General features: G+C 47.5%; 56 protein-coding genes, 2 rRNA genes and 1 riboswitch (2 of these 59 only partly in view). Of the genes, 55 read left to right on the plus strand and 3 right to left on the minus strand.

The genetic code is table 11. From position 1 onward, the window contains the following. The 3 genes from NSQ57_RS00055 to NSQ57_RS00065 all read left to right on the plus strand — a co-directional run. A 23S ribosomal RNA gene (locus NSQ57_RS00055) occupies positions 1 to 1,819 on the plus strand; it begins 1,109 nt to the left of the window's first position. A gap of 146 nt (positions 1,820 to 1,965) precedes the next feature. Next, positions 1,966 to 2,082 (plus strand): 5S ribosomal RNA (rrf, locus tag NSQ57_RS00060). A gap of 234 nt (positions 2,083 to 2,316) precedes the next feature. Next, positions 2,317 to 2,736, plus strand: coding sequence for a hypothetical protein (locus tag NSQ57_RS00065; RefSeq protein WP_013308104.1), 420 nt, complete (start codon positions 2,317 to 2,319; stop codon positions 2,734 to 2,736). 365 nt (positions 2,737 to 3,101) lie between these two features. Here NSQ57_RS00065 and NSQ57_RS00070 read toward each other — a convergent pair whose 3' ends face one another. After that, positions 3,102 to 3,629, minus strand: a complete 528-nt coding sequence (locus NSQ57_RS00070; RefSeq protein WP_029519392.1) for a hypothetical protein — start codon at positions 3,627 to 3,629, stop codon at positions 3,102 to 3,104. A 400-nt stretch (positions 3,630 to 4,029) separates the two neighbouring features. On the opposite strand from NSQ57_RS00070, the gene NSQ57_RS00075 reads away from it, so the two are divergent. From NSQ57_RS00075 to rsmI, 10 genes are all read left to right on the plus strand, one after another. Beyond that, on the plus strand, positions 4,030 to 4,215 hold the full coding sequence (locus NSQ57_RS00075; RefSeq protein WP_013368656.1) for a sigma factor G inhibitor Gin: 186 nt from the start codon (positions 4,030 to 4,032) through the stop codon (positions 4,213 to 4,215). Between the two features lie 142 nt (positions 4,216 to 4,357). After that, on the plus strand, positions 4,358 to 5,941 hold the full coding sequence (locus NSQ57_RS00080; protein WP_029519391.1) for a DegT/DnrJ/EryC1/StrS family aminotransferase: 1,584 nt from the start codon (positions 4,358 to 4,360) through the stop codon (positions 5,939 to 5,941). Positions 5,942 to 6,044: 103 nt separating this feature from the next. After that, positions 6,045 to 6,692, plus strand: a complete 648-nt coding sequence (tmk, locus tag NSQ57_RS00085) for a dTMP kinase (RefSeq protein ID WP_029519390.1) — start codon at positions 6,045 to 6,047, stop codon at positions 6,690 to 6,692. Positions 6,693 to 6,766: 74 nt separating this feature from the next. Continuing rightward, the gene (locus NSQ57_RS00090) at positions 6,767 to 7,096 is read left to right on the plus strand and encodes a cyclic-di-AMP receptor (protein WP_007427998.1); all 330 of its coding nucleotides are present in this window, start codon (positions 6,767 to 6,769) and stop codon (positions 7,094 to 7,096) included. 197 nt (positions 7,097 to 7,293) lie between these two features. Beyond that, entirely contained in the window at positions 7,294 to 7,737 is a 444-nt protein-coding gene (locus NSQ57_RS00095) for a YaaR family protein (RefSeq protein WP_013308108.1), read from the plus strand. A gap of 161 nt (positions 7,738 to 7,898) precedes the next feature. Then, positions 7,899 to 8,894, plus strand: a complete 996-nt coding sequence (gene holB, locus NSQ57_RS00100; RefSeq protein WP_023986424.1) for a DNA polymerase III subunit delta' — start codon at positions 7,899 to 7,901, stop codon at positions 8,892 to 8,894. A 138-nt stretch (positions 8,895 to 9,032) separates the two neighbouring features. Next, entirely contained in the window at positions 9,033 to 9,833 is an 801-nt protein-coding gene (locus tag NSQ57_RS00105) for a stage 0 sporulation family protein (RefSeq protein ID WP_013308110.1), read from the plus strand. A gap of 27 nt (positions 9,834 to 9,860) precedes the next feature. Beyond that, positions 9,861 to 10,235: a DNA replication initiation control protein YabA gene (gene yabA, locus NSQ57_RS00110; RefSeq protein WP_025722558.1), complete on the plus strand. Its 375-nt coding sequence runs from the start codon at positions 9,861 to 9,863 to the stop codon at positions 10,233 to 10,235. A 91-nt stretch (positions 10,236 to 10,326) separates the two neighbouring features. Further along, positions 10,327 to 11,082, plus strand: coding sequence for a tRNA1(Val) (adenine(37)-N6)-methyltransferase (locus NSQ57_RS00115; RefSeq protein ID WP_029519389.1), 756 nt, complete (start codon positions 10,327 to 10,329; stop codon positions 11,080 to 11,082). Then, positions 11,079 to 11,960, plus strand: coding sequence for a 16S rRNA (cytidine(1402)-2'-O)-methyltransferase (gene rsmI / locus NSQ57_RS00120; protein ID WP_029519388.1), 882 nt, complete (start codon positions 11,079 to 11,081; stop codon positions 11,958 to 11,960). Before NSQ57_RS00115 ends, rsmI begins: the two co-directional genes overlap by 4 nt. A 124-nt stretch (positions 11,961 to 12,084) precedes the next feature. Here the strand turns inward: rsmI and NSQ57_RS00125 are convergent, their stop codons facing one another. Then, positions 12,085 to 12,339: an AbrB/MazE/SpoVT family DNA-binding domain-containing protein gene (locus NSQ57_RS00125; RefSeq protein WP_007428005.1), complete on the minus strand. Its 255-nt coding sequence runs from the start codon at positions 12,337 to 12,339 to the stop codon at positions 12,085 to 12,087. Positions 12,340 to 12,670: 331 nt separating this feature from the next. Between NSQ57_RS00125 and NSQ57_RS00130 the strand changes: the two genes are divergently transcribed. From NSQ57_RS00130 to NSQ57_RS00190, 13 genes are all read left to right on the plus strand, one after another. Next, positions 12,671 to 13,954, plus strand: a complete 1,284-nt coding sequence (locus tag NSQ57_RS00130; protein WP_029519386.1) for an HD domain-containing protein — start codon at positions 12,671 to 12,673, stop codon at positions 13,952 to 13,954. A 42-nt stretch (positions 13,955 to 13,996) separates the two neighbouring features. Further along, a complete protein-coding gene (locus tag NSQ57_RS00135) occupies positions 13,997 to 14,767 on the plus strand; it encodes a TatD family hydrolase (protein WP_340953559.1) in 771 nt (256 codons plus the stop codon). Positions 14,768 to 14,968: 201 nt separating this feature from the next. After that, positions 14,969 to 15,251: riboswitch (cyclic di-AMP (ydaO/yuaA leader) on the plus strand. A 271-nt stretch (positions 15,252 to 15,522) separates the two neighbouring features. Beyond that, positions 15,523 to 16,671: a 3D domain-containing protein gene (locus NSQ57_RS00140; protein WP_029519383.1), complete on the plus strand. Its 1,149-nt coding sequence runs from the start codon at positions 15,523 to 15,525 to the stop codon at positions 16,669 to 16,671. A gap of 146 nt (positions 16,672 to 16,817) precedes the next feature. Continuing rightward, a complete protein-coding gene (rnmV, locus tag NSQ57_RS00145; protein ID WP_013308117.1) occupies positions 16,818 to 17,363 on the plus strand; it encodes a ribonuclease M5 in 546 nt (181 codons plus the stop codon). A gap of 7 nt (positions 17,364 to 17,370) precedes the next feature. Continuing rightward, positions 17,371 to 18,255 (plus strand): 16S rRNA (adenine(1518)-N(6)/adenine(1519)-N(6))-dimethyltransferase RsmA, encoded by an 885-nt coding sequence (gene rsmA, locus NSQ57_RS00150; RefSeq protein ID WP_029519379.1) that lies wholly within the window; start codon positions 17,371 to 17,373, stop codon positions 18,253 to 18,255. Positions 18,256 to 18,310: 55 nt separating this feature from the next. Continuing rightward, the gene (yabG, locus tag NSQ57_RS00155) at positions 18,311 to 19,207 is read left to right on the plus strand and encodes a sporulation peptidase YabG (protein WP_023986432.1); all 897 of its coding nucleotides are present in this window, start codon (positions 18,311 to 18,313) and stop codon (positions 19,205 to 19,207) included. A 201-nt stretch (positions 19,208 to 19,408) separates the two neighbouring features. Beyond that, on the plus strand, positions 19,409 to 19,690 hold the full coding sequence (locus tag NSQ57_RS00160) for a Veg family protein (RefSeq protein ID WP_013308120.1): 282 nt from the start codon (positions 19,409 to 19,411) through the stop codon (positions 19,688 to 19,690). A 162-nt stretch (positions 19,691 to 19,852) separates the two neighbouring features. After that, complete coding sequence (locus NSQ57_RS00165; RefSeq protein ID WP_007428013.1) at positions 19,853 to 20,032, plus strand: small, acid-soluble spore protein, alpha/beta type; 180 nt, start codon at positions 19,853 to 19,855, stop codon at positions 20,030 to 20,032. A 144-nt stretch (positions 20,033 to 20,176) separates the two neighbouring features. Beyond that, positions 20,177 to 21,031 carry a 4-(cytidine 5'-diphospho)-2-C-methyl-D-erythritol kinase gene (gene ispE, locus NSQ57_RS00170; protein WP_029519377.1) on the plus strand — a complete coding sequence of 285 codons (855 nt, stop codon included), beginning with the start codon at positions 20,177 to 20,179 and terminating at the stop codon, positions 21,029 to 21,031. 181 nt (positions 21,032 to 21,212) lie between these two features. After that, positions 21,213 to 22,040 (plus strand): pur operon repressor, encoded by an 828-nt coding sequence (gene purR / locus NSQ57_RS00175; RefSeq protein ID WP_013308122.1) that lies wholly within the window; start codon positions 21,213 to 21,215, stop codon positions 22,038 to 22,040. Between the two features lie 175 nt (positions 22,041 to 22,215). Further along, positions 22,216 to 22,503: a septation regulator SpoVG gene (gene spoVG / locus NSQ57_RS00180; RefSeq protein ID WP_007428016.1), complete on the plus strand. Its 288-nt coding sequence runs from the start codon at positions 22,216 to 22,218 to the stop codon at positions 22,501 to 22,503. Positions 22,504 to 22,848: 345 nt separating this feature from the next. Then, positions 22,849 to 24,246, plus strand: a complete 1,398-nt coding sequence (gene glmU / locus NSQ57_RS00185) for a bifunctional UDP-N-acetylglucosamine diphosphorylase/glucosamine-1-phosphate N-acetyltransferase GlmU (protein WP_165150744.1) — start codon at positions 22,849 to 22,851, stop codon at positions 24,244 to 24,246. Positions 24,247 to 24,305: 59 nt separating this feature from the next. Next, positions 24,306 to 25,259, plus strand: coding sequence for a ribose-phosphate diphosphokinase (locus NSQ57_RS00190; RefSeq protein WP_013308125.1), 954 nt, complete (start codon positions 24,306 to 24,308; stop codon positions 25,257 to 25,259). A 67-nt stretch (positions 25,260 to 25,326) separates the two neighbouring features. Here the strand turns inward: NSQ57_RS00190 and NSQ57_RS00195 are convergent, their stop codons facing one another. After that, complete coding sequence (locus NSQ57_RS00195; protein WP_029519375.1) at positions 25,327 to 25,527, minus strand: hypothetical protein; 201 nt, start codon at positions 25,525 to 25,527, stop codon at positions 25,327 to 25,329. Positions 25,528 to 25,723: 196 nt separating this feature from the next. Between NSQ57_RS00195 and pth the strand changes: the two genes are divergently transcribed. The 29 genes from pth to folP all read left to right on the plus strand — a co-directional run. Then, entirely contained in the window at positions 25,724 to 26,284 is a 561-nt protein-coding gene (pth, locus tag NSQ57_RS00200; RefSeq protein WP_029519374.1) for an aminoacyl-tRNA hydrolase, read from the plus strand. 86 nt (positions 26,285 to 26,370) lie between these two features. Further along, positions 26,371 to 26,601 carry an anti-sigma-F factor Fin family protein gene (locus NSQ57_RS00205; protein WP_007428020.1) on the plus strand — a complete coding sequence of 77 codons (231 nt, stop codon included), beginning with the start codon at positions 26,371 to 26,373 and terminating at the stop codon, positions 26,599 to 26,601. Between the two features lie 134 nt (positions 26,602 to 26,735). Then, the gene (gene mfd / locus NSQ57_RS00210) at positions 26,736 to 30,263 is read left to right on the plus strand and encodes a transcription-repair coupling factor (RefSeq protein ID WP_342425484.1); all 3,528 of its coding nucleotides are present in this window, start codon (positions 26,736 to 26,738) and stop codon (positions 30,261 to 30,263) included. Then, a complete protein-coding gene (locus NSQ57_RS00215; RefSeq protein WP_165150738.1) occupies positions 30,247 to 31,365 on the plus strand; it encodes a peptidylprolyl isomerase in 1,119 nt (372 codons plus the stop codon). Before mfd ends, NSQ57_RS00215 begins: the two co-directional genes overlap by 17 nt. Before the next feature lie 167 nt (positions 31,366 to 31,532). Continuing rightward, the gene (gene spoVT, locus NSQ57_RS00220; RefSeq protein WP_029519371.1) at positions 31,533 to 32,075 is read left to right on the plus strand and encodes a stage V sporulation protein T; all 543 of its coding nucleotides are present in this window, start codon (positions 31,533 to 31,535) and stop codon (positions 32,073 to 32,075) included. Positions 32,076 to 32,217: 142 nt separating this feature from the next. After that, positions 32,218 to 33,876 (plus strand): polysaccharide biosynthesis protein, encoded by a 1,659-nt coding sequence (locus NSQ57_RS00225; RefSeq protein WP_342425485.1) that lies wholly within the window; start codon positions 32,218 to 32,220, stop codon positions 33,874 to 33,876. Positions 33,877 to 34,032: 156 nt separating this feature from the next. Next, positions 34,033 to 35,532, plus strand: coding sequence for a nucleoside triphosphate pyrophosphohydrolase (gene mazG / locus NSQ57_RS00230; RefSeq protein ID WP_342425486.1), 1,500 nt, complete (start codon positions 34,033 to 34,035; stop codon positions 35,530 to 35,532). A gap of 333 nt (positions 35,533 to 35,865) precedes the next feature. Continuing rightward, positions 35,866 to 36,138 (plus strand): HU family DNA-binding protein, encoded by a 273-nt coding sequence (locus NSQ57_RS00235; protein ID WP_007428028.1) that lies wholly within the window; start codon positions 35,866 to 35,868, stop codon positions 36,136 to 36,138. Further along, positions 36,138 to 36,416 carry an RNA-binding S4 domain-containing protein gene (locus NSQ57_RS00240; RefSeq protein ID WP_016818913.1) on the plus strand — a complete coding sequence of 93 codons (279 nt, stop codon included), beginning with the start codon at positions 36,138 to 36,140 and terminating at the stop codon, positions 36,414 to 36,416. Before NSQ57_RS00235 ends, NSQ57_RS00240 begins: the two co-directional genes overlap by 1 nt. Before the next feature lie 178 nt (positions 36,417 to 36,594). Beyond that, the gene (gene yabP / locus NSQ57_RS00245) at positions 36,595 to 36,879 is read left to right on the plus strand and encodes a sporulation protein YabP (protein WP_025721693.1); all 285 of its coding nucleotides are present in this window, start codon (positions 36,595 to 36,597) and stop codon (positions 36,877 to 36,879) included. Beyond that, positions 36,876 to 37,454 (plus strand): spore cortex biosynthesis protein YabQ, encoded by a 579-nt coding sequence (gene yabQ / locus NSQ57_RS00250; RefSeq protein WP_029514620.1) that lies wholly within the window; start codon positions 36,876 to 36,878, stop codon positions 37,452 to 37,454. Before yabP ends, yabQ begins: the two co-directional genes overlap by 4 nt. A 4-nt stretch (positions 37,455 to 37,458) precedes the next feature. Further along, entirely contained in the window at positions 37,459 to 37,788 is a 330-nt protein-coding gene (locus NSQ57_RS00255; RefSeq protein ID WP_029514621.1) for a septum formation initiator family protein, read from the plus strand. Between the two features lie 123 nt (positions 37,789 to 37,911). Next, positions 37,912 to 38,436: a S1 domain-containing RNA-binding protein gene (locus NSQ57_RS00260; protein ID WP_014279051.1), complete on the plus strand. Its 525-nt coding sequence runs from the start codon at positions 37,912 to 37,914 to the stop codon at positions 38,434 to 38,436. 506 nt (positions 38,437 to 38,942) lie between these two features. After that, positions 38,943 to 41,450, plus strand: a complete 2,508-nt coding sequence (gene spoIIE / locus NSQ57_RS00265; RefSeq protein WP_080710745.1) for a stage II sporulation protein E — start codon at positions 38,943 to 38,945, stop codon at positions 41,448 to 41,450. Between the two features lie 127 nt (positions 41,451 to 41,577). Beyond that, positions 41,578 to 42,327, plus strand: coding sequence for a VWA domain-containing protein (locus tag NSQ57_RS00270; protein WP_023986444.1), 750 nt, complete (start codon positions 41,578 to 41,580; stop codon positions 42,325 to 42,327). Next, entirely contained in the window at positions 42,311 to 43,249 is a 939-nt protein-coding gene (locus NSQ57_RS00275; RefSeq protein WP_342426105.1) for a serine/threonine protein kinase, read from the plus strand. Before NSQ57_RS00270 ends, NSQ57_RS00275 begins: the two co-directional genes overlap by 17 nt. 66 nt (positions 43,250 to 43,315) lie before the next feature. Continuing rightward, entirely contained in the window at positions 43,316 to 44,764 is a 1,449-nt protein-coding gene (gene tilS / locus NSQ57_RS00280) for a tRNA lysidine(34) synthetase TilS (protein ID WP_165150730.1), read from the plus strand. 47 nt (positions 44,765 to 44,811) lie between these two features. Beyond that, the gene (gene hpt / locus NSQ57_RS00285; RefSeq protein ID WP_023986447.1) at positions 44,812 to 45,351 is read left to right on the plus strand and encodes a hypoxanthine phosphoribosyltransferase; all 540 of its coding nucleotides are present in this window, start codon (positions 44,812 to 44,814) and stop codon (positions 45,349 to 45,351) included. 97 nt (positions 45,352 to 45,448) lie between these two features. Then, the gene (gene ftsH / locus NSQ57_RS00290; RefSeq protein ID WP_029514626.1) at positions 45,449 to 47,488 is read left to right on the plus strand and encodes an ATP-dependent zinc metalloprotease FtsH; all 2,040 of its coding nucleotides are present in this window, start codon (positions 45,449 to 45,451) and stop codon (positions 47,486 to 47,488) included. Positions 47,489 to 47,765: 277 nt separating this feature from the next. After that, a complete protein-coding gene (nadB, locus tag NSQ57_RS00295; RefSeq protein ID WP_342425487.1) occupies positions 47,766 to 49,379 on the plus strand; it encodes an L-aspartate oxidase in 1,614 nt (537 codons plus the stop codon). Next, on the plus strand, positions 49,369 to 50,259 hold the full coding sequence (gene nadC, locus NSQ57_RS00300) for a carboxylating nicotinate-nucleotide diphosphorylase (RefSeq protein WP_039274023.1): 891 nt from the start codon (positions 49,369 to 49,371) through the stop codon (positions 50,257 to 50,259). The genes nadB and nadC overlap by 11 nt, the downstream gene beginning before the upstream one ends. Positions 50,260 to 50,265: 6 nt before the next feature. Further along, the gene (locus NSQ57_RS00305; RefSeq protein WP_039274025.1) at positions 50,266 to 51,033 is read left to right on the plus strand and encodes a type III pantothenate kinase; all 768 of its coding nucleotides are present in this window, start codon (positions 50,266 to 50,268) and stop codon (positions 51,031 to 51,033) included. A 219-nt stretch (positions 51,034 to 51,252) separates the two neighbouring features. After that, positions 51,253 to 52,137 (plus strand): Hsp33 family molecular chaperone HslO, encoded by an 885-nt coding sequence (gene hslO, locus NSQ57_RS00310; protein WP_025718327.1) that lies wholly within the window; start codon positions 51,253 to 51,255, stop codon positions 52,135 to 52,137. 20 nt (positions 52,138 to 52,157) lie between these two features. Continuing rightward, positions 52,158 to 53,102, plus strand: coding sequence for a peptidyl-prolyl cis-trans isomerase (locus NSQ57_RS00315; RefSeq protein ID WP_342425488.1), 945 nt, complete (start codon positions 52,158 to 52,160; stop codon positions 53,100 to 53,102). Between the two features lie 239 nt (positions 53,103 to 53,341). Then, complete coding sequence (gene cysK, locus NSQ57_RS00320; RefSeq protein WP_029514630.1) at positions 53,342 to 54,280, plus strand: cysteine synthase A; 939 nt, start codon at positions 53,342 to 53,344, stop codon at positions 54,278 to 54,280. Positions 54,281 to 54,406: 126 nt separating this feature from the next. Continuing rightward, on the plus strand, positions 54,407 to 56,029 hold the full coding sequence (locus NSQ57_RS00325; RefSeq protein WP_209950321.1) for an anthranilate synthase component I family protein: 1,623 nt from the start codon (positions 54,407 to 54,409) through the stop codon (positions 56,027 to 56,029). A 5-nt stretch (positions 56,030 to 56,034) separates the two neighbouring features. After that, positions 56,035 to 56,610: an aminodeoxychorismate/anthranilate synthase component II gene (gene pabA / locus NSQ57_RS00330; protein ID WP_013308153.1), complete on the plus strand. Its 576-nt coding sequence runs from the start codon at positions 56,035 to 56,037 to the stop codon at positions 56,608 to 56,610. Between the two features lie 3 nt (positions 56,611 to 56,613). Next, positions 56,614 to 57,510 (plus strand): aminotransferase class IV, encoded by an 897-nt coding sequence (locus NSQ57_RS00335; RefSeq protein ID WP_341038274.1) that lies wholly within the window; start codon positions 56,614 to 56,616, stop codon positions 57,508 to 57,510. Then, positions 57,507 to 57,671, plus strand: the start of a protein-coding gene (gene folP / locus NSQ57_RS00340) for a dihydropteroate synthase (protein ID WP_029514634.1). It continues 702 nt past the right edge of the window; the window shows 165 of its 867 coding nt (coding positions 1–165); it begins with the start codon at positions 57,507 to 57,509; its stop codon lies off the right edge, out of view. The genes NSQ57_RS00335 and folP overlap by 4 nt, the downstream gene beginning before the upstream one ends.

Below are 57,671 nucleotides of genomic sequence, written 5' to 3' on the forward strand. Positions count from 1 at the left end.
GGCTTAGAAGCAGCCACCATTGAAAGAGTGCGTAATAGCTCACTGGTCGAGTGACTCTGCGCCGAAAATGTAACGGGGCTAAACACACCACCGAAGCTATGGCTTGATGCTTGCATCAGGGGTAGGGGAGCGTTGAATGCGGGTTGAAGGTGTACCGTAAGGAGCGCTGGACTGCATTCAAGTGAGAATGCCGGTATGAGTAACGAAAAGATCTGTGAGAATCAGATCCGCCGAAAGCCTAAGGGTTCCTGAGGAAGGTTCGTCCGCTCAGGGTAAGTCGGGACCTAAGGCGAGGCCGATAGGCGTAGTCGAAGGACAACAGGTCGAAATTCCTGTACCACCGTAATCCGCTATGAGCGATGGGGTGACGCAGTAGGGTAGTGACGCGGACTGATGGATGTCCGTCTAAGCAGTGAGGCTGATGTGTAGGCAAATCCGCATATCGTTAAGGCTGGGCTGTGATGGGGAGCGAAAATTGTAGTAGCGAAGGTCATGATCTCAGACTGCCAAGAAAAGCCTCTAGCCAGGAGAAGGTGCCCGTACCGCAAACCGACACAGGTAGGCGAGAAGAGAATTCTAAGGCGCGCGGAAGAACTCTCGTTAAGGAACTCGGCAAAATGACCCCGTAACTTCGGGAGAAGGGGTGCCTCGGTAGGGTGAATAGCCCGAGGGGGCCGCAGTGAAAAGGCCCAAGCGACTGTTTAGCAAAAACACAGGTCTGTGCGAAGCCGCAAGGCGAAGTATACGGGCTGACGCCTGCCCGGTGCTGGAAGGTTAAGGGGAGTGGTAAGCCCTTCGGGGCGAAGCTATGAACCGAAGCCCCAGTAAACGGCGGCCGTAACTATAACGGTCCTAAGGTAGCGAAATTCCTTGTCAGGTAAATTCTGACCCGCACGAATGGCGTAACGACTTGGGCGCTGTCTCAACGAGAGATCCGGTGAAATTTTAATACCTGTGAAGATGCAGGTTACCCGCGACAAGACGGAAAGACCCCATGGAGCTTTACTGCAGCTTGATATTGAATTTGGGTACGATCTGTACAGGATAGGTGGGAGCCGTAGAACTTTGAGCGCCAGCTTGAAGGGAGGCATCCTTGGGATACCACCCTGATCGTATCTAGGTTCTAACTTGGTACCGTGAACCGGTGCGAGGACAGTGTCAGGTGGGCAGTTTGACTGGGGCGGTCGCCTCCTAAAGAGTAACGGAGGCGCCCCAAGGTTCCCTCAGAATGGTTGGAAATCATTCGAAGAGTGCAAAGGCAGAAGGGAGCTTGACTGCGAGACCTACAAGTCGAGCAGGGACGAAAGTCGGGCTTAGTGATCCGGTGGTACCGCATGGAAGGGCCATCGCTCAACGGATAAAAGCTACCCTGGGGATAACAGGCTTATCTCCCCCAAGAGTCCACATCGACGGGGAGGTTTGGCACCTCGATGTCGGCTCATCGCATCCTGGGGCTGAAGTAGGTCCCAAGGGTTGGGCTGTTCGCCCATTAAAGCGGTACGCGAGCTGGGTTCAGAACGTCGTGAGACAGTTCGGTCCCTATCTGTCGTGGGCGTAGGAAATTTGAGAGGAGCTGTCCTTAGTACGAGAGGACCGGGATGGACGTACCGCTGGTGTACCAGTTGTTCCGCCAGGAGCACCGCTGGGTAGCTATGTACGGAAGGGATAAGCGCTGAAAGCATCTAAGCGTGAAGCCCCCCTCAAGATGAGATTTCCCAGTATGTAAGACCCCTTGAAGACGACGAGGTAGATAGGTTGGGGGTGGAAGTGCAGTAATGCATGGAGCTGACCAATACTAATCGGTCGAGGGCTTATCCTAAGAATAAAACGCAAATGAGTTTCGGATCCAGTTTTCAGGGTGTAAGCTTTGTATTGTATAAGCTCAAGTGGCTTATATGGAACAAGTAAACACACAGCATTTGGCGATGCTGATTCCTGAAAAAGAATTTACGATGTAAATTCATGTTTGGTGGCGATAGCGGAGGGGTTCCACACGTACCCATCCCGAACACGACCGTTAAGCCCTCCAGCGCCGATGGTACTTGGACCGCAGGGTCCTGGGAGAGTAGGACGTCGCCAAGCAACAGGTAAAGAGGACCATGATCTCAATGAGATCATGGTCCTCTTTTGCATATACGGATATTTTAGAAATATCCCTACAAAAGGAAGGTAACATTTTTGTTACGGAATGTAAGAGTAAACCCTGTATAATATAGGTATTGAATCCCATACACACACGCTGCATTGTTGCAGAATTATGCAAACTCCATCATAGGATTTTTGTATAATCAATCAGGCTGGTAAGGAGGGAAGATCATGCGGCGAAATAAATGGCTTGCTCTATTGGTGCTATTCAGTGTCGCTGTCGCGATTCTTACCGGGTGCGTGGAAGAGGAGCCTTCTTGGACATCGTTTGAGGGTGCTGCCAACGAGAAGACGTTTCCGGTTCCCAAAGAAGCTAGTAAAACCGATCGGGCCAGCAGTAATTCGGACATGGACTATGTTCGCTATGCACTGCCAGCGTTGAAGGAAAGTGATAGTCTACCTGCTCCTTATCTAGAGGAGATTGCAGCTTGGGGGTGGACTGAGGAACCGAATCTATCCACCTCAAATCAGAAGGTGTTTCAGAAAAATAAACACATGGTGCATTTGTCTGTGCATGATGGTTCTTTTACTGTATTGGTTCCAAAAGACAGAAAGGCTGTTGTGAAGAGCAAAAGCGTGGATCTTAATTAGGAGTACGGTTTTCAACCGGTAAGCAGCATAGGACTTAATGTAGATCATATTTATAGTAAACTCATAGCGTATCGTATGCTGTGTATAATGGTGAATGATGAGATTGGATGTGGGGAAGCACTCAGAACTGCCGTTGAGTAGGGAGTAGCTTCCTTTTATATATTTGCATGTTGAATAATTGCTCTACATTAATAACGAGGATAAAGGTGAGGAAAGTTTACTTGATAAGAGAATAAAGCGATTATGGTTGTTAAGTCGCAAAAAAAGGAGTAACCGATTGAGGTTGCTCCTTTTTGCTTCAGTCTAGATCGTTGTAGGTAGTTCAGATCGGAATTTTTTATCTGTACGGATATGAGTGGTTAGATTTACTGTTGATAATATGAGGCATCTTCATCGGTAAACTTCAACATGCCGTCTTTTCTCTCGCCCGTAAGCCGACTGAGGATGTATAGACGCGGTGCAATAAGCCATAGATGCCAGAAGAGTAAGGATACCGTAAAGGCTGGTGGAGACCAGAGAATGAATACGCCTGATAAGCAGATACCGATCCAGAGGGTATGTATGTGCACACGACGAAAGATGCTATAGCCTATGTACTGGTCTGTCATATAGCCTAGCCATGGTAACTTACGGTGGAATGCCCAACGTTTGCGGAAGGATGCTCCGCCACCGATGTATAGGACAGATCGTGAGATTACGAAGTGTACCCATAAGGTAAGGAAAAAGGCAAGAGCAAACAAAAACACGCTAGTCCAGGAAAAGGCAAGAAGCAGAAAGAGAAGCATAATAATAGGCAGTGAAATATGACTCCATACTAGTTGACGCGGTATACTGATTTTTTTAATGAGCTTGTAGTGATAGTAGGTAGCTTTGGTTCCGGTTTCCTCTGTCATGCGAACAGTCCTTTCATTAATCTACTGCATCACAAGTGGCTTCCCGTCCACAGCCGGAAAAAGGGACGGTACTTCGCTCATGCCGCTTTAAATAAGCATTTAATCGTTTTTGTAGAAATACAGAATGATCGACATCCAGTGTTAGCTAGCCTACTCTATAATTACTGGAAAAGCTATCACTGATGAAGTGTTCAAGGCTCCGATGAAAGGGTATCCATACATAAGAGCTTTTTCTTATTATATCGGCATAGACGGCTGTTTTTTAAACATACGGGGTACAAACACCATAATGGCCCAGGAGGAATATATATAGAGTATATCGTCAAACTGAGCTATGAAAAGGTTTAAAATAGTAGAAAGTGCCCCATACTAATAGTAAAAGAAACAAGGTGGGATGGATATGCATGATCAAGGCGACCACCGCTGTATTATATGCGGACAGCACAAGCATGAAGGCATTTTTATCGTTTCCGAGTTTATCTGTGATACGTGTGAAGCTGAAATGGTACACACGGATGCAACTGATGCCAAATATCATTTTTTTATTGATCAACTAAAGCAAATCTGGGTACAGAAAAATGCATAATATCCTTTGCAATTAGTCTTTGAAGGATTGGCATTCAAGGTCTGTCGATACGGGCCTTTTTTTCTGTGAGTAAAAGTAGGATTCCGCTTGATTTTACGATAAAATAAGGTAGATATAAAGCTTTGTTTGGAAGGATTGCAGAATGATGGGGAAAAAGGCGGTACACGCACCATTAATGGAAGCCCTAATACGTTACCGGACTCAGGGCAATGCTTCTTTCCATGTGCCCGGTCATAAAAATGGACAAGTATATGAGCATGAAAATATTGCATCTCTGTTGCAAGAAGTGATGTCTATTGATGCGACAGAAATTACTGGACTGGATGATTTGCATCACCCAGAAGATGTGATTCGTGAAGGGCAAGAGCTGGCTGCAAAGTGTTTTGGTGCTGAAGAGAGCTTTTGGCTAATTGGAGGAAGCACGGTCGGTAATTTGGCTATGATTTTAACTGTATGTACGGAGCCGGGAGATCTACTGCTGGTACAGAGAAATGTACACAAATCTGTCCTGAACGGTCTCATGCTGTCAGGGGCTAATGCGGTATTCCTGGATCCGGAAATAGATACACTGAGCGGATTGGCGGTTGCCCCAACGACGGATACAATAAAGGCTGCACTGAAGACATATCCTTCGGCAAAAGGGGTGTTACTTACACTACCTAATTACTATGGGATGGGACATGACCTAACGGCAACGGCTAAGGTCTGTCATGCAGCCCATGTGCCGCTATTGGTAGATGAGGCCCACGGTGCCCATTATGGGCTGCATCCTCGTTTGCCAGCCTCTGCGCTATCCTGCGGGGCTGATGTAGTCGTCCAATCGACACATAAAATGCTCCCAGCCATGACCATGGGGGCCATGTTACATGTGCAGGGAAAGAGAATTCATCGGGAACTACTTCGTCAGCGACTGGCGATGGTGCAAAGCTCTAGCCCTTCTTATCCGTTAATGGCTTCATTGGATTTGGCAAGATGGTATATAGAGGCGTATGGAGCAGATGCCTTTACCATGGGCTTAGCGGCAGTAGATGCTTTTAGAAAGGGCCTGGAGCAGCTCCCGCGCTTTCGCTTGTTAGAATCTACACAGCAGGCACTAGAGGGGGAATACGCTCACAGGGGAACCTCTGAGGTCCTAGAAAGGGCTGAGGAGGGAATAAGCAGATATTCAACCCAGGATCCCTTTAAATTGGTGCTGTATGATACATGGGGTATACTGGATGGATTTGAACTCAAGCACGAATTGGAGACTTACGGATGTGTTCCAGAGATGAGCGACGAAAAACATGTTGTTTTATTGTTTACGTTAGGCTCTACGGCTAAGGATGCGAGTCACCTGTTGCAGGCTCTTGTGCATATAAATAATGATATAAGATTTAAGGAGACGGCTGGTGAGCCGGGGCCAACGGAAAAAGAGCAGCAAAGACTCGAATTAGATTTTTCCACGTGGAACAATGATAGAATGAAGGGATACTCTATTCCGGTGCCGTTTGGGCTTCGACCGATTAGCCCCGATCAGATGGAGACGGTGCCTGTAGAGGAATGCGCTGGCAGGGTAGCGGCCGAAATGATTATCCCGTATCCTCCAGGTATTCCACTGCTATATGCAGGAGAAACGATCACAGAAGCGATTGCACTGCGGATGGGTCGTCTACGTAAGCTGGGAGCCAAATGGCACGGGGTAGCAGATGAAAGTATGCTTACAATTCGGGTATTCCGTTTACAATAAAGATTAGATACTAGAGACTTAACAAATACAGAAGACTGAATAAAAGAAGCATACGTAGCCTGTGGGTGACTTTTATTTTTCAGACAGGAAAGCAGGGAATAACATGAATCGCAAAGGCATTTTTATTACACTGGAGGGGGGAGACGGCTCCGGTAAAACAACTATGATTCAACGGCTGGCGAAGTTTATGGAGGAAGAAGGCTATCCAGTCATCACGACAAGGGAGCCGGGTGGCATCGAAATTTCCGAAAAGATTCGTTCTATCATTTTGGACCCTGCTCATACCAGTATGGATGCTCGAACAGAGGCACTTTTATACGCGGCGGCACGGCGTCAGCATTTGGTGGAGAAGGTAAAGCCGGCTATTGAACAGGGAGCTATCGTATTATGTGATCGTTTTGTGGATAGTAGCTTAGTCTATCAAGGATTTGCAAGAGGAATCGGAATTGAAGAGGTAGCTTCAATTAATCGCTTTGCGGTAGATGATTGGGAGCCGGATGTCACATTTTATCTGGATATTGAGCCCGAACTGGGATTGGCAAGAATTAGTGCGTCACGAGGAGCAGAAATGGACCGCCTCGACATGGAGAGTATATCGTTTCACCATAAGGTGCGAGAGGCATATTTGGAGTTGGCTCGCAAATTTCCGGAGCGAATTACAATTGTTGATGCATCTCCGGCGCCAGAGCAGGTGGAGCAAGTATTGAAGGATTTGCTGAAAACACGGTTTGCTCAGAATTTTAGCATATAATTGTCGAAGGATATACGGTAAAATTGAGCTAGGGACAAGGTTGTCTCTAATATGACTTGAAGGAGGAATACAGGATGAAGCTGATTATTGCGATTGTACAGGATAAGGACAGTAATAGATTATCCAGCGGACTGGTGAAAGCTAATTTCCGTGCTACCAAATTGGCGAGCACAGGAGGATTTCTGCGTGCAGGTAATACGACATTTATGATCGGTGTTGATGACAATCAGGTGGACTCATTAATGAACGTCATTCGCAGCAGTTGCAAGGTTCGTGAACAGCTGGTCACACCCGTTACCCCTATGAGCGGGACGACGGACTCCTATTTACCGTTGCCTGTTGAAGTGCAGGTGGGTGGAGCGACGGTATTCGTGATGCCTGTAGACCGTTTCGAGCATTTCTGAATCTACACAATAGGGCCTATTCTGCCGATATGATAGGGGAATCGCCTGTATCTTCCTGCATGATGGGAATGAGGGCAGATCTACTAAAACGGCAGCGCTACAGCGCAGTCCCCGGAAAGCCGAAGAAACCCTGAGTTCTAGGTTGAACTGTTCATGAAGGGGGAAAGTGGAAGCATCCGGGGAGAAAGCAGGTTTATATGAAAATAAATCCGGGCTATCGCCCTTTACAAAGTACATTGTCTACAAATGAAATGAGTGCAAAGCCAATTCAGCCCAAGAGCTTCTCCGACGTTATGCAGCAAAATGGTGAGCAAGCTTCGCAGGAGGAATTGAATCGGCGCTTTAAGGAAATACAAATGCAGGGAGATCGTCTTGCACGTTCAATGACGATTCGTGAGCTGAAGGCCTATAAGATGCTGGTTAAACGGTTTTTGGAAGATACCGTTCGGCGAGGCGTGTCCATGAAGGACACGAAGGGCTGGGATCGCCGGGGACGCAGCAAACGTTATAAGCTGATTGATGAAGTGGATGAGCTGTTGCTCAAAATGGCAGATGAACTGCTCGAAACCGAGCAAGGCAAGATTGAGCTTTTGCAAGGGGTCGGTGAGATCAGAGGATTGCTAATTAATCTCTCATTTTAATGCAGACTTATGTTATAAATGAATACAGACGGGCTATTGCCACGAAGAAATAATCTGCTTGCTGATCATGCTGGCAGATTATTTTTGACTATATACATGCCTGGAAGAACAACGATTTGCCGATGGATCACAGTTGTTTTCAGTGGAGAAAGTGAGGAAATATGTCTTTTCAACATATAATGGGCCAGGATGTAGCCAAAAAAATGCTGCAAAGTGCACTACGGAATCATACGGTCAACCATGCCTATGTTTTTAGCGGGCCGCCGGGAAGCGGGCAGATGAACATGGCGCAGATCTTTGCTAAGGCTTTATTTTGTGAGCGACAGACGGACGATGCATGTGGGGAGTGTTTGTCATGCCGCAAGGTAGAGCACGGGAATCATCCAGATTTGCATATTGTAGAGCCGGATGGAGCTACGATTAAAATTGATCAGATTCGCGGGCTTCAACGTATATTTTCTTACAAATCTGAAAGCTCCAATCCGAAGGTATATATCATCCGACAGGCGGATACCATGACAGTGCAAGCTGCTAATAGCTTACTTAAATTTCTGGAGGAGCCCCAAATTCCAGTGGTCGGTATACTCATTTCTGAAAATGGACAGGCGTTGCTGCCTACGATTCAATCACGGACGCAGCAGGTTCCTTTCCACGCTTTACAGCCGGAGGTGATGATGCAGGCATTAATTGGGGAAGGCTATACGGCAGGGCTTGTCCGGTCGGTCGTTCATATTGCTTCAGGACTGGAATCATGTAGAGAAATTCTCCAGCAGAATTGGTTTGCAGAAATTAGAAACGTAGTGTTACAATTAGTGAAGGAGTCCATGAGTCGGGGGAGCTCGTCTATTATTCTGGCTCAACAGAAGATTTTTAAAACTGGACTTTCTGAACACCTGGATATTCTGTTTCATCTGTTTCATTTGTGGTTTAAGGATATGCTTCATTTCCGTTACGGAAGGCACGAAAGCATTGTTTTCATAGATCATTTGGAGTCCGTCTCCAAATTGGCAATCACCCGCAGCACGGAACAATGGGTCTCTTATATGGATTTGGCCGCGAATTGCAGGAAGAAGCTCCGTTTTCACGTCAACGGGCAGTTATGCGTGGAGCAGCTTCTGATTGGGTTGTCCGATACAAGCGGTTCTATCACCGGCTAACAGGAAGGCGCGCTTGTTCCACTCTGCACAATCCGCGACGCCAGGTTCCCGGTTTGTGCGACAGTGAGACTTCAATTGCGGCCATTCGTACAATGTCGGCTTCAAATGAGGTTTAGTGGCATACAAGGGGGTTAATTTTTGTATAGTGTAGTGGGTGTCCGTTTCAAGAAGGCGGGCAAGACTTATTATTTTGATCCGCTGGATCTTCCAGTGGAGAAAGAAAACTGTGTCATTGTAGAGACCGCGCGCGGTATTGAATATGGCAAGGTTGTAGTGGGCAAAAAAGAGGTAAATGATTCGGATGTTGTCCTGCCCTTAAAAAAAGTCATTCGTATTGCTGGGGATGATGACGCTCTTGTGGTAGAAGAGAATAAATTAGCGGCCAAGGATGCATTCGGCACGTGTTTAAATAAAATTAAAGACCATGGCCTTAAAATGAAATTGGTAGATGTAGAATTTACATTTGACCGCAATAAGATCATTTTTTATTTTACGGCAGAGGGTCGAGTAGATTTTCGAGAGCTTGTAAAGGACTTGGCCAGTATTTTTCGTACACGGATCGAGCTGCGGCAGATCGGCGTACGGGATGAGGCTAAAATGCTTGGCGGAATTGGACCTTGTGGACGTATTCTGTGTTGCTCCTCATGGCTGGGGGATTTTGAGCCGGTATCTATTAAGATGGCGAAGGATCAGAGTTTGTCGCTGAATCCGACGAAGATTTCCGGGTTGTGCGGGAGATTGATGTGCTGTCTCAAGTTTGAACATGATAACTACGAAAGTATGCGAGAAGAGCTACCTCAGGTGGGTAAGATGGTTATCACCTCTTTGGGGGAAGGTAAAGTCGTAGGTGTGAATGCAGGTCATCGCACGGTGCATGTTCAACTGTTTGAGATCAGTAAGGTCAAGGAACTTCCAATGGACGATGTAGTCGTCAAGTAAACCATTAGGTTGCTTCGGGGTGGAAACTTGGATAAATTAAATGTTTTTGCGCGTATTCACGAAATGGAAACCCAAATGGGACAGTTGCATAGCGATCTGGGTGAATTGAAACTGGCAGTTAAAGAGCTGCTGGAGGAAAATCAACGACTAACGATTGAAAACGAACAGGTGCGCAAGATGCTCAAACGTGAAACCTCTGGAGAAGAAAAGACGGCAAACAAGCCGAAGCTTCCTCCTCCGATCGTCATTAAGGATGAAGGGCAAACGGGTGAGGTCGTGGGCGAAGGCTACGACAATCTAGCAAGGCTGTATCATGAAGGATTTCATATATGCAACGTGTATTACGGACATTTGCGAACGGAAGGCGATTGCCTCTTCTGTCTGTCATTTTTGAATAAATAAAAACAAGCCGTAGGAGCAAGATGCCTACGGCTTTTTTTGTAGGGAAGTATGAGTGAAAAGCGACTTTGGTTATAAAAGATGGGAGAGCACTATGGAGGAAAAAGAAAAGAAGTCTGAACGAATTGATGATCTGCTTTCACATAATTTGCGCATTATCCAGAGTGATGAAGTATTCAGCTTCTCGATGGATGCGGTCTTGCTGGCACGTTTTGCTGGTATTCCGCAGCGTGGAAAGATTCTTGATCTGTGTACAGGCAATGGGGTTGTCCCCCTGCTGCTAACGACACGAACAAAAGCGTCTATTGAAGGAATTGAGATTCAACCACGCTTGGCAGATATGGCTAGACGCAGTGTCAGCTTGAATGGATTAGAAGCAGCAATTCAGATTCGGGAAGGGGACCTGCGTGAGCTGGTTCACATCACGGGACATGGTGTTTATGATGCGATTACCGTGAATCCCCCCTATATGCCGCTAAATGGTAGCGATATCAAGCTGAATCCTCACCAGGCAATTGCCCGTCATGAAGTGAACTGCACACTGGAAGAAGTCATTCAGGCATCCACCCGGCTTGTCCGTAATGGGGGGAAAGTATCCATGGTTCATCGCCCGCAGCGGCTGGGCGAGATTATAACCTTGATGCGTAAACATAGTTTGGAACCCAAAAGAATACGTTTTGTTCACCCACGAGTTCATATGGAAGCCAATATGGTACTGGTTGAAGCATTACGTGACGGTAAACCCGAGGTTCGTTTGTTGCCTCCGCTCATTGTATATCAGGAAAATGGGAATTATACTCAGGAGATAAGAGATATCTATGGAGAAGTAAGCAAGGGGGATTCTGTGTGAAAGCAGCTGTACAAAAAAGCTTTAGTAACAGCGAAGAAGAACGGGGAAAATTGTATCTTGTTGCAACACCTATTGGGAATCTGGAAGATATGACCTTTAGGGCAATTAACACCTTAAAGTCGTGTAGTATTATCGCTGCCGAAGATACGCGGCAGACACGTAAACTGCTCACTCATTTCGAAATCACACCGGATATGCTCTTTAGTTATCATGAACATAATAAGGTTGCCAGTGGGCCTGAACTGATACGTTACATAATAGAAGGGAAAAACTTGGCGCTGGTTAGCGATGCAGGTCTACCGGCCATTTCTGACCCTGGTTCGGATCTGGTCAAGCTGGCACTGGAAGCGGGAATTAGCGTCATCCCCATCCCAGGAGCGAATGCGGCACTATCTGCTTTAATTGCCTCAGGACTGGATACAGAAAGGTTCACCTTCGCTGGTTTTCCACCACGGGAGAAAAAGGACCTGGAGAAGCTGTTGCTATCGTTTCAGGTATCTCACGGCACAATTATTTTTTATGAATCGCCTCATCGTATTGTGAAGACATTGATGGTGTTGAAGGAAACATTAGGTTCACGCAAAGTGGTGCTTGCGCGTGAGCTGACCAAGCTGCATGAGGAATGGGTACGAGGAACCGTGGAGCAATGCCTTGCTAAACTAGAGGAAAATCCACCGATTGGTGAGTATTGTCTAGTGGTTGAAGGAAAAGACGAAGAGGAAGAAGAACAGGAACGTCAGGCATGGTGGCAGTCCTTATCTTTGGAGTCCCACGTCGCACATTACGAGCAAGAGGGACTTACACGCAAGGACGCAATGAAGCGTACAGCCACAGATCGTGCAATCTCCAAGAGAGATGTTTACAACGCACTCTTATGAATATCTGCCTAAACAAAAAAGGGCCTTCCAACGGTTGGGTTCAAACCGTGGAAGGCAACAAGGAGTGTATATGAAAAAGGTTAGAATTAACAATATCTGATAAGTCTATTATATACTAAAATTCTCAGTTTGTCACAGGTGTTGGGATTTCAGAAATGCAATCTTGGCAAACAATTTTCCCTTTGAAGTAAATTACGTTCTCAGCATTACCGCAGAAGATACAAGCAGGCTCGTATTTTTTAAGCATGATGCGTTCGCCATCAACATAAATTTCCAACGCGTCTTTTTCCCCGATTCCCAGGGTACGGCGCAATTCGATTGGAATAACAACACGTCCGAGCTCGTCGACTTTTCTTACAATACCAGTGGATTTCATCATAATAAATCAGGCTCCTCTCGCCGTTTAAAATAATATAAGTGTCATGATTCGACAAAATTTTCTCTTTTCTGATATTTACTATACCAACGATTCCCAAAACAGTCAACCTAAAAAATGTAGTAACAGTCTGATTATGCAAAAGTATTTAGATTAAAGAGCTTTACTCATGTGCATTGCCTTATCTTATTGATGATTTATTCAATTTGTCGATTTGGAAATGTCGAAAAACTATAATTCGACATATTACGACAAAGAATGTCGAATGAGGGAAATGCTTTAGGATTTTATTGTATTTTAATCCATTATTCCGAATATTAAAGGAGCTGATATCTTGCACCAGCCACTCAGTGAAGAAAAAGTATTTAAAGACCCGGTACATAATTACATTCATGTTCAGGATACTGTGATATGGCGGTTGATCAACACGCCGGAGTTCCAACGTTTACGCCGCATACGGCAGTTAGGCACATCGTATCTTACGTTTCATGGAGCGGAGCATAGCCGTTTTTCACATTCATTGGGCGTATATGAGATTACGAGAAGTATTATTTCTCAATTTGAACGTGGAGATTTCCCAGATTGGCCGAAAGAGGAAAGGTTGGTTGCTCTGTGTGCAGCTCTATTGCATGATGTGGGGCATGGCCCATTTTCACATTCAATTGAGGAAGCCTTTCATATGAACCATGAGGATTGGACATGCCGCATTGTACTGGGAGACACGAAGATCAACGCCGTGCTACGGCAAGTTGACGAGAAGCTTCCACAAAAGGTGGCTGCGGTTATAGCCAAAACGTATGATAAGCCGATTGTTGTTAACTTGGTGACCAGTCCGCTAGATGCCGATCGTATGGATTATTTGTTGCGGGATGCTCATTCGACAGGTGTCAACTACGGCACGATTGATTTGGATCGTATTTTACGACTGTTGCGTCCTCATAATGGGAGAATTGTTGTGAAGGAATCAGGCATGCATGCAGTAGAGGATTATTTAATGTCACGCTATCAGATGTATTGGCAAATTTATTTTCATCCTGTAACACGCAGCTCGGAGATCCTTTTACGTAAAATTTTCAAGCGAGCAAAGGAATTGTTTAAAAACGGATATGAGTTTGGTTTTCTGCTGGACCCGCTGCCGGATCTGTTGAAAGGAGAGCTTACAGTAGAGCAATATCTGATGCTCGATGAGTCATTAATTCAGACCGTATTTAGCCAGTGGAAACGAGAAAAGGACGAAATTTTAAGTGATTTGAGCAGCCGCTTTATGGACCGTAGATTGTATAAATATGTAGAGATTGAAAATATGGATACAGATACCATTGACAGTATTCGGAAAGCTTTGGAAGAGGCTGGTTTGCACCCTGAATATGATTTTGAAATTGATTTTCCGACGGATCTTCCTTATGATGTGTTTCGGCAGGGTGGCTCGACGGACAACCAGATTTTACTGCTTGGACGTCAGGGCGAGGTGAGTGAAATATCCGAAGTTTCGGAAATTGTGCGCTCCATAAGTGGTATTCACCGAGGGAAATATCATATGTATTTTCCCCAGAATAAATTGAACGCGGTAAAAGACAGGCTTCCTGCCGAAATAAGGAATTATTTTGTCAAAGAATAGACAACTATATAGAAATGTAAGTAAAAAAAGGAGATGTAAACCTTGGATTTGTTCGACACTCATACTCACTTGGATGCGCCACAATTTGACGAAGATCGTGAAGAAGTTATAGCACGTGCTGTCGAATCAGGAGTAACGCGGATGATCAATATCGGATTTAATCGTGAGACCATTCCATCCACCATGAAATTGGCCGAGACGTATGATTTTATTTATGCGGCAGTTGGATGGCACCCGCAGGATGCGATTACAATGCAAGAGGGAGATTTAGAATGGATTGCATCGTTATGCAGTCATAAGAAGGTCGTAGCCATCGGAGAGATCGGTCTGGATTATTATTGGGATACATCACCGAAGGATGTTCAGCATCGGGTGTTTCGAAATCAAATTGGTCTGGCTCGTGAGCTCAAAATGCCCATTGTTATTCATAACCGGGATGCCCATGAAGATATTGTTAAGATTTTGCGTGAGGAAAAAGCGAGTGAGATTGGCGGAGTCATGCACTCCTTTTCTGGGAGCTGGGAGACAGCCCAAATGGTGCTGGATATGGGATTTCACCTTTCCTTCGGTGGTCCTATTACGTTTAAAAATGCCAAGCAGCCAAAAGAGGTGCTGGCACAGGTGCCACTGGACCGTCTGCTCATTGAAACGGACGCGCCCTACCTGACGCCGCATCCGTTTCGCGGGAAGCGAAATGAGTCTGCGCATGTGAGACTGGTAGCAGAGGCTGCAGCCCAAATTAAGGGGATTACAGTGGAGGAATTAGTGTCAATAACGACCCAAAATGCCTTGGAACGATTTGACATTCAATAAAAAAGCGAAGAAATCGATCAAAATAAAGAGATAGACGAAGCTAATCATGAATTTGTTGCAGGAAACTCGAGAATATTACAATATTTTAACCGAATATTTTGAAAAATGTACTTGAAACCTGCTTTACAACATGCATAGAAACAGGATATCATCTTTTCAGTGAATTGTTGTTTGAATGTAAACATCAACAAGTCATTTCATGAACCAGTCTCGCTGAGTCCCTTTTACAGGGAACGGGGGAACCGATATGGCTTACAGTACGTCCGGCGTATGTGCAAGAAGGGAACGTCCCTTCCGCCAGCCGGCTCGACCTAATTTCTTTTCCCGGATGGGATTGAACAGGTGGAGGAGCCGTATTTCGATTTCTTTCTGGGTCTTCGGGGTGAATGTGAAGGCGACCGCCATGAGCGGTTGACCCAAGCTAGGGCGACTCTCTACGTCCGAACCCGACAGCTAACCCCGTAAGCGTAACAAGAGAGAAGCCATCTCGTGCATGAGTTTTCCCGCATATTCACACATGCCGGAAGCCACGAAAGAGCTCTCTAGTCTCTTTCTTTGGCTTTTTTTGTTGTGAATAAAAGAAAATCTGTCATCATACTGTGGTTAAACAGGGGAGGACAGCATGCCGCGAAGACGGGTACATGGTGCAGGACAGTCGCAGTTTGGGCTTGTCTTGTAGAAAATCTGTTATAGTCACGTCAAATCTCAACTATGTCTTACTCCAGACGGCGGGCTATGTAAGGAGGACGGAGGAAATGGGCATTTTCCAAAAAGAGGAGACCCATGAGTCACGCTCATCCAGCATGTCTTACGTATTGCGTTGGAAGCAAGAGAATGTGCGCCAGGCTGCTTTGGTTGCTATTTTTCTAATCGCGCTAACGATTATGATTTCAATTCTGATGTACACGCAATCTAAAAAACAAGTCTTTTTTGTCATTGATGGCAAGGCATCTGCGGTAGAAACCCGGGAATCCAAGCTTCAAGATTTGCTGAGCGAGCATTCCATTTCACTTCAGCCGCATGATACAATTTCTATGCCGCTAAATGGAGCAGTACAGGATGGGGACCGCGTAGTCATTAAACGTGCCAATCAAGTTAAAGTATCTTCAGGCAATGAGACGAAAAAGCTGTACACAACAGAAAATACAGTAGAAGGTGCCATTCGTACCTCGGGCTATAAATTATCGTCAACGGATAAAGTTTATCCTGCGTTGGATGCCTCTGTTTCGTCTAACATGGACATAAAAATCGTCCGTGTGAAGAAACAGCAGGTCGAACAGAAAAAACAGGTGCCTTATCAGGTCATCAAAACGGCCGATCCGAGTCTTTATAAAGGCGATAATCGGGTCATTCAAAGCGGCAAATCGGGTGTGGTAGTCCAGCACGTTCAAAAGGTATATCATGATGGAAAGTTGGTATCCAAACAGCTGGTTAACAAGGAAGTTGCACAGAACCGTGTGGATAAGGTTATTGCGGTAGGAACGAAGAAAAAGCCGGTCGTTCTTGCTGCTTCCGTCGGTCCCAATGATGCGGTTAAGACAACAACGGTTAGTTCGGGCAGTGCTGTCCGTAAAGCAGGCGTCAATTTTAAATATAGCAAAGTTTTACAAAATGTCTCCATGACGGCGTATTCCTCACAGGAGCCAGGTATCGGTACACGTACTGCATCCGGCACGCGCGTGACGGAAGGCCGCACCATCGCTGTCGATCCGAGTATAATTCCAATCGGCTGGTGGGTGTATATCGAAGGGGTGGGCTTCCGCCGTGCGGAGGATACCGGTGGCGCGATTAAAGGCCACAAAATCGATGTGTATTATGAGAGTTTGAGCCGAGCCAACCAATTTGGTCGTAAGCACGGTAAAACCGTATATGTTATCGGACCGGTAAAGCCTGAAATCAACTAAAACAGGTTGTGTATGTTGAGGGCAATGCGATAGTATTAACAACATAGTTATGCCATGCTAAGAAGAGGATATCCTCTTCTTATTTTGTTTTCAAAAGCAGGGAAAGATAAATATAGCTTGCTGTGTAGCAGTGGAGGGAAATGCAAATGATCAAGGAAGTGATCGTGGTAGAGGGCCGGGATGATACGGTGGCCATTCGCCGCGCTGTTGAAGCGGATACAATAGAAACTGGCGGCTCAGCCATTAATAAAATGACGCTGCGTAAAATTGCATTGGCGCAGGAGCGGCGGGGGGTCATCATTTTAACCGATCCCGATCATGCAGGGGAGCGCATCCGTAAGATTATCGCTTCCAAGGTACCCGGCTGCAAGCAGGCCTTTATACCCGAGGCAGAAGCGACGCGCAAAGGAGATATTGGTGTGGAGAATGCCTCACCGGAAGCGATCAGACACGCTCTCGCACGGGTTCATACGACAGTAGAAGGCGCCGACCCGCTGATTGAGTGGGCGGACCTGATTGATGCTGGACTTATCACCCACCCCAATGCTGCTGCACGCCGTATGGCCTTAGGGAATGTGCTGGGTATTGGTTATTGTAACGGAAAGCAGCTACATAAACGGCTCTCTGTATTTCAGATCAGCCGCGAGGAATTTGCCGGAGCGCTGGCACAAATTGAAAGTGAAGGATTGTGATATTCGTATGACAGGGATTCAAGATATAGCAACACCGCGGCGTACGAAGGAAATTATTCAACGGCACGGTTTTTCGTTCAAAAAGAGTTTGGGACAAAATTTCCTGATTGATCAAAATATTCTCAATAAGATTGTGAATGCTGCCGGATTGGATGAGACGAAGGGCGCACTTGAGATTGGTCCTGGGATTGGCGCTTTGACTGAGAAGCTGGCGCAATCGGCCAAGGTAGTTACCGCTGTCGAGATTGACCAGCGGCTACTGCCAATTCTCGAAGAAGTGTTGGCCCCTTATGAGCATGTGAAGGTACGTCATGGAGACGTGCTGAAGCTGGATTTACGCGAGGTATTTGCAGCTGATTTTGCAGACGTGAGTAAAGTAAGTGTCGTGGCTAATCTGCCGTATTACGTTACTACACCGATTCTGATGAGGCTACTTGAGGACAAGCTCCCTTTGGAGAATATCGTCGTTATGATCCAAAAAGAAGTGGCTGAGCGTATGGCTGCGTCTCCTGGAACGAAGGATTACGGCAGTCTGAGCATTGCAGTACAATATTACAGCGAACCTGAATTAGTCTGTATTGTACCGAATACAGTATTTATTCCCCAGCCAAATGTGGAGTCTGCAGTCATTCGGTTGCGTGTACGGGAAGCCCCTCCGGTGGAAGTGGTGGATGAGAAGCACTTCTTTGAAGTGGTTCATGCTGCTTTTGCCCAGCGTCGTAAAACCATCTCCAATAACTTAAAAAGCCGATTCTTCACCAAAGAGAACAAGGACACGTTGGAGCCGTTGTTGCAACAAGCTGGTATTGAACCCTCCCGTCGAGGAGAAACGCTAAGTATTGAGGAATTTGCGCGTCTCAGTGCTGTTCTGGTGGAAGCAGGTATATCCTAAGCTGGAACCAAACTGTGCATTCACCCATACGATATACGAGGGGTGATACAGTGTGATGAGTTTAGGAGACTTGGTCGTTCGGAAATCGTACGGCGGAGATGTCACGTTTCGCGTTGAGGACATCCAGCGGGATAAAGCGATCATTAAGGGAATAGAATTTCGGTTGCTGGCCGATTCCCCGGTGAACGATCTGGTCAGAGTGCCTGCAGACCAGATTAGCGGTAAGACTCAGCAGGCTCACATTAAGGCTGGTGAGTCTCTTAATCTGTTGCAACGGGCACGCCAGCAGCAAGCTGCTCGTAGTCAGGCAGCTCTGGTTGGGGACTGGAGTGATCCAGTCGAGTCAACGTATTTTGAAATGCCGGGAAAGGTTCTTCATCTGGATGGAGATCCCGGCTATTTGAAAAAATGTCTCAGTTTATATGAACAGCTCCGTGTTCCTGCAGAGGGACATCACGTTCATGAATCGGCAATGGCGGATACGTTGTACCGGCTGCTTCCCCGTATCCGTCCGGATATTGTAGTGATTACCGGACATGATGGCGTGCTAAAGCAGCCACAGCCTTACGATTTGTACAGCTTGAAAAGTTATAAAAATTCGCAAAATTTTGTGGCGGCAATTCAGGTAGCAAGACAATATGAACGTCATCTGGATTCGCTGACCATTGTAGCGGGGGCGTGCCAGTCCCATTTTGAGGCGCTGCTGCGTGCGGGAGCGAACTTCGCCAGCTCACCAGGGCGTATCCTGATTCACGCGCTGGACCCCGTTTACGTGGCTGCCAAGGCGGCCTTTACTTCGATCCGAGATACGGTGAATATGGGGGACCTGTTTCACCAGACAATCAGCGGCAGTCGCGGAGTGGGTGGAATTGAAACCAGAGGAAGCTATCGCATCGGCCTGCCGAAGCTTGAAAATTTGTCAACGCTTAAAGTAACGCCTTCCGCAATCTAGGATTCAAATGTGCCAATAGGATTGACTTGAACAAAAAGCCTCTGCTTTCAGAGGCTTTTTGTCATTTTTTATATAAATTATTCCTGTTCGCAAAAAATTAAATTGACAACTTATTTTTCGTGTTGTTATAATATTTAGCTCGATTTGACAATCCATCTAAAATTCGTTATAATGGACAAGGAAAGAGGTGGTCGTTAGGCAATGGCTAAAAATACGCTGTTGGAAATCAAACGCAGTCTCGACGCACATGTAGGGCAAAAAATTTTGCTGCGGGCTAACGGCGGACGCCGTAAGACCGTCGAACGAACTGGTGTCTTGGAAGAAACGTACCCTTCTGTTTTTATCGTCAAGCTGGATCAGGAGCAACAGACGTTTAAACGTGTCTCCTACAGCTATGCTGACATCCTTACCGAGTCGGTGGAAGTCAGCGTATATGATCCCGACTCCCATACAAGTGTAGTCGAATATTTTGAAACACCTTAATTCATTTCGTGATTTATACCAGCTTTGCAGGTTTAACGACGGCTTCGTCATTTCAAATGACGGGGCCGTTTTGTATATACAGAGCAGGATGAAGCATGACATCTCTGCACATACTAAGCCGGGAATGATCTTCCTTATTCCATTGCCGAAGGAGGCGTATGTATGAGCCGAAGAAGACGGAGTGTCATGTCGGAGGAGCTAAAGTACGAGCTGGCCAAAGATCTTGGATTTTACGACACGGTCAAGGAAGAAGGCTGGGGAGGCATTAAAGCCAAGGATGCGGGCAATATGGTCAAGCGGGCCATCCAGCTTGCTGAGCAGGCTGCTTCTCGCAAATCGTAGCCATCGGTGGTGCTGATGAAAAGCGGGGATATCCGGGATTAGACCGGGGCATCTCCGCTTTTTTGAACCTCATGACTTGACACGCTGAGTCTGATATAATATGTTAAGCTGTCTTGAGGGAAAAGTTGAAGGTGGGTGAACGCCTTGAAAATATATGAAAAAGCACCGGCGAAAATCAATTTAATGCTTGATGTTCTACGTAAACGGGACGATGGTTATCACGAGGTCGAAATGATTATGACCATGGTCGATCTGTCTGACCGATTGACGATGTCTGAGTTACCGCGTGATACCATTATTATTTCAAGTCAAGCCGGGTACATACCATTGGATGAAAAGAATTTGGCTTTTCAGGCTGCGCGTCTGATCAAAGAACGTTATAACGTGTCTACGGGCGTCCACATCCATCTGGATAAGCATATCCCGGTGGCAGCAGGGTTGGCGGGTGGAAGTAGTGATGCTGCCGCAGCGCTGCGTGGACTGAACAAGCTATGGAAGCTTGGTATCTCGGATGCCGAATTAAGGGTGCTGGGTGCGGAGCTGGGCTCAGATGTACCTTTCTGTATTACAGGGGGTACAGCTTTAGCGAGTGGACGCGGAGAACTGCTCAAGCCACTTCCGAATCCGCCACAATGCTGGGTGATCCTTGCGAAGCCGCCGATTAATGTATCGACGGCTGAAGTGTACGGTCGTGTCAAAGCGGATCAGATTACGCACCACCCGTCTGCACGCCAGATGGAGCATGCGATCCGTAACGCTTCTTTTACCGATGTATGCAACGCACTGGGGAATGTACTGGAGGATGTAACACTAAAGCTGTATCCAGAGGTAGAGCATCTTAAAAACTCCATGATCCGCTTAGGAGCAGACGGTGTGCTGATGTCAGGTAGTGGACCTACGGTGTTCGGACTAGTATCGAAGGAAGCCAAAGTGCCACGGATTTACAATGGACTAAGAGGGTTTTGTAAAGATGTGTACGCAGTACGACTTTTGACCTGATTTTAGATATTTCTTTCTTATTATAGTGGCAATTGTTGTACAAATACGTACGAAGATGATATATTTACTATTAAATATTCGGATTTCACTATATCACTTACATTCCGCCAGCAACCGGCCAGTCCGCCGGTGCTTTACTGTACGAAGCGGGCGGCAGGAGAATAGATCGCGAGGAATTGTTGTGAAAAAACTTAAAAGAAGCTCACGATTGGTGGAAATGACGCAATTTTTATTGTCACGGCCGCATACGCTGGTGCCTCTTACTCATTTTGCGGATCGCTACGGGGCAGCTAAGTCGTCCATAAGCGAGGATCTGGCCATCATCAAGGAAGTATTTGAGGATGAAGGTACTGGCGAGCTTCTGACGCTGGCGGGAGCGGCAGGGGGCGTGAAACTGATCCCGAGGCTTTCCAAGCAGCATGCGCTTGCGTTTGCGAACGACCTGTGTGCGCAACTGGAGCAGCCTGACCGCATATTACCGGGAGGGTACCTGTATTTGTCCGATTTGCTGGGCCAACCTGCGATGATGAACGAAGCTGGTAAAATATTCGCGACCGCCTTTGCCAATCGTCAGATTGATGTGGTTATGACGGTGGAGACCAAGGGTATTCCACTTGCCTATGCAACCGGAGCACAGCTGAATTTGCCAGTCGTTCTCGTACGGCGTGATCATCAGGTAACAGAAGGCTCGGCTGTAAGCATTAATTATGTTTCAGGATCACAAAAGAGCCTGCATACGATGTCATTATCCAGACGTGCGATGCGTGAGAAATCGCGTGTGCTCATCGTAGATGATTTTATGAAGGCCGGTGGCACGATTCAGGGGATGGTCGACTTGCTGGCTGAGTTTGATGCTGAGGTGGCCGGTGTAGGTGTGCTGGTAGAATCGGGCGAGGTGGAGAACGAAGAGCGCCTGCTGCACGATTATATTTCACTGGCGAATCTGACCGCAGTCGATTCTCGAAGCAAGCAAATTACGGTCAAGCTGGGCAATTATTTTGATGAGTGAACAGGGCTGTAAATTGTCACAATCCATCATAAAATACCTAAATATGTCGAAAAGAAATCTTTTCAAAAAAATTACCTGAATTTAGGATACGAATTGCCGAAAAAAAGAAGGATTTCGAACTGCTGTGTGGAATGTATACACCAAGTCCTATTTGGAAAAAGGTGGTGAAACACACATGCAGATTACGGATGTTAGACTCCGCCGAGTGAACTCAGAAGGAAGAATGAAGGCGATTGCATCCATTACGATTGATAACGAGTTCGTTGTTCATGACATCCGAGTTATCGACGGTAATAACGGGATGTTCGTAGCTATGCCAAGCAAACGAACTCCAGACGGAGAGTTTCGCGATATCGCTCACCCGATATCTTCAGGAACCCGTGAGAAGATCCAAGCTGCTGTATTGACTGAGTACGAACGTGCGGCTGTGGATGAAGAAGTTGCTATTGAAGAAGGCGCTTAATTCGCCTAAAGCAGGATTGGGGAACAAAAGAAAAAGAGAGCCACTAACTGTGGCTCTCTTTTCTTTTTGTCTGGAATGAGATATATTCTTTAGTGAGTTAACAGTCAGTTTTAAGGCAACTTGGAGCCATCCGGGCTGCCGAAGCGGCTTTTTCATAAGACAGGGACTAGGCAGCGATGCGTCCCGGGGATGAATGTCCAGCACAAGCTGGCCTGAAAAAATAGCCATTAACCAAAGGTTCGCCGTTATTTTTCAGGAGGATTGTGAAAAGTTAAGCAAAATCTGATCTGGGAATTAACGTTTTAGCCAAGGGGTAACTGTTATTTTCAGGATAGGAGGTTGGACTTGTTGGAAAGGTTGGCAGTCATTCTTGCCGCAGGGCAGGGAAAACGTATGAAATCCAAATTATATAAAGTTCTGCATCCGGTGTGCGGAAAACCGATGGTTGGGCATGTGCTCGACACGGTTCGTGAAATCGGTGTGTCCCGAAGTGTAGTCGTCGTGGGTCATGGAGCAGAGGCGGTACAGTCTTATTTGGGACCGTCGGCAGAATATGCGCTTCAGGCAGAGCAGTTGGGAACGGGCCATGCTGTTAAGCAAGCCAAGGACTTGCTCGGTCAGGAAAAAGGTACAACCATTGTCATTTGTGGGGATACTCCTTTGATCACAGCGGAGACGCTGGAAGGCTTGGTGCAATTGCACGAGAGCCGTGGGGCAGCTGCGACGATTTTGACCGCTGAGTTGGACGACCCGAAAGGATATGGACGAGTTATCCGTGATGCTTCCGGGGCCGTGCTCAAGATCGTGGAACAGAAAGATTGTTCACCTGAGGAAGATGCTGTCCGGGAGATCAATACGGGAACGTACTGCTTTGACAATGCCAAGCTGTTTGCAGCGCTGGACAAGGTAACGAACACCAATGCACAGCAGGAATATTATCTGACAGATGTCATTGGTATTTTGCATGGTGAAGGTGAACAGGTTGAGGCGTATTTGACAGATGATGTGTCTGAATCCATCGGTGTTAACGACAGAGTCGCTTTGTCGGTAGCTGAGGGCTATATGCGTGAGCGCATCGTTCGCAAGCATATGCTAAATGGTGTCACTGTCATTGATCCGTCTTCTACCTATATCGGGAGCGAGGTTGTTATTGGTTCCGATACGGTACTGTACCCGAACACATGGCTGCATGGTCAAACACAAATCGGAGAAGATTGTGTGATTGGTCCGCAGGCTGAGATTCAGAATACGATTATCCATTCAGGCGCAACGGTAAAACATTCGGTGTTGAACGAAGCGGAAGTGGGAAGCAGTACATCTGTGGGGCCGTTTGCTTATCTGCGTCCAGGCGCGAAGCTTGGCGAACATGTGAAAATTGGTGACTTTGTTGAGGTGAAAAATGCGACCATTGGAGATCATTCCAAGGTGTCTCATTTGAGCTATGTCGGTGATGCCAAGGTGGGTACAAATGTAAATATTGGCTGCGGGGCAATAACGGTCAATTATGATGGATATAATAAATCCATTACAGAAATTGAAGACGATGCCTTTATTGGTAGCAACGTGAATCTGATCGCCCCGATTAAGATTGGAAAAGGTGCTTATGTTGTAGCAGGCTCCACTGTAACACATGCTGTCCCTGATAACGATCTGGCCATTGCCAGACCACGTCAAGAGAACAAAGTCGGATATGCGGACAAAATCCGCGCACGTGCCAAAGCGAAGAAGAAAAGATCGGAATGACCTTAATCAGCAAGCTGTTGAATCTGTAATGAATGAACCAGCACGGAGGGTTTCTATTAATGACTTATTGCGATTCCAAACTCAAAATATTTACTTGTAACTCCAATCCGAAGTTAGCCCACCAGATTGCGGACTACATCGGCATCCCAATGGGGGAATCCCATACCACATCGTTTAGTGACGGTGAAATCCAGGTTAAGCTGTCGGAAAGCGTACGCGGCTGCCATGTGTATATTGTGCAGTCAACTTGTCTGCCGGTTAACGACAACTTGATGGAGTTATTGGTTATGATTGATGCACTTAAACGCGCTTCCGCCAAAAGTATCAATGTCGTTATGCCATATTACGGTTACGCTCGTCAGGATCGTAAAGCTCGTTCACGCGATCCGATTACAGCGAAACTTGTCGCTAACTTGATTGAAAAGGCGGGGGCTCACCGCGTAATCAGTATGGATTTGCATGCGATGCAGATTCAGGGATTCTTTGATATTCCAGTGGATCATATGCTGGGAGCACCAATTCTGGCCCAATATTTCCGTTCCAAGCAAATTGAGAACCCGATTGTCGTTTCACCCGATCATGGCGGGGTTGTTCGTGCGCGCAAGCTGGCGGACTTCCTGAGTGCGCCGCTCGCTATTATTGATAAGCGTCGTCCAGAGCCAAATGTCAGTGAAGTGATGAACATCATCGGGAACATTGAGGGTAAAACGGCTATTTTAATTGATGATATCATTGATACAGCCGGAACGATTGTATTAGGTGCAAATGCGCTTAAAGAAGGCGGCGTAAAAGATGTGTATGCGTGTTGTACACATGCCGTATTGTCTGGTCCTGCGATGGAAAGACTGGAGAATTCGCCATTAAAAGAGGTGGTTGTGACGGATACGATCCCGATCGTTCACCCGAATCCGACAAGCAAGCTGAAGGTATTGTCTGTGGCTCCATTAATGGGAGAAGCTATCATCCGTGTGCATGAAGAATTGTCGATCAGCAAACTGTTTGAAATCGAATAAGCGCTGGCTCATTAAAAAGGGGTTGCCTTTTCCATGTGGAAAAGGTAACCCCTATCAGCATGTCAGGCTAAAAGCCTGGGCGAGATATGAATGTGAAACGTTGACGATTGTATAGTGTGTCCTCTATTTCGACGAAATGCTCATTAAAACGCGCAACGATGCCAATCTGGATATGTACATTCCCGTCATAAACCTGGACAGGAACGGAATGTTTTAAATGATATAGAAAATGGCTGTCATATAAGAGGATATCACCTTGATTGAGCATACCGGCACGCACCTTCCTATTCATAACAGGATTTTGCAAAATTCGATTCCAGTCGCTCCAAAGTGCAATATATAGACGAACTAGACCATTTCGATCTATATATTGTTCATTGAAAGTCGCTTATTAGATTTTTGCAAAATCCTCAATACAACTATTTTACCAAAAAATCCAGACTGTGAAAGAGGGTGTCAAGGTTATGAAGTGGATTGTAGGATTGGGTAACCCCGGTCCCCAATACGAGAAAACGAGACATAATGTCGGATTTATGGCATTGGATGCTCTTGCCTCGCGTCATAACATCCAGATTAACCAAAGCAAATGCAAGGCGTTGATTGGAGAGGGCCACATTGGTGGCGTGAAAACTGTACTGATTAAGCCAATGACCTATATGAATCTATCAGGCGAGTCTCTACGTGCTTATATGGACTATTATAAGGCCGATATGGAAGATCTGGTTGTCGTGTACGATGACCTGGATACAGAAGTCGGTAAAATAAGATTGCGTTATCAAGGTAGCGCAGGCGGCCATAACGGCATTAAATCGATCATTCAACATACCGGCACGCAGTCCTTCAATCGGATTCGCATGGGCATTTCCCGCCCGGAGCCTGGACATGCTATTGTCGATTATGTTCTAGGTACCTTTCCAAAGAAGGAAAAAGAATTGCTGGCCGGAATGATCGAGGACACGTGCAACGCCTTAGAATACAGCTTGAGTCATCCGTTTGAACGGACGATGGCTGAATTCAACAAGTAAGTTTAGACGTAGGCAGACGGGCTTAAATGGAAGATTGTTGGACATACTGAAAGGTATAGAAAACTTTCAGGAGGCATATACATTACATGGTTGTTAATTATGTATGCAGACATTGTCGAACTTTCTTGGGACGAATTGATTCCGCGGCAATAACCGAAGAAAGGTTAGGCTTCCATTCCTTGACCCCTGCCGAACGTAGAGATATAATAGCGTATAATTCGGGCGGTGAAGTGACCGTCAAAGTCATTTGCGAGCATTGCAGTCAGGCACTGGAGAATAATCCAGAGCTGAGTCTGCTCGTTAATCCGCTCCAATAACAGGTATTCAACTGGTCCGATGTACCAGCTTGAGAGGTGAAGCGGCAATTCCGCTTATGGAGCCTTGGCAGCATTGCTGAGGCTTCTTTTTCGGTTTACATGTAACTATTTATAAGCATAAAGGGGTGCCTTTTTTGTTACAAGCACTTATTCAGGCTTTTACGAAGGATGCTGATTATGCATCCATTGCAGCAGGCATATCATCAGGGATGAAGGAACAACTGATATCAGGTTTATCAGGCTCTTCCCGACAGGTACTGATGGCCGCGCTTGCCGAAGATACCGGACGACCGTTAATGGTCATGACGCACAATATGTTTGCCGCTCAAAAAATAGCAGATGACTTACAGGAAGCGCTTTCCCCCGATCAGGTTTTATTGTATCCTGCCAATGAGCTGGTAGCTGCTGAAGCAGCCATATCCAGTCCAGAGACCTTATCCCAACGAATTGATGTATTGATACGCTGCGCCCAGGGTTTTCGTGGGATTGTTGTCGTGCCGTTTTCTGGTGTTCGACGTTTATTGCCAATGGCGGAAACATGGCGTGAGGCTCGTATTGAGCTGAAAGAAGGCGAAACAATTCAGCTGGAAGTGTTTTTGCTACATATGGTCGAGATGGGATACCAGCGTGTAGAGCGTGTGGAATCACGTGGAGAGATGAGCGTACGTGGAGGAATTATTGATTTTTATCCAATGACAACCCGTTGGGGCTATCGTGTGGAGCTGTTTGACGATGAAATTGATTCGATCCGTAAGTTTGATCCGCAAGATCAGCGCTCGGTGGAAAAGGTTCAGGCCGTTACTGTAACGCCGTGTAAGGAAGTTATTGCGAATAACCAGCGTATGGATCAGGCGGCAGATGCCGCTGCTATTTTGTTGGAGGAGCAGCTGGGCAAAATGACGGATCGTCAAGCTAAGCAGCATCTGAAAGAAGAGATCCATCGTGAAATTGAGTTGCTGCGAGAGCATGTGTATTTTGACGAAATCTATAAATATATCTCCCTGCTGTATCCTGAACGTAAAACCCTGGCAGATTATATGCCGGAAGATACGATTCTGATTATTGACGAACCGGCGCGTATGCTGGAAACAGCCAAGCAACTGGAACGGGATGAGTCAGAATGGAATCTGCATTTGCTTCAAAACGGTAAAACGTTACCGCAGCTAGAACTGTCAGACGACGCGGACAATCTGCTGTACAACCGGAGATTTCAGACGTTGTTCCTGTCGATTTTCCTCCGTCAGGTTCCTCATACCCAGCCGCAAAATATTTTGAACTTCATCTGCCGAGGCATGCAGGATTTCCATGGCCAAATGAATGTGCTCAAGGCGGAGATGGATCGTTGGCGCAAAGCTGGCACACAGGTTATGATGCTGGCGAGTGGAGATGAACGTCTGGACCGGATGCGCCGAGTGCTTGAGGATTATGGTATTGATGAGCCGACGATGGCTATCGGCAATCTGCAAAGCGGTTTTGAAATGCCATCTATTCACCTGGCGGTCATTACCGAGGGTGAAATGTTTTCTCAGAAGCAGCGGAAAGCTCGTAAGCAGGGCCGCCATGTGGACAATGCAGAACGAATTAAGAGCTATAGCGAGCTGAAGGTGGGCGACTACGTCGTACACCAAAATCACGGGATCGGGAAGTACATGGGGATCGGCACGCTGGAGGTTGGCGGTATCCATAAGGATTACATGCATGTCCTCTACGCGGGTGGAGATAAGCTGTCAGTGCCGATTGAACAAATTGATTTGATTCAGAAATATGTTGGCTCAGAGGACAAGGAACCCAAGATTTATAAACTGGGTGGCAATGAGTGGACACGGGTTAAAAGTAAGGTGCGCAGCTCGGTTCAGGATATTGCGGATGACTTGATCAAGCTATATGCAGAACGACAGTCGGCACCAGGGTTTGCTTTTGAAAAGGATTCACCGGAGCAACAAGAGTTTGAGGATATGTTCCCGTATGATGAGACACGTGACCAGATTCGGGCCATCGAAGAGATTAAGAAGGACATGGAGCAGAGCCGCCCGATGGATCGTTTGCTATGCGGTGATGTAGGTTACGGCAAAACTGAAGTTGCGATTCGTGCTGCTTTTAAGTCTGCTATTGAAGGCAAACAAGTAGCGGTGCTGGTACCGACGACGATTTTGGCACAGCAACACTATGAGACGTTCCGTGAACGTTTTTCAGGGTATCCGTTCAATATTCAGGTATTGAGCCGTTTCCGCTCGCGCAAAGAGCAGAATGAAACGATTAAAGGGGTCCGGCAAGGCACGGTCGATATTGTCATTGGTACCCATCGTCTGTTGTCGCAGGATCTGGTGTTTAAGGATTTGGGAATGCTGATTGTCGATGAAGAACAGCGATTCGGCGTAACCCACAAGGAAAAGCTGAAGAAGCTGAAAACGAACGTAGATGTGCTGACGTTAACGGCAACACCTATTCCGCGTACGTTGCATATGTCCATGCTGGGTGTACGTGACTTGTCAGTCATTGAGACGCCACCGGAAAACCGTTTTCCAGTGCAAACGTATGTGGTTGAGCATAGCCAGACTCTAGTCCGTGAGGCCATTGAACGCGAGATGGCACGCGGAGGGCAGGTGTACTATCTGTATAATCGTGTGCAGGGTATTCAGGAGATGGCTGCAGAGATCAATGCGCTCGTACCGGAGGCCAAGGTGGGCGTGGGCCATGGACAAATGTCCGAAACCGAACTGGAGAAAACTATTTTGGATTTCCTGGATGGCGAATATGATGTGCTGGTCAGCACCAGCATTATTGAAACTGGCGTGGATATTCCCAATGTGAATACACTCATTGTGCATGATGCCGATAAAATGGGGCTTTCCCAGCTTTATCAGCTGCGTGGGCGTGTAGGTCGTTCCAATCGGATTGCCTATGCTTATTTCACGTACCAGCGGGATAAGGTGCTCACGGAAGTGGCGGAGAAGCGCCTTCAGTCGATTAAAGAATTTACGGAGCTGGGCTCCGGCTTCAAGATTGCAATGCGCGATTTGTCCATCCGCGGCGCGGGTAACTTGCTTGGCGCTGAGCAGCATGGATTCATCGCATCCGTCGGCTTTGATCTTTACTCGCAGATGCTGGCTGAGGAAATTAATAAACGTAAAGTCAGCGTACTTGGAGAAGAGGATCAGTCCAATCGGAATTGGAGTACGTCGATTGATTTAGGCGTCGATGCTTACCTGCCGGGTGACTATATTTATGACAGCATCCAGAAAATTGAGATTTATAAAAAGGTTGCAGCGGTCAGTACCTTTGACGAGGCTTCTGAACTGGAGGATGAACTGGTCGACCGATTTGGCGATCTGCCAGAGGCTGTGCGTCATTTGCTAGCCGTGGCCCGTCTCAAGGTATATGGACGCATGTATGGCATCGAGTCCATGGTACAACGGGATGACAATATCGTGTTGAAATTCCATGAAGGGCGCCAGCAGGCGGTACAGACCGCCAAACTTGCCGAGATTGGCAATCGCTTTGAAAGACGTGTACAATTTGAACAGGGCACTTCTATGAGCGCACGCATAAAGGGTAAAGGTCTAAGTGATCCACAGTTGTTAGAACTGCTGGAACAATTTTTGAGTGCATTGAAAGAAGCATTCACATTGAAGGAGGAACTGCAAAATGCCACAACTAAATAAAAGAAAACCTTGGAGAATGCTCTCCTTGGGAATGGCAGCGCTGCTAGCTATATCCGTTCTGGCAGCATGTACGAAGCAAGCGGATGAGAACAAGGTCAAGGATGAACCGAAGGACAACAGCAAGGTTGTCGTGACCTATAAGGGTGGAACGATTACCGAAAATGAGTTCAACCAAGAAATCAGCATGATGAAATTCCTGTACCCAGAGTATGAGGCTGCGTTAGCTTCGGATCAGGTACGAGAGCAAATTGTAAAGCAGGAAGTGGTGTACAAGCTTCTGGCGGCTAAAGCGGACGACAAAGCCAAGGAGCAGGGTGCCAAAGAAGGGAACGAACAACTAGAGCAGTATAAAAAGTCAGTCGGAGAAGATAAGTTCAAGACATTTCTGAGTGATAAAAAACTGACCGAACAAGGTGTGAAAGATTACTTCACGCGTGTAATGACGGTAATCAACAGCGAAACTAACAAAGTAACAGATGATCAGCTAAAACAGGAATTTGAGAAAAATAAAGATCAATTCACGACAGCAACCGTGCGTCATGTATTGATTAACTTCCAAGATCCTAAAACAAAGAAAGAGCGCAAAAAAGAGGATGCCCTCAAGCTGGCGAAAGAAGTGAAGGCGAAGCTGGACGGAGGAGCGGATTTTGCGACGATTGCCAAGAAATTCTCAGAAGACCCAGGTTCTGCGTCTAACGGAGGTCTGTATGAGAATGCATCTGTAGCGCAATGGGTACCTGCCTTTAAAGAGGCCGCTGAGACCCAACCGATTAACAAAATCGGTGAGCCGGTGGAAACGGAATACGGATATCACGTGATCAAAGTGGAGTCCCGCAATGAGCCAACGTTTGATAAATTGAAAGACAACGAAAAGGCTGCCCTGAAAAATAAATTGGCCGGGGAAAGTATCCAAAACTTTACCGAAAATGATTTGACGAAACTTGATTTGAAAATCAATCTGCCGAAGGTACCAGCTACGCAAGAGAAAAGCGGTGCAACTTCTGGTGCCGGTAGCACAACTACACCGGGCGCAACAACAAACGGTACGGGCGATGCCAAGGCAGGAACAGCCAAAGATGGAGCTACAAACGAAGGTAAATAACTGAACATGCATAAGGAATTGGGAACAGATGAATACTATGGTCAGATATCACCATAAACACCATGACCGTGACGTTCTTCGTGACCGCTTCTGGGGGAGTGGAAGCGTCTTTCGATACCGTCAGTAGTTTACTAAATTCTTCTTGAGAAAGTGGGGCAACATGTGAAATGAAAGCTACTGGTATAGTTCGCCGTATTGATGACCTTGGGCGGGTAGTTATTCCAAAGGAAATTCGCCGCACCTTGAGAATTCGTGAAGGAGATCCGCTTGAGATTTTTGTGGATCGTGACGGAGAAGTCATTTTGAAAAAGTATTCACCTATTGGTGAACTTGGTGATTTCGCCAAAGAATATGCTGAGTCCCTGTTTGAAAGCACGGGCCATATTACAATGATTACCGATCGGGACACCATTATTACGGTGGCTGGAGGCTCTAAAAAAGAGTTTCTGGACAAGCCAATCGGTAGCATTATCGAAGGTAGTATGGATAATCGCAAAACTGTGCTGGAGACAGCCAGCGGCTCTTATGAGCTAACGCGAGACCACGAAGAAACACTCTCGTCCTTTGTGGCGGCTCCCATTGTTTCCGGTGGTGATCCCATTGGTTCCGTTGTATTGTTGAACAAGGACGAAAATGTAAAAATGTCCGAAATGGAGGTCAAAATGGCTGAAACAGCCGCTGGCTTCCTGGGCAAACAAATGGAACAGTAACATCCCGTTTCACCCCTGTATGACGTACAGAATGGCGAAAGCCGTCCTACGTTGCACAGGGTTTTTTTTCTTTCCGTGAGAAGAGGCGGTATAATAGGACTCGGGTAAGATGCATTATTTCAGGTGGGAGTGGAGACGGAGAATGCAGGAAAATCGCGCCGCTTCGCGGCTGCTACGAGGTGCTGTCATTTTAACACTGGCAGCGGTAGCGAGCAAGCTGATCGGCACAGTGCAAAAAATCCCGCTGCAGAATATCGGCGGCGACGGCGTGTTTGGCATTTATAATACGGTTTATCCTTTTTATACGCTGTTCATTACCATTGCAGCTGCTGGATTTCCGGCTGCAATATCCAAATTTGTAGCTGAGTTTGAGGCAGTGGGAAACCGAGCAGCGGGGCAACGTGTTGCTCGGTTATCTTCGCTTGTCTTGGGTGTCTTCGGATTAATCCTGGGCGTGCTGATGTATACGTGTGCGCCGCTCATTGGTCAATGGATCGACAATGCTCACGTCATTCCGTCGGTGAGGGCGGCGGCGTTTGCCTTTTTGTTCGTGCCGGTTATGGCGGGACTGAGAGGATATTTTCAAGGTTTGCAAAATATGCTTCCGACTGCTGTTTCCCAAGTGACGGAGCAGGCGATAAGGGTAAGCGTGATGATTATACTGTTGCTGCTCATGCTGTCACAAGGAGCGGGAGCAGATATGATTGCTGCCGGAGCCGTGTTTGGTTCAGCAGCAGGTGGAGCAGCGGGCTTGGTCGTCATGTTGCTATATTGGCGAAATCACAGGAAGAGGCTTAGAAGGCAAGGGACGGTCATGGCGACAGTGCAAGCACAAGCTGGAGAGCTACACCCAGCGGAAAGCAATGGTGCCTTGTTAAAGGCGATACTGCGTTATGCCCTGCCTGTTTGCCTTGGAGCGCTAGCCGTTCCGTTAATTAGCCTGGTAGACACATTTACTGTACCTCGCTTGTTAAAGCAGGAGGGATTGGACGATACTGCGGTTATGGTGGCCTTTGGCGTGTATAACCGAGGTCTGCCGCTGGTACAGCTAGTCATGATGTTTGCCACCACCCTGTCGGCATTATTCATTCCATCGCTGGCTGAGGCCCGGGTAACCGGCGGTACGGAACTGGCACGTTGCCAGTGCGAGCAATCGCTGCGCTGGTTTTGGCTACTGGGACTGGCCGCTGCGACAGGCTTGATCGTGCTGGCTGTGCCCGTCAATGTGATGCTGTATGCGGACGACACCGGCAGCGGGGTCATGCGCTGGATGGCGCTAACCGCCGTAGGCGGCACGCTCAGCATCATCTCGGCTGCGCTGCTGCAAGGGCTTGGCGCAGTTCGCGCGCCGGCTCTGGCGATGCTCGCGGCTGCAGTAGCCAAGGCGCTGCTAAACTGGCTGCTCGTGCCGCAGCTAGGCACGGCTGGAGCCGCCATTGCGGGGGCTGTCGCCTATCTGCTGGCGGCAGTGATCAACATCGTGCTGCTGGCTCGCTTGGTAGGCCTGCGCGCGAGCTGGTCCGCCAGCGTGCTCAAGCCGGCGGCGCTGCTTATCGCCCTGGCTGGTGCGGCCGGGGCAGCGATGTGGGGCACCAGCGCTGTGCTGGGTGCCTTGGGGTGGGCTGCCGAAGGTCGTGCCACGGCAGCCGTGGAGAGCCTGCTGGGTGTAGCCGCAGGCGCCGCAGTGTTCGTGATCGGCCTCGCACGCTTGAGGCTGATCACGGAAGCCGAGCTTGTGGCGGTGCCCAAGCTCGGACGCCCGCTGGCAGCCGTGCTGCACAGGCTACGTGTACTGGCTTAGCCAGGCATACGGCTTACGGCGTGAATCGGGACAACCATTTTATGAGCCTATACCACTTTGTGGTATAGTAATGCCAAAGCAAAGGAAGCGGAAGCGGGGTTAGGCCGTGTATTTTTTCGAGCATGAGCCTTGTTTCTGCGAAACGGAGGATGGGATATGAGCGTAACATTAACGGTCGTAGGTTTGGGCTCGGGGGATCCGGATCAGCTTACGATAGGGATATTGAACAAAATGCGGGGCGCTTCAGCGCTGTATCTGCGGACCAAGGAGCATCCTGCGGTTCAAGTGCTAAATGAGTTTGAAGTGGCTTTTGAGTCGTTTGACGAGGTATATGAGACAAAAGAGTCTTTCCCAGAGGTATACGAGGAAATTACCAGCCAATTGATTACGACGGCTGCTAAGGCGGCAGACGGAAGCGAAATCGTCTATGCGGTTCCCGGCCACCCTATGGTGGCAGAAGCAGCGGTGCAGTTGCTTAAGGAGCGTTGTCCTGCGCAAGGGATTGAACTGAATATTCTAGGGGGCGAAAGTTTCCTGGATGAAGCTTTTGTGCGTCTTGGTTTTGATCCGATTGAGGGTTTTCAGTTGTTGGACGCAGGTACACTGGATGCCAGCTGGCTCCAGCCTCAGCTGCATACACTGATCGGACAGGTGTATGACACCTTTACGGCTTCTGATGTGAAGCTGTGCCTGATGGAGAGGTATCCTGACGATTATGAGGTATATGTCGGTCACGCCCTTGGGGTAGAAGGGGAGGAAACGGTGCACAAGGTACCGCTGTACGAGCTGGATCGAGTAGAGGGCTACGGGAACCTATCCTTGGTATACATACCTCGCAGTGAAGATGAAGCGCTGAAATGGCGTTCTTTTGACCGTCTACACGAGATTGTCGATATTTTGCGCAGCCCGGAAGGCTGTCCTTGGGATCGTGAACAGACACATCAGTCGATTCGCAAAAATCTGATCGAAGAAACGTATGAAGTCATCGAAACGATAGATGAGGACGACCCTGAGCATATGAAGGAAGAGCTGGGCGATCTGTTGTTGCAAATTTTGCTGCATGCCCAAATGGAAGAGGAAGTCGGAACCTTCAATGTGTATGATGTAATTCAGGGGCTGAATGATAAGCTTATTTTCCGTCATCCGCATGTGTTCGGTGATAATCAAGCGAATGATGCGGAAGAGGCGCTGCAAAACTGGGAGCAGATGAAGGCTGAGGAAAAACGGCTTAAAGGCACGACGGCAGCATACCCTTCTGTACTGGACGGGGTTCCGCGTGATCTGCCTGCTCTTATGAAATCGTACAAGCTCCAGAAGAAAGCAGCTAAAGTAGGCTTTAACTGGGATAGCATTGAGGGCGTATTCGATAAATTGGACGAAGAAGTGGGTGAGCTGAAGGAAGCGGTTCGTGAAGGGCATGCTGTGGAAGCCCAGTTGCTGGAGTTAGGCGATGTGTTATTTGTTGCCGTGAATGCAGCCCGGTTTATGGGAGTAGATCCGGAAGAGGCATTGTCGGCTACCAATCGCAAATTTGTCGACCGTTTCCAGTATATTGAGCAGAAATTACGCGAGCAGGGACGTCGTCCCGAAGAAAGCAGCGTAGATGAAATGGAGACTTACTGGCAGGAAGCGAAAAAGCTCCTTGGTAAAGCGTGATTCCACATATTCGCTTTTGGCTGCACAGAACAGTAAAATGAGACATATGCAGGGTTGAAAGAAGGCCCAGTTTGAGAGGACTTGCCAATGGGCAGAGTTTTGTAGTAGGATGTTGGCTTGACTGGGGTCGAATAAAAAAACGCCTGTCATTGCAGGATTTTTACGGACAAGCCAGAATAACTTGTAGTAATTCTGAAAATAACTGTAGCTTATAGTTAAGCGTGTTACAGTGACATTCAGAAGGGCTTCGGCCACAGTTGGACCTCACGTCTGCTCCATCAATGGACATGTAGCGTGATGATTATTTTTTGACATTTGGGAGGCTTTTATCTTATGAACAAGACAGATCTGATCAACAATATTTCCAGCAAAAGCGGTTTGAGCAAACGTGACGTTGAAGCTGTATTGAATGGCGTTCTTGGTGAAATTACAGATGCACTCGCTAGCGGTGACAAAGTGCAACTGATCGGCTTTGGTACTTTCGAAACACGCAAGCGTTCCAGCCGTACAGGCCGCAATCCACAAACCGGTAACACGATTGAAATTCCAGAATCGACCGTTCCTGCTTTTAAAGCCGGTAATAAGCTTAAAGAAGCCGTTAACTAATGCGTCTTGATAAATTCTTGAAAGTCTCGCGGCTGATTAAGCGGCGTACGGTAGCCAAGGACGTCTCCGAACAAGGGAGAGTGCTGGTGAACGGACGCGAAGCCAAGCCGAGCAGTGCGGTCAAAGTAGGCGATGAAATTACCGTCCAGTTTGGCCAGAAGCTGGTGACCGTGCGAGTGGAACGGCTCGCCGACACTACACGCAAGGACGAGGCTGCAAGTATGTACACGTTGGTAAAGGAAGAGCCTATTGCCAGGGACAATGGTTTAAACTGGTAAGCAGACATCTGATTTTCTCACAACTGTACATGAAAGCATTCCTTCATTATTTTATGAAGGAGTGCTTTTTTTCTTTAGATGACGAGTTTTCGTCCATCATATGCTGATTAACAGCAAAAGCGGTTCTAAATCATACGGCCCCCTTCATAAGCTAAGAACAGAAGGAGGGGTACATGCCATGATTGAACAAGGGAAGTCAAAGCACCATGATCTGCGCATGCAAAGCCGCAAGCAACTCGATATTTCAGGCGTCAGCAATGTGGAGAGCTTTGACAGTGAAGAATTTTTGCTTCAGACCGAGCTGGGCCATCTCACCATTCGCGGACAACATTTACATATCAAAAACCTCAGCCTAGAAGAGGGACTGTTGTCCATTGAAGGTCTGATTACTTCCCTCGTCTACCTGGAGCCCGGGGCCCCGGCTAAAAACGGAAAAAGCCTATTCGGCAAGATCTTCAAATGAACCCTTACACGCAATGGCTGACGTTAACGTGGATGCTGGTGTCGGGCATAGCCATGGGAGTGGTGTTTGACAGCTACCGGGTGCTGTCCATCCGCTTTCATTTTGCCCGCTGGAGCGTTCATATATTGGACGTGCTGTACTGGGTGGCCTCGGCTTTGTTTATTTTCCGTGTGCTATACGCGAGTAATCGCGGTGAGCTGCGGTTTTATGTCTTTTTAGGACTACTTTTGGGGGTTTGGCTCTATTTTTGGGCCTTTAGTGTTACAACCCAACGTTTTGTGGTAATGTTATTAGAGATAGTTCGCAGACTGACGTTGATCGTGAACAGCATACTGCGCATCCTGATTGTTCTTCCGGTGTTAGCGCTGTATCGGCTGTTACGCAAGCTAGTCGGATGGACATGGGCACTTATTGTGTTCCTGGGAAGGATGCTGATATACATCCTGATGCCGGTTTGGAAGCCGATCCTATGGCTGATCGGTCCACTTAAAGCGCGCTGGAGGACTCCAGAGTCGCTCGTAAAGCTGGGTATCAGACTGAAAAACACAGCGAAAAGATGGTTTGGAAGGAGGTAGTATCATGCGTAATTCGTCTGTAGATCGCCATTCATCTTCTACGTCCAAGTCCAACGCGGGCGGGCGCAGGCGAATCATGATTTGGTTGCTATCGCTTGCCGCCTTTGGTAGTTGGGCAATTTTCACCTTTTTTTCTCAAGGCATGATTATGGCCGATCGAAATGAACAGCTCATCCAGAAGGAAAAGCAGAAGCAAGCTGCTACACAAACGGAACAACAGCTTCAAACCGAAGTGAATCGTCTCAAGGACCCTGAGTACATTGGCGAGATTGCCAGAAGTAAGTACGGTCTTTACAAACCGGAAGAGACGCCAATCATCGGAGATCAGAAATAGGAACATTATCGGGCCAATGCTTAGTTGACCTTGGTTCCGCCATTTTGTATAATCAAATCACCACAGCGGGATTTTTTTGCAAAAAAATCGGTTGTATATTTTAAGGGAGGATCATTTTATTCTATGGCAATTGAAGTGGGCACCAAGTTAGAGGGCAAAGTGACAGGCATCACGCATTTTGGAGCATTTGTGGATTTGTCTGGAGGTGTCACGGGTCTCGTTCACATCTCGGAAATCGCCGATAACTATGTTAAGGATGTTAACGACCACCTGAAGATTAATGATGTCGTGACGGTGAAAGTCATTAATGTTGACAAAGATGGCAAAATCGGACTTTCCATTAAGCAAACGATTGACAAGCCGGCAAGTGAAGCCCGTCCCCCAAGAGCTCCAAGACCGGAGCGTACAGGAGGACCAGGCGGAGGCGACCGTTTCGGCGGTGGAGGTTCAGGTCCAAGTCAAGGACGCGGTGGTGGTGGCGGTGGTTTCAACCGCGATCGTGGAGGCCGTTCTTTCAAGCCTGCACCGGGTAAACCTTCATTTGAGGATAAAATGTCACGCTTCCTGAAAGATAGTGAGGAACGCATTTCGTCGCTGAAAAAGAACACCGAAGGTAAACGCGGAGGACGCGGCGCGAAGCGTGTTTAATTCACTTTGACAACCGTATCAACCATACACGGAAAACCGTACAGTCGAAAGACTGCTACGGTTTTTTTGCGTTCTACCGACAATAGATGCGACATGCAATGGGTGTGGACGATAAATCCGGTTATCGTTATACATGCATTTTATGAGATTCGCAATTTTGATGAAGACGAGGAAAGCATTCGTGCTGGAAAGCGAATGTTTTTTTTGTCGTGAGGACATAATCGTCCGACAAACTCCAACGGTTTTCCGTCTATCTTCTGTGCAAATCGCTAGTCTTGGTCATAGTGATGGACGACATAGAGAGGTCAAGCAAGGAGTTAAGAGACACAACTTCCATCTGCTTCCATACGGGCGTAGCTTGATGTTCAAGGTGATGCTCTGTCCTTTCGCGCAGAACGTTTTTTTGTCGGAAATTTCTTGGAATAAGACGTGGGGTTCTGACAAACTTTCTCAGTCGTTCCGGTTTAAGATGGGAACATCAAATTGATGAATGGGGTGCCTGACGCATGATGGAGAAATGGAACGTGGTACATTTTCCGGGGTTAAAATCTAGAAAGTCCAAATCCAAAGAGCGTACGGAAGGTTGGTCTTCCAGACTCAGAAAACGGCTGGATTCACATAAAGTGGTGCAATGGGTAACAGCGCAAAGATGGATGCTGCTATTGTCGGCTATGGGAGTTCTACTGGGACGCGCCACTATTTTGGACGAGCTTTCTCCTTTTGCCCTCGCTTATTTTGCGGTCATTACGTTTCTTCGGCGTGACCTGATGCTGCCTGTAGCTGTATCCGTTGTGTTAGGCAGCCTGTTAGCTCCTTACCCATCGTTATTTATGATTGGTGGTGAGCTACTGGTATTTTATTTCCTGTATCGCGGGTTACGAACCTTCGATCGTCTGGAACTATCCTATGCTCCGCTTATGGTTTTCTTGTCTGTGTTTATGGTCAATTTATTTAACGCCGTGATGGCTCCAACTTTCACATGGTATGAACTTATCATTGTGGGAACGGATGCGGTTCTCAGCTTTATGCTTACGCTGGTATTCACACAGGCCATACCGTTGTTTACGTACCGCAAGAAGACAAGCCAGCTCAAAAATGAGGAAATTTTATGTCTTATTATTTTATTAGCCTCTGTGATGACAGGAGCAGTAGGATGGACTGTTCATTCATTGTCTGTCGATCATGTATTGTCGCGATATTTGGTCTTGGTGTTTGCTTTGGTGGGAGGTGCTTCGCTGGGTGCATCGGTCGGTGTCATTACCGGTTTAATTTTAAGCTTGGCCAATATGTCTGCAATTGTGCAGATGAGTTTACTCGCTTTTGCAGGTTTGCTGGCAGGGATGCTGCGTGAAGGGAAAAAGGGTGCTGTTGCGCTTGGGATGCTGCTAGGCTCCTCCATTCTGACGATCTATTTGGATGGGACCGGAGACGTGCTGACATCAACCTGGGAGAGCTGTGCGGCGATTCTATTATTTTTAATGACCCCAAAAAGTTTCTTTAAAGCGGTTTCTACCTATGTTCCCGGTACGCAGGACCATGCTAAATCTCAGCATGAATATGCCAAAAGGGTCCGCGATCTTACCGCAGAGCGAGTAACGAAGTTTTCCCGTGTATTCAGTCAGCTATCCCGCAGCTTTCACCAGATATCTGCAAGTGAGGGCGCGAAGTCGGATGGTGAAATCGAACACTTTATGAATGCGGTGGCGGAAGGGACATGTGCCTCTTGCTTCAAGTGTGAGCAGTGCTGGGACGGCAAGTTCATGCAAACCCATCAGTATATGACTGAAATGATGAGCGCCATTGAGGATAACCCGGATTTGGAGCCAGAACAGATTCCCCCGCAATGGAGTAAGGCATGTGCTAAAACGGGCGCTGTCCTGCAAGTGATGAAGCAGCAGTATAGCCTCTACCAACATAATATGCAGTGGAAGCGCCAAGTATACGATAGTCGTCAGCTTGTTGCTGACCAGCTATCGGGCGTATCACAAATCATGGAGGATTTAGCGCGAGAAATTCAGCGGGAAGGGCAGACCATGCATCGGCAGGAGGAGCAAATACGGGAGGCTCTTGATAGACTGGGCTTGTCCATCCAATCTATTGAGATTATTAATCTGGATGCAGGTCAGGTAGAAATTGAGATTGTCCATGCCTATACAAGGGGATTTGATGAATGTCGGAAAATCATTGCTCCACTGCTGTCGGACATACTGGACGAGCATATAGCTGTAATGCGCGAAACGGAGGCAGATCGCCGCCAAGGCTTGGCTACAGTCATGTTCGGCTCTGCTAAAACGTATGAGATTGCTACAGGGGTAGCTAGTGCGGCCAAAGGAGGTGATTTTTTCTCAGGAGACAGCTACAGCATGATGGAGCTAGGGAACGGGACTTTTGCAGTCTCCTTAAGCGATGGCATGGGAAACGGAGAGCGCGCGCAGCAAGAGAGCAGTGCAGCACTTAACATTTTGGAGGAATTACTGCAATCGGGTATGGACGAAAAATTGGCGATCAAGTCGGTTAACTCTGTCCTGATGCTGCGATCACCTGAGGAAATGTATGCTACGGTCGATATGGCGCTGATTGATCAGTATACGGCCCAGACAACCTTTATGAAAATTGGGTCTACGCCAAGCTTTATTAAAAGAGGAGAGGAGGTCATTCCCGTATCTGCCAGCAATTTGCCGATTGGCATTATACAGGATATTGAAATTGATTTGGTATCCCTGCAGCTCCAGCCGGGTGATATTCTCATTATGATTACAGACGGTATATACGACTCACCGGGTTACGCGGTTAATAAGGAAATATGGATGAAACGCATGATTCAGGAGATTGAAAGCGAAGATCCTCAGCAGTTGGCCGACTGTTTGCTAGAACGGGTTATTCGATACCAACAAAATCAAATCTATGACGATATGACAGTAGTCGTTAGTAAAATAGATCACTTCCGCCCAGAATGGGCAACTCTCCATGTACCTGGCATGAGGTGGTTGGAACGTCCACGGACGGTGAGCTAATCCGACATTGCCCGGGAAATTCCTTATTCGCTTTTTAAAAATCCGCATCCTTCGTTTGAATCGTTCCGGATTAGGCAAAGATAGAATCTATCGGAATAGATTAAGAGGAAGCGGAGGTCAAAAAACGATGAAGCAAATTTTGATCATAACAGACGGGTGCTCAAATGTAGGTGTTAGTCCAGTCATGGCGGCTGCCCAAGCTCTACGGGAAGGTATTACAGTGAATGTCGCCGGAGTCATAGATTATGGAACTATTGGCGAGCTTGGCAGCGCGGAGATTCAAGAAATTGCTAAAGCAGGGGGAGGGTTTAGCCAAATCGTTGGGACGAAGCAGTTGGCACAGACCATGCAGATGATGACGCGCAAAACGGTGGTTCAAACCATTCAGCAGGCGGTTAATAGAGAGTTAACGCACATTTTGGGCGAGGGTGGCGCCAAACATATCGGTGAACTTCCTCCGGCAAAACGAGCCCAAGTGGTTGAGGTGATGGATGAGCTGACAGAAACAAGCACCCTGGAGATTGCTTTACTCATTGATGCAAGTGCGAGCATGAAGCCCAAGCTGCCTGCTGTAGAGGACAGCATTCGTGATTTGCTGCTCAGTTTACAGTCCAGAAGCGGACACAGCCGTATATCTGTATTTCATTTTCCGGGCGGCAAAATGGGAGAAGACGCAGTCATGGATATCGGTTGGACCTCTGAGCTTAATCAGATCAAATCGATATTTGGACGCTTGCGGATGAAAGGGGCAACACCGACAGGTCCTGCCATTTTACAAGTGATTGATTATTACCGATATGTTACACTAGGAGAACAGAAAGATCTGGAAGAATCCTATGGCAAAGGAGAAGGGATGCTCGGTGACTACGTCGTCTGATCCCGTTCTTGCACCCGGAACGGTCATCAAGGGCAAGTGGAAGCGGAGCAGCTATGTCATCCAGCGCTTGCTGGGCCGGGGAGCGAACGGAACTGTATATTTGGTAAAAGAAGCACAGGCCGATCGGCAATTTGCTCTGAAAATGGGGAAGAACACGCTTGATCTGCAATCGGAGATTAATGTGCTAACCACATTGCAGTCTCAGGGCACTCAGACCGCCCTCCAGCGAAATGGGAATCCTTCCTTTTTGTTTGAGGTGGATGATGTAGTGTTACGCAGCGGAGAGATACCCTTTTATGTTATGCGGTACGTTAAGGGTGATCCACTTCATCGCTTTGTGGCAGCCAAAGGGCCGGAATGGTATGGCGTGGCTGGAACCGGTATACTGAATCGTCTGGCGGATCTCCATCAGGCAGGGTGGGTGTTTGGCGACCTGAAGCCGCAGAATATTTTGGTCAATGCCTATGGAGAGGCTGAATTAATTGACTACGGTGGGGTGTCTCTTGCTGGCCGGAGTGTTAAACAATTTACAGAATGGTATGACAGGGGATTTTGGAATGCTGGCAGCCGAAATGCCGATTCCCAGTATGACCTGTTTGCCTTCGCTCTTCTAACGATTCATATATTGGAGAGCGAATCGTTAAAGGCGGCTGCCAGCAGGCTGCCACAGTTGCGTAATACGGCAGAATTGACGGTCATCATTCGCCGCAGCCGTGTATTACGCCCCTATGCCGAATGGCTACTGGGTGCAGTGCGTGGAGAATATTCCGATACTCGTGCAGCGGCCCGATCTTGGTCACGTTTGGCTTCCGCACATGTCAGGCAATCGTCGGTCAAAAGAGGGAATCCACGCTGGCTGGGATATGCTTTCACGGTATCGCTTTTGCTGCTTGCCGGAGCGCTCTGGATTGCGTTAAGGTAGCAGCATGACTTACATAAGATAACAGATGATCATCATTTTTACGGTCGGAAGAAAAGAGGGTCGGGAATGGGAACAACAAAACCGACCGGTGTTGTACAGGAAGTGCTCGCCTTGGCGCGAGATCATTCACTGTGGAGCCCCGGAGACTGCATTGTGGTTGCTGTATCCGGTGGGCCGGATTCGGTGGCCCTTTTGCACATTTTACATGAAATATCCGTTATACATATGCCTTTACAACTCGTCTGCGCTCACGTTCATCATGGATTCAGACCAGAGGAATCGGATGCGGAGGCTGAAGTGGTACGCAATATTGCCCGAAAGCTTGAACTTCCATTTGAAATGACTCGGGTCGATGTACCCGCTTATATGAAGGAGAGTGGTAAGGGACCACAGGAAGCAGCACGCGAGCTGCGCTACAGCTTTTTACATGATATGGCTACAAAGTGGGAAGCACAGCATATTGCAATGGCTCACCATGGCGACGATCAAGCCGAAACGGTTCTCTTGCACTTGCTGCGTGGTAGCGGCCCAGCAGGTTTGGCGGGTATGCGTTTGGCACGCAATGAAAAAAATGTGCAACTCATTCGCCCGCTGCTACGTATGTACAAGGCTGACCTGATTGAGTTTTGTAACTTGTATGGTCTTTCCTACGTGATAGACAGCACTAATTTATCGTCCAAATACCGCCGTAACGCCATCCGCATGGATGTGCTTCCTTTTTTGGGGCAATATAATGAGCGACTGACACCATCTCTGAACCGGCTGGCCGAAACGATGGCTGACGAAAATGACTTTATGGAGGCATCTACGCTGTCAGTATACGAGAAAATGGTGAGCTTGGATAATGGCAGGTACATGTTTCCCATCGCTTCATACCGTAAGCTACCCGTTGCTTTACAACGGAGGTTGATTAAACTAATATTAAATTATCTGCCTTCGGACAGTGAAAATTTTGATTTTCGTAAAATTGAGACCGTTCGACTAAGACTTCTCCAAGAGGCATCGTCTACATGGAGTTTGGATTTGGGAGGCGGTGCGGTTGGAGTCCGCGAATATGACCAAGCGGTTTTGTTTGACCGTACGCAAGTCGTTATGGGCGAATGGTGCTATGGACTAAGTGTATTGCCTATTTCCGGTGAGCTAGAGTTGCCTGAGGCAGGTGGTATACTTCGGTGGCGAAGGGCTTCCTATTTGGATGGGGATCATCCGGCCAATAAGGAGGAAGCGTGGTTCGACGCAGATCAATTGAGTCTGCCTTTGACTGTACGCTCGCGATTACCTGGAGATACCATGTATGTAATGGGATTAAACGGAAGAAAAAAGGTTAAAGATATTTTTATTAATGAAAAAATACCTCCTTCAATGCGTTCCGTTATTCCCATCGTCTGCGACCACTCTGGAGCTATTCTCTGGATTCCGGGCGTACGACGTTCTGTACATGCCGCGGTGCAAGAGCACACGTCTTCGGTTATATATATGTCATGGCAAAGACGAGAGAGTCCGGGGCACCGGTAATTGCACAGGAACGGCTTTCATAGTATAAACTTAGGAGGTTTACACCGTTGCAAAATGATATTCAGGAAATATTGATCAGCGAAGAAGAAATTCAGAGTAAAATTAAGGAATTGGGTGCACAGCTCAGCGTAAAATATGAAGGGAAAAATCCATTGGTGATTTGCGTACTGAAAGGTGCGTTTATCTTTATGGCTGATTTGGTTAAATCCATTACAGTGCCATTGGAGCTTGATTTCATGGCTGTATCAAGTTATGGAGCGTCCACAAAATCCTCAGGTATCATCAAAATCATTAAGGATTTGGACGCATCTGTGGAAGGACGCGACGTTCTGATTGTCGAAGATATTATCGACAGCGGCCTGACGCTGACACATTTGATTGAACTGCTCAAGAATCGTAATGCCAATTCGGTATGTGTCGTAACCTTGTTCGACAAGCCTGCACGCCGGACGGTTAATCTTGAAGCAGATTATACTGGATTTACGCTTCCAGATGCGTTTGTTGTCGGCTATGGTCTGGACTATGCCGAGCACTACCGGAACCTCCCATACATAGGGATTTTGAAGCCGGAAATCTATACCAGCTAATCTCAGCCTCCAGTCCTAGGACTAAATAAGGCCCTTTGTTGAGAAGGACTTACAGGCTATGGTAAAATAACTTAAGTGTCTCGAGAGGAGGTAGGGGATGAATCGGTTCATCCGGAATTCTGGTTTTTATTTGATTCTTTTTTTAGTTGTGGTGGGTATCGTTCAGTTTGTTAGTAACAGTAACGAAGCCTCCGATCTCCCTAGATATGACCAATTACGGCAAGAGGTTAAAGCTAATAACATCTCTAAAGTAACGGTCCAATTTGACGGTTACGCCTATCTTGTAACCGGTGCATATAAGAAGCAGCCGGCTAATGCTAAATCGACCAATTTTTCCGTATATGTTCCACCAACGGATCAAGCACTAAGTGAACTGGTAAATGCCAGCGAAACGAACGGGTTTGAATATGTACAGAAGAAAATGGAAGGCGAAAGCATCTGGCTGACGTTTTTGACTTCTATCATTCCTTTGGTGATCATGTTCCTGTTGTTCTTCTTCCTGTTTAATCAGGCACAGGGCGGTGGCGGCAAAGTTATGAACTTCGGCAAGAGCAAAGCCCGTCTGTATAACGAAGAGAAGAAGAAGGTTACGTTCGAGGACGTGGCAGGGGCTGACGAAGAGAAGCAGGAGCTTGTCGAAGTCGTAGAATTCTTGAAGGACCCACGCAAGTTTGCAGCTGTGGGCGCTCGTATTCCGAAAGGTGTTCTGTTAGTGGGCCCTCCAGGTACGGGTAAAACACTCTTGGCAAGAGCTGTTGCAGGCGAGGCTGGAGTACCGTTTTTCAGTATCTCAGGTTCTGATTTTGTAGAAATGTTCGTCGGGGTCGGTGCTTCCCGTGTTCGTGATTTGTTCGAGAACGCTAAGAAGAACGCACCTTGTATCATTTTCATTGATGAGATTGATGCCGTTGGACGTCAACGTGGCGCTGGATTGGGTGGCGGACATGATGAACGTGAGCAGACGCTCAACCAATTGCTCGTAGAGATGGATGGATTCGGCGCAAACGAAGGTATTATCATCGTAGCTGCTACAAACCGTCCGGATATTCTCGACCCGGCGTTGCTTCGTCCAGGACGTTTTGACCGTCAAATTACGGTTGACCGTCCAGATGTTAAAGGCCGTGAAGCAGTATTGTATGTACATGCTCGCAACAAGCCGTTAACGAAGGATGTTAAATTGGACGTAATTGCGAAACGTACAACAGGCTTTACAGGCGCTGATCTCGAAAATCTGTTGAACGAAGCTGCCTTGTTGGCGGCCCGTCGTAACCGCAGGGATATTTCGATGCGAGAAGTAGATGAAGCCATCGACCGTGTTATCGTAGGTACAGAAAAACGCAGCCGCGTAATCAGTGACCGCGAGAAACGAATTGTTGCTTATCATGAAGCAGGCCATACGATTATTGGTTTCTTCTTGGAAAATGCCGACATGGTTCACAAGGTAACGATTATTCCACGTGGACGTGCAGGCGGATATGTCATCATGCTTCCGAAGGAAGACCGCATGCTGACAACTAAGCAGGAATTGCTGGACAAAATCACTGGATTGTTGGGTGGACGCGTATCCGAGGAACTGTTCATTGGTGAGATCGGAACAGGAGCCTATAGCGACTTCCAACAAGCAACAAGCATCGCACGTAGCATGATCGTAGAATATGGTATGAGTGAGAAACTTGGTCCGATGCAGTTCGGTACTTCACAAGGCCAAGTATTCCTTGGACGCGATATCGGTCATGAGCAGAACTACAGTGATCAGATCGCTTATCAGATTGACCAGGAGATGAATCGTTTCATCACTGAATCTTATGAGCGTGCTAGAGAACTCCTGACCAAGTATTCCAAAGAGGTTCATTTGATTGCTCAAACCTTGCTGGTAGAAGAAACCTTGGAACTTGAACAAATCAAACGTTTGATTGAGACAGGTTCTTTGGATGGTGGCACGACTGAAGGAGAAGGAACACCGGAAAACGGTGAGCCTGTGATCGACAACATTGGAGACGTCCGTGTACGTATTCAAGGTAAGGATGAAGAGCCTAAGAATACAACAGATCAACCGAATGATATCCCTAATCTGCAAAAGCCAGAGGATGATAACAATTCGGGCAACTCCGGTGGTACTCCACCGACAACAACCTAATCATTCAATGGATAGTTGAATAAGCTTATATGCAAGCTCCGGGGAACCAGGTATTATTGGTTTTCCGGAGCTTTTTAAATGGAAGATTATTGCTAACGTGATTTGACAGACACCGGAACGTTGTGTACATTTATTGTTAAATAAACGGCTGTCGTCTTCTTAGCTTATAAAAGCCAACAGCTGCTGCAATCGACTTTCTATTATTTTGAACATATACGTGAGCGCATACTGTAGAACCTATGGTGTGCGCTATTCTTCTGTGAAATCAGGTGAAGGCATGATTCCAAGATATCTAGTTGATTTTGATGTAGCGGAATTGACCCGATTGGAAGCCGACGTGTTAATTATCGGCTCGGGCATTGCGGGCTTATATACAGCCATTAAGGCTGCAGAGAATCGGAAAGTGTTGCTGATCACCAAGAAGACTTTGATGGAAAGCAACACACGTTATGCTCAAGGCGGCATTGCTGCTGTCACATCGGATGAGGATACACCTGCTTATCATATGCAGGACACCCTGATTGCTGGTGCAGGTTTGTGCGAACCAGAGGCGGTCAGAACGCTTGTCCATGAAGGTCCAGTTGGTATTCAAGAGTTAATACGTATGGGAACGGCTTTTGATCGTGTGGATGGTGAACTAGCATTGACACGGGAAGGAGCGCATAGCCATCGGCGTATTTTGCATGCGAATGGAGACGCTACGGGTTATGAAATTGTTCGTGCGTTGTCAAAGCAGGTTGCTGCTCATCCCGGTATCGAAGTGTGGGAAGAGTGCATGGTCATCGACCTGCTGACTGAGCATGGTGAGTGTATTGGGGCCCTCGTCCAAAAGCCAGGTGGGGAAAGGTCGTATATCACTGCTAATGCAACGATTTTGTGCTCAGGAGGTAGCGGGCAATTATACCGTTATACGACTAACCCGGATATTGCAACCGGGGATGGTATTGCTATGGCGTATCGTGCTGGGGCGATTGTCCGGGATATGGAATTCATACAGTTTCATCCTACGGCGTTGTGCCATCCGGGCGCTCCAAGGTTTCTAATTTCCGAAGCTGTACGGGGAGAAGGAGCCGTGTTACGCAATATTCACGGAGAACACTTCATGGACAAGTATGATTCACGGCAGGAGCTTGCACCCAGAGATATCGTAGCTCGTGCTATCATTCATGAGATGGAACGCACCCAAGCTGCGTTTGTATACTTGGATATTACGCATGAGCCGCCTGAGCGGGTGAAGCGACGTTTTCCAACCATTTATCGGACATGTCTGTCATTTGGTTTGGATATGACGACAGACTGGATTCCCATTGCGCCTGCTGCCCATTATATGATGGGTGGTGTTCAGACCAATTTACACGGGGAAAGCTCCATTGCGCGTTTATTCGCTTGCGGGGAGACCTCTTCTACAGGTGTTCACGGAGCTAATCGTCTTGCGAGCAATTCATTATCTGAAGCTATTGTATTCGCCAGCAGGATTATTGAGCGACTGCATTCATTGCCACCGCTGGTCGGCCATACGTTGATATCTTATAGCGATAACCGCACAGAGTTCCCGGCTTCATCCGTCACGGAGCAACGGCATAAGCTGCAAGAAGTAATGGTTCGTTATGCTGGAGTTCGTCGGCACGGCGAGGGGCTGCAAGCAGCATTAGATGAGCTGCAAGGGCAATTGCCTATTTTCGAGGCTGTGATCGCTAGCCGGGAAGAGATCGAATTTGCCAATTTGCTCACATGTGCTTTATTAGTAACAGATGGTGCGTTACTGCGTGAGGAGAGCCGGGGAGCGCATTATCGCGAGGATTTTCCTGAGACAGATGATAGCGCCTGGCGAAAGCATGTTCAGCAGCGACGTGATCAAGGGATAACGGAGGAGTACGTTCATGACATCTAACAGCGAGCTTTATGGAGAGTTTAGTGGATATCAGGAGGAACTGACGGCACAAATTCGCAGCTGGCTGCGAGAAGATACAGGCTCTGGTGATGTGACCACGCGCTGGACGATTGAGCAGGGCCACCAATCCAAAGCTGTCATTCATGCCAAGGAGAGCGGCGTAGTTGCGGGTTTACCCGTGGCTGCCCTTGTATTTCAGGTAGTGGACCCTTCCTTGTCGTTTACTCCGCTGGTGACCGATGGACAGTGGATTGAAAAGGGAAGCGTTTTGGCTGAAGTAAATGGAAGTACCCATGCGATTTTGACTGGAGAGCGACTGGCGTTAAATTTGCTCCAACGAATGTCTGGCATTGCCACGCGGACTCGAGCTTTTATAGATCAATTGCATGGTTTGTCCACCCGCTTGGTGGATACACGCAAAACAACACCAGGACATCGGCTGCTGGAGAAGTATGCTGTTCGTGTAGGCGGTGGCTCGAATCATCGCTTTGGCCTGTACGATGCTGTTATGATTAAGGATAATCATATTAAGGGCGCAGGTGGGATTGAACAAGCTGTGAGTCGAGCGCGTGCTAATATACCGCATACGATGACGATTGAAGTAGAGACGGAAAACATGAAACAAGTGCAGGAAGCCCTGGAAGCTGGGGCGGATATCATTATGCTGGATAACATGTCTGCCCCAGATATGAAGGAAGCCGTTCGGTTCATTCGGGAACGGGCACCACATGTCAAAACAGAAGCCTCGGGCAATGTATCGCTGGATACAGTGCGTGAGATGGCTGAGAGTGGCGTAGATGTGATTTCTGTAGGCAGGCTGACATACTCTTTTCATAGTCTGGATATCAGCCTTGACCTTAACGCAAAGAAAGATAGGTGACACCCATTGATTCTAGTAGTGGATGTAGGTAATACCAATATTGTTCTGGGGATGTACGAAGGGCGGGAGCTGTTGCACCATTACCGGATCAGTACCTCCAGACAGGCAACCGCAGATGAATACGGCGTACTCATACATAATCTTTTTAGTATGGGTGGCGTATTAAAGGATGACATCCATGGAGTTATTATTTCCTCTGTCGTTCCGCCATTGGTCCGTGTATTAGAAGAAATGTGCGATAAATACATAGGCAAAACGCCGTTAATCGTCGGACCGGGAATCAAGACCGGTCTTAACCTGCGTTATGAGAATCCGCGTGAAGTAGGTGCGGATCGGATCGTGAACGCTGTTGCAGCTGTCGAACGGTTTGGCGGGCCGCTGGTTGTGGTGGATTTTGGAACCGCGACGACGTTTGATTGTATTGACGATAAGGGAAACTACCTGGGTGGTGTAATTGTACCGGGTATCGGGATTTCGACAGAGGCACTGTATCAACGGGCTTCCAAGCTGCCCCGCATCGAGTTGGAGAAACCCAAAAAGGTTATTGGTCGTAATACGGTTCATGCCATGCAAGCTGGGATTATCTTCGGCTATGCTGGGCAAGTGGATGGCATTGTGAGGCGCATTAAGGAAGAAATGCAGGCGGAGCCTACGGTTATTGCTACCGGAGGTCTTGCAGAGCTAATCGCATCAGAGACAGAGAGCATTCAGAAAGTGTTGCCGATGTTGACGCTTGAAGGATTACGTATCATTTACCAACGTAACGCTGAATAAAAAAAGTGGATATAAGCTGCCGCTGCGTCCAACCGATGATCTTATCGGTTTGGATTAGCGGCGTTTTTCGTCTATACTGAAATATGTTACGTTTTTGAACAATTCGCGTGATCTGTCGATGCAGATTGTTTATATAGTAGGAAATTATGCTTCAATGATGAGCAATACTAACGAAAATAAGCAGCATAGCTGTCCTGGAGAATAGGGGAGGATATCAATATGGAAAATAAGCAGGATCGACTTATTCGTGGCACAGCCATGGACGGGAGGGTTAGAGCTTTTGCTGTTCGGACAACTCAATTGGTAGAGGAATTGCGGAGAAGACATGATACGTATCCAACGGCTACCGCTGCTTTGGGGCGAACCCTCACAGCAGGAGCTATTATGGGTTCTATGCTAAAAGGCAAAGAGCGATTGACCATTCAAGTTAAAGGTGATGGGCCGATTGGGCAAATCGTCGTTGATGCCAATGCTGTAGGGGAAGTGCGAGGTTATGTTACTGAACCACATGTGCATTTGCCGAGCAATAGTATGGGCAAACTGGATGTAGCGGGTGCTGTAGGTACAGAGGGGTTCATTCATATCATCAAGGATTTGGGATTAAAAGAACCGTATCGCGGCAGTACTCCGATTATTTCTGGTGAACTGGGTGAGGACTTTACCTATTATTTTGCCAAATCGGAGCAGACCCCGTCAGCGGTGGGCTTGGGTGTGCTGGTAGATACTGATAACTCGGTTATTGTGGCCGGTGGGTTTATTATTCAGTTGCTTCCAGGCTTGAATGATGATGAGATTACTGCGATCGAAAATGCAGTCAGCTCCATTCCGCCCGTTACCGCTTTGCTGGATCAAGGATTGGAACTTGATGAAATGCTGCGCTGGATGCTGCCGGACGTTCGGATTCTCGATGAATTGGATATCCATTTTCAATGTGAGTGTTCACGTGAGCGCGTGGAAAAAACATTGATCAGTTTGGGAGAAAGCGAATTAGAGCAGTTAATTGAGGAAGAAGGACAGGCTGAGGTCGTATGTCACTTTTGTAATGAGGCTTATCAGTTTAATAAAGATGAGCTGCAAAATCTGTTAGATCAAGCGAAAGCCTAACCGGATGGGCGGTGCAAGCGATGACTACACGGGAAAAAGGATTATGGACAGCTGTCATTATTCTGACCGTTAGCGTCGCCGCCTTGGGTGGTCTTATCATGCTTCGGGGGCTGTCAAAGCCGGGTGATGTAAGCAAGGATGACGGCGATCATACTGTGGCGGAGATGGGTCAGGAAGGCATATCGGAGGAACAGTGGGTAGCGGAACTGAAAAAGCGATATGGAACCAATACGCTGTTGCAAATGTTGAATCGTAAAGCCGTGCAGGCTGAAACCAAGCGTCTCGGTATCAAGATCACCCAAGAGGATTTACAGCAGGTGCTGGAGCAGGATAGTAAAGGGTATGACTCAGATCATACCTACTTTGATGAAATGCAGCGACAGTTTGGCTTAGATCCGGTTGACTTGCGGAATGAAGCGGAATACCGGATTGGTTTGGAGAAAATAGCTACGCAGGGTATTCAAGTTCGGGAAGCTGAGATTGACGAGTATTGGGAGCAGCATCCCGAGGAATTTGCCGTCGGTAAGCAGATCCAATTGGGAGCTCTTTATGTGGATAATGCGGAGGAGGCAGAAGCGCTGCTAGACCGGGTTAAGCAGGGGGAGAGCTTCGATGTGCTGATTCAAGAGCATTCACGTAAGCCTTTCGACAAAGATAGCAGTGGACAGCTGGGATGGGTGGATGAATATGATCCATTTCAACCGGAGGCGATTATGAAGGCGGCGAGAGAGCTAAGCTCTGGGGATGTTGCGGGTCCAATCTCTGTTAACGATGGCTATGCTGTCATTTATGTACAGGATGTCCGGTTGAAGAATTCTCCGGATAAGCAGCAGATCCGGCAGCAAATTCGTCGATCTCTTGCGCTTGCACAAGCCGCTCCTTTGGAAGAGGTTGAGAAGAGTCTGCGTGATAAGTATGGAGCGCGTATTTTATCTGAAAAGAATGCATCCTCCGCTTCTCTGTAACGTAGTGAAAGAATATTGGTTTGAAGGAAGCGCGATGCTGATAACGCGGGTTGACAGCATCGCAGCTTACTCACTTGTATTGACATTGGAATTGAAGATTGTTATTATTAGCGTATAAAACCCACTATTTTTATCGGAAATTAAATGAACGGTACAAAATTAAAGTGATTGACTAAGATTGATCTACAATATGATTTCGCATTTTTTAATATATCATCTACAGTCAGGGAGGAATTATCATGGCTAAAGTTGTTAATAACATCACCGAACTTATCGGGGAAACCCCCCTCGTTCGCCTCAACCGGATCGTACCGGAAGATAGCGCTGAAATCTATTTGAAACTGGAATATCAGAACCCAGGCTCCAGTGTAAAAGACCGTATTGCGATTAGTATGGTAGAAGAAGCTGAACGTGAAGGTCTGCTTAAGCCAGGCGGTACCATTATTGAAGCAACTAGCGGTAATACAGGAATCGGCTTGGCTATGGTTGCTGCTGCGAAGGGCTATAAGGCAGTCATCGTTATGCCAGAAACGATGAGCATAGAGCGTCGTAATTTGTTGCGCGCTTATGGAGCCGAACTTGTGTTAACACCAGGATCAGAAGGCATGAACGGGTCCGTTAAGAAAATGGAAGAATTGCTGAGTGAAAATCCGGATTATTTTGCTGCTGAGCAGTTCAAGAACAAAGCTAATATCAAAATTCACCGTGAAACGACCGGTCCTGAGATTGTGGAAGCCATTCATTCCATTGGCGGAACTCTGGACGCTTTTATAGCGGGAATAGGTACTGGCGGAACCATTTCTGGAGCCGGTGAAGTGCTTAAGAAAGAATTCCCTGATATTAAAGTTGTGGCCGTAGAACCTGCCTCTTCCCCGCTGTTAGCAGGCGGTAAGCCAGGACCCCACAAGATCCAAGGGTTGGGTGCCAACTTTATTCCTGAAATTTTAAACCGTGATATCTATGATGAAATTATTCATGTAGAAAACGACGAAGCTTTCGAGGTAGCACGTAGAGTGGCCAAGGAAGAGGGCATTTTGTCCGGTATTTCATCTGGCGCGGCTGTCCATGCGGCTTTGAAACTTGCTAAGCAATTGGGCAAGGGTAAACGGATCGTTGTCATTATTCCAAGTAATGGAGAACGTTACCTGAGTACACCACTGTACAATTTCGAGCTGTAATTATGTCGTAATTGTGTATACTATACGTAAGGATTCCCTCATTTCCCTGTTGCAGGGGAGTGGGGGTTTCTTTTTAAGGAGAGAATGTAGACTTATTGAAAAGTTGGGAAGGGGAAGCACACACGGATGAAATCGACAGCTAGAGTGACGGAGGCGCAGTGGCAGGTTTGGCAGGAGGAAGGCTGGAGCATACTTCCCTATATCGCCGAGTACCCATTACCCGTGGGAGGGCTACCGTCATCGTGGCGGAAGGCTTGGGAGGATTCGTCGCCATATGCCTTTTTGCTGGAGAGCGCTAAAGGTGGGAGGTACACCTATCTGGCCTTAAATCCGGTTGCTGTATTGGAAGGCAAGGGAGAACATGCAGTTTGGACTGATTTGCAAAGTGGGAAGCATGGAGATATGCATGGTCAACCTTTGAAAGTCATGAACAACTGGATCGCTCCTTACCGTGCACCGCGTGTACCTGGCATGCCCTTTTTCTCTGGAGGATTTGCGGGTTATCTTGGATACGATGTAGCTCGCTCGTTGGAGCGTTTGCCATCTCAAGCTGCAGACGATACGGGCATACCTGATTATGTATGGATGAGGGTGAATGAGCTGTGGATTTATGATCACGAAAAATCCTGCATATATTGCGCTGTTCATATGCCCAATCCTGCCCGCTCCGGTGAATTCATTAGCCAGACTGATTTGGCTAATGAGCTTATGGTGGATGAGACCATATCGATACTTGGCAAACTTTATGCGGAAGCGGTCCAACGTGCAGGACGCATGCTGACTCAGTGGAAGAACATCATACATGCGGGAGAGACTGATCCAGCTCATCCTCGCCGTTGTGCTCGGCTGTCCGAAAAAGGATTAGAGGCTGCTCATCAAGAATCTGAAGGATGGGCAGCGGCATTCAACCAACAAGATTTTGAACATGCCGTGAAACGTGTGCAGGAATATATTGCCCAAGGGGATGTATTTCAGGTTAACTTGTCGATTCGTCAGCAACGTACGCTTGCAGCCCTTCCTGAGAATATATATGAATGGCTTCGTCTGCTGAATCCATCCCCTTATATGGGTATGCTGCGTATGCCAGATTTACGGATCGTCAGTGGATCGCCAGAATTGTTGGTGAAGCTGGAGGATGGACGTGTGAGCGCCCGACCTATTGCAGGTACGAGAAGAAGGGGGCTAACACCGGATGAAGATGCCGCTATGGCAGCAGAGCTTCTATCAAGCGAAAAAGAACGCGCCGAGCATATTATGCTCGTCGATCTGGAGCGTAACGATATCGGACGGATTGCCGAATACGGATCGGTGCATGTACCTGAACTGCTGACTGTCGAGTATTATTCGCACGTTATGCATTTGGTTTCTCAGGTGGAGGGGAAGTTAGCCTCAGGTCGTACAGCTATAGATGTAATTGCGGCTACCTTTCCAGGCGGAACCATTACCGGGGCACCCAAGGTGCGCACGATGGAAATCATCGAAGAATTAGAGCCTGTCCGGCGGGGGCCTTATACTGGGTCCCTTGGATGGATTGACTATAACGGTAATATGGAATTAAATATTATAATAAGAACACTAGCTGTTAAAGGCAGCACTGCCTATTTACAGACAGGTGCGGGGATCGTCATTGATTCAGACCCGTACAGGGAATATCGGGAATGTCGGAACAAGGCCAGAGCTGTCATGAAGGCGGTACAATGTGGTGAAGAAGAAGCCGCTTTGAGCAGAAGCGGTATCACAGGAGGGTGAGTCGTATGATTTTGGTGATTGATAATTATGATTCGTTTACGTACAATCTTGTTCAGTATTTGGGTGAACTTGGCGAAGAAGTAACCGTAAAACGGAACGATGAGATTGATGTGAAAGGCATAGAAGAGCTGGCACCAGAGCATATTTTGATCTCGCCGGGTCCATGCACGCCGAATGAGGCGGGGATATCACTGGATGTGATCAGCCATTTTAAAGGTCGCATTCCGATTTTTGGCGTTTGCCTCGGCCATCAGGCCATCGGACAGGCTTTTGGCGGTAAGGTTATCCGGGCTGAACGACTCATGCACGGTAAAACCTCACCGATTCTTCATCACAATACGTCAGTATTTGAAGGCTTGCCTTCTCCGTTCACAGCAACCCGGTATCACTCATTGCTGGTAGAGCGCGAGAGTCTGCCTGAGTGTCTAGAGATTACCGCTGAAACCGCAGAAGGTGAAATTATGGGTTTGCGGCATAAAGAATTTGCCGTAGAAGGAGTTCAGTTCCATCCAGAATCCATTATTACGGATTACGGGCATCAGCTGTTACGCAATTTCCTAAAACGCAAGGTAGGCGTTTGATTCATGAAATATATCGGAGTCAACGGCGTCCTCACGGAAGCCGCAAAAGCCGTGGTTCACGTAAGTGATCACGGCTTTTTATACGGAATGGGTTTGTTTGAAACATTCCGCACCTACAAGGGTGCCCCATTCTTGCTGGATCGGCATCTGCATCGACTACAGGAAGGCTGCCGAATGCTTGGCATTCCTTTTCAACCTGATGAGGAGCAGCTTACGAAACACATTCAGCATCTGATGGTGGCAAATGGGTTGGATGAAGCCTACATCCGCTACACCGTATCAGCGGGTGAAGAGGTGCTAGGATTGCCGACGGGTGACTATACGCGTCCCAACCATATTTTGTTTGCCAAACCGTTGCCCTCTACCAATACACAAATCGGGCACTCGACTTCCCCATCGGCGCTTCAGTTGTTGCGAATCCCCAGAAACACTCCAGAGGGTGAGGTTCGCTTAAAGTCGCTGCATTATATGAATAATATTCTTGCGAAACGGGAACTTCAGCAGTATGCCGAAGCTGTCCGTTATAAGGCTGAAGGAATGATGCTTACGGCCAATGGTTTCCTGGCAGAGGGAATGGTCAGCAATCTGTTCTTTGTGCGGAATAATACGCTGTATACCCCTGACTTGTCTACAGGGATTCTGCCAGGCATTACGCGTGAATTCATTTTGGAGCTGGCGCATCTGCGAGACATTCCTTGTGAGCAGGGCCTGTACCGCTGGGACGAGTTGAAACAGGCTGATGAAATTTTTATGACCAACTCTATACAAGAAATACGGCCCGTGGATTTGTTGTTGGAGCCGGGAGGAGCAACCAACCATGTATCGGTTCTCTTGACGCACCCCAAGTCCATAACAGCTTTGCTGTTGCACGATTATAGACAGAAAGCAGGGATCAAGTGAACATACCGACCCTTTATCAACGTAGTTACCGAATGGGGGATGCCGAGCTTACACTCGGACATTCCACACAGATCATGGGTATACTGAATGTGACCCCGGATTCATTTTCCGATGGAGGATTACATTATAACCCGGAGATTGCTGTTTTACATGCATTGAAG

The sequence above is a fragment of the Paenibacillus sp. FSL L8-0502 genome, assembly GCF_038593055.1.
Classification (GTDB): Bacteria; Bacillota; Bacilli; order Paenibacillales; family Paenibacillaceae; genus Paenibacillus; species Paenibacillus polymyxa_D.

Bases quoted from the DNA above. Each gene is read 5' to 3' on its own strand.
- NSQ57_RS00065 (WP_013308104.1), top strand. From the start codon at position 2,317: ATGCGGCGAAATAAATGGCTTGCTCTATTGGTGCTATTCAGTGTCGCT.
- NSQ57_RS00070 (WP_029519392.1), bottom strand. From the start codon at position 3,629: ATGACAGAGGAAACCGGAACCAAAGCTACCTACTATCACTACAAGCTC.
- NSQ57_RS00075 (WP_013368656.1), top strand. From the start codon at position 4,030: ATGCATGATCAAGGCGACCACCGCTGTATTATATGCGGACAGCACAAG.
- NSQ57_RS00080 (WP_029519391.1), top strand. From the start codon at position 4,358: ATGATGGGGAAAAAGGCGGTACACGCACCATTAATGGAAGCCCTAATA.
- tmk (WP_029519390.1), top strand. From the start codon at position 6,045: ATGAATCGCAAAGGCATTTTTATTACACTGGAGGGGGGAGACGGCTCC.
- NSQ57_RS00090 (WP_007427998.1), top strand. From the start codon at position 6,767: ATGAAGCTGATTATTGCGATTGTACAGGATAAGGACAGTAATAGATTA.
- NSQ57_RS00095 (WP_013308108.1), top strand. From the start codon at position 7,294: ATGAAAATAAATCCGGGCTATCGCCCTTTACAAAGTACATTGTCTACA.
- holB (WP_023986424.1), top strand. From the start codon at position 7,899: ATGTCTTTTCAACATATAATGGGCCAGGATGTAGCCAAAAAAATGCTG.
- NSQ57_RS00115 (WP_029519389.1), top strand. From the start codon at position 10,327: ATGGAGGAAAAAGAAAAGAAGTCTGAACGAATTGATGATCTGCTTTCA.
- NSQ57_RS00125 (WP_007428005.1), bottom strand. From the start codon at position 12,339: ATGATGAAATCCACTGGTATTGTAAGAAAAGTCGACGAGCTCGGACGT.
- NSQ57_RS00140 (WP_029519383.1), top strand. From the start codon at position 15,523: ATGGGCATTTTCCAAAAAGAGGAGACCCATGAGTCACGCTCATCCAGC.
- rnmV (WP_013308117.1), top strand. From the start codon at position 16,818: ATGATCAAGGAAGTGATCGTGGTAGAGGGCCGGGATGATACGGTGGCC.
- rsmA (WP_029519379.1), top strand. From the start codon at position 17,371: ATGACAGGGATTCAAGATATAGCAACACCGCGGCGTACGAAGGAAATT.
- yabG (WP_023986432.1), top strand. From the start codon at position 18,311: ATGAGTTTAGGAGACTTGGTCGTTCGGAAATCGTACGGCGGAGATGTC.
- NSQ57_RS00160 (WP_013308120.1), top strand. From the start codon at position 19,409: ATGGCTAAAAATACGCTGTTGGAAATCAAACGCAGTCTCGACGCACAT.
- NSQ57_RS00165 (WP_007428013.1), top strand. From the start codon at position 19,853: ATGAGCCGAAGAAGACGGAGTGTCATGTCGGAGGAGCTAAAGTACGAG.
- spoVG (WP_007428016.1), top strand. From the start codon at position 22,216: ATGCAGATTACGGATGTTAGACTCCGCCGAGTGAACTCAGAAGGAAGA.
- NSQ57_RS00190 (WP_013308125.1), top strand. From the start codon at position 24,306: ATGACTTATTGCGATTCCAAACTCAAAATATTTACTTGTAACTCCAAT.
- NSQ57_RS00195 (WP_029519375.1), bottom strand. From the start codon at position 25,527: ATGCTCAATCAAGGTGATATCCTCTTATATGACAGCCATTTTCTATAT.
- pth (WP_029519374.1), top strand. From the start codon at position 25,724: ATGAAGTGGATTGTAGGATTGGGTAACCCCGGTCCCCAATACGAGAAA.
- NSQ57_RS00205 (WP_007428020.1), top strand. From the start codon at position 26,371: ATGGTTGTTAATTATGTATGCAGACATTGTCGAACTTTCTTGGGACGA.
- NSQ57_RS00215 (WP_165150738.1), top strand. From the start codon at position 30,247: ATGCCACAACTAAATAAAAGAAAACCTTGGAGAATGCTCTCCTTGGGA.
- spoVT (WP_029519371.1), top strand. From the start codon at position 31,533: ATGAAAGCTACTGGTATAGTTCGCCGTATTGATGACCTTGGGCGGGTA.
- NSQ57_RS00225 (WP_342425485.1), top strand. From the start codon at position 32,218: ATGCAGGAAAATCGCGCCGCTTCGCGGCTGCTACGAGGTGCTGTCATT.
- mazG (WP_342425486.1), top strand. From the start codon at position 34,033: ATGAGCGTAACATTAACGGTCGTAGGTTTGGGCTCGGGGGATCCGGAT.
- NSQ57_RS00235 (WP_007428028.1), top strand. From the start codon at position 35,866: ATGAACAAGACAGATCTGATCAACAATATTTCCAGCAAAAGCGGTTTG.
- NSQ57_RS00240 (WP_016818913.1), top strand. From the start codon at position 36,138: ATGCGTCTTGATAAATTCTTGAAAGTCTCGCGGCTGATTAAGCGGCGT.
- yabP (WP_025721693.1), top strand. From the start codon at position 36,595: ATGATTGAACAAGGGAAGTCAAAGCACCATGATCTGCGCATGCAAAGC.
- yabQ (WP_029514620.1), top strand. From the start codon at position 36,876: ATGAACCCTTACACGCAATGGCTGACGTTAACGTGGATGCTGGTGTCG.
- NSQ57_RS00255 (WP_029514621.1), top strand. From the start codon at position 37,459: ATGCGTAATTCGTCTGTAGATCGCCATTCATCTTCTACGTCCAAGTCC.
- NSQ57_RS00260 (WP_014279051.1), top strand. From the start codon at position 37,912: ATGGCAATTGAAGTGGGCACCAAGTTAGAGGGCAAAGTGACAGGCATC.
- spoIIE (WP_080710745.1), top strand. From the start codon at position 38,943: ATGATGGAGAAATGGAACGTGGTACATTTTCCGGGGTTAAAATCTAGA.
- NSQ57_RS00270 (WP_023986444.1), top strand. From the start codon at position 41,578: ATGAAGCAAATTTTGATCATAACAGACGGGTGCTCAAATGTAGGTGTT.
- tilS (WP_165150730.1), top strand. From the start codon at position 43,316: ATGGGAACAACAAAACCGACCGGTGTTGTACAGGAAGTGCTCGCCTTG.
- ftsH (WP_029514626.1), top strand. From the start codon at position 45,449: ATGAATCGGTTCATCCGGAATTCTGGTTTTTATTTGATTCTTTTTTTA.
- nadB (WP_342425487.1), top strand. From the start codon at position 47,766: ATGATTCCAAGATATCTAGTTGATTTTGATGTAGCGGAATTGACCCGA.
- nadC (WP_039274023.1), top strand. From the start codon at position 49,369: ATGACATCTAACAGCGAGCTTTATGGAGAGTTTAGTGGATATCAGGAG.
- hslO (WP_025718327.1), top strand. From the start codon at position 51,253: ATGGAAAATAAGCAGGATCGACTTATTCGTGGCACAGCCATGGACGGG.
- NSQ57_RS00315 (WP_342425488.1), top strand. From the start codon at position 52,158: ATGACTACACGGGAAAAAGGATTATGGACAGCTGTCATTATTCTGACC.
- cysK (WP_029514630.1), top strand. From the start codon at position 53,342: ATGGCTAAAGTTGTTAATAACATCACCGAACTTATCGGGGAAACCCCC.
- NSQ57_RS00325 (WP_209950321.1), top strand. From the start codon at position 54,407: ATGAAATCGACAGCTAGAGTGACGGAGGCGCAGTGGCAGGTTTGGCAG.
- pabA (WP_013308153.1), top strand. From the start codon at position 56,035: ATGATTTTGGTGATTGATAATTATGATTCGTTTACGTACAATCTTGTT.
- NSQ57_RS00335 (WP_341038274.1), top strand. From the start codon at position 56,614: ATGAAATATATCGGAGTCAACGGCGTCCTCACGGAAGCCGCAAAAGCC.